Here is a 57221-nt window from a genome sequence, read left to right on the forward strand (position 1 = left end):
TGATCCTACCCACGTAATATGGACACAGGCCTAAGCGAGGTTCTTGTTTTCAAATTGTTCCGGACTGAGGCCGCCACACCAACTGTGCCGCCGCCACCGATTGTAATCACATTCGATATAATTAAACACCGTTGCCCGCATTATTTCCCGGCTGATAAAGTGTTCTCCATGGATACATTCCACTTTCAGCGAATGAAAGAAGCTTTCCACGCAGGCATTATCGTAGCAGCAACCTTTTGCGCTCATACTTCCACGCAGATTATGCCGCTTCAGTTGCGCCTGATAATCTGCTGAACAGTACTGGCCTCCACGGTCCGTGTGAACGATAACGTTCCGGGGCCTCTTACGCCGCCACAGCGCCATCTGCAGGGCATCGCAGGCCAGTTGCGCCGTCATGCGTGGCGACATTGACCAGCCAATAACGGCACGTGACCACAGGTCAATGACCACTGCCAGATACAGCCAGCCTTCATCTGTACGTAAGTACGTGATGTCTCCTGCCCACTTCTGGTTCGGGCCACTGGCGTAAAAATCCTGCTCCAACAGATTTTCTGACACAGGCAGGCCGTGTGCGCGGTAGCTGACCGGGCTGAACTTCCGGGAGGCCTTTGCCCTCAGTCCCTGACGGCGCAGGCTTGCCGCCACGGTTTTTACGTTAAAGGGGTAACCCTGAGCACGCAGTTCATCCGTCAGGCGTGGGGCACCGTAACGCTGTTTTGACCGGGTAAAAGCCGCGAGGACAACGCTGTCGCAGTGTTGGCGGAACTGCTGACGCGTGCTTATCCTTGTCCGCCGCTGACACCACGTATACCAGCCGCTGCGGGCCACCCGGAGCACGCGGCACATTGCTTTGATGCTGAACTCAGCCTGATGTTTTTCAATAAAGACATACTTCATTTCAGGCGCTTCGCGAAGTATGTCGCGGCCTTTTGGAGGATAGCCAGCTCTTCATCCCGTTCTGCCAGCTGGCGTTTGAGACGTGCAATCTCGGTAGACATCTCCAGTTCACGTTCAGAAGACGTCTGCTGATTTTGCTGTTTACTGCGCCAGTTGTAGAGCTGTGATTCATACAGGCTGAGTTCACGGGCTGCGGCAGTAACACCGATGCGTTCAGCAAGCTTCAGGGCTTCACTGCGAAATTCAGGCGAATGCTGTTTACGGGGTTTTTTACTGGTTGATACTGTTTTTGTCATGTGAGTCACCTCTGACTGAGAGTTTACTCACTTAGCCGCGTGTCCACTATTGCTGGGTAAGATCAGTATCACTGAACCACGTTAATTCCCGTAACTGATTTCCAGTAAGTTCAGATAGAGTCCCGAATGGCTTGACCCATGCATACTCTTTATAAGAAGCGAGTATGAATGAAAGCGTCTCGTCAAGATGCAATCCTTCCCGGCTTGCAAACCAATACTCTCGCAATAACAACATAACGATGAAAGTGGCAATAAGCGCAAGCAAATGGAATTTGTTGTTACTGTCTGTCATTTCCGTTGTCCCTTCAATATATATCTAGGTCGCCCCTTCACTTCAACGTAAATTCTTCCGATGTACTCACCAAGAACACCAATCCCAATAAGCTGAATTCCTCCAAGAAAAAGTATTGAAACCAGAAGAGAAGGGTAACCACGAACCGCATTACCAAAAACTAGCGTATCGAAAATCATCCATGCTCCGTACAGGAAAGCAACGCCAGCTACTAACAGGCCAATGTAGGTCCACATGCGGAGAGGGAAGGTCGAGAAACTGGTGATGCCTTCAAGAGCAAGGTTCCATAGCTTCCAGCCGTTGAATTTGGTGCTACCTGCGACGCGTTCGGCGCGCACATATTCAACTACATCGGTGCGACCGCCGACCCAACTCAACACGCCCTTCATGAAGAGGTTTCGTTCTGGCATGAGTTTAATGTTTTCGACTACTTCGCGTGACATAAGCCGGAAGTCGCCGACGTTCTCTTCAATCTGTGGGTTGCTGATTTTGTTGTGAAGCTTATAGAACCACTCAGCGGATTTACGCTTCAGCCGGCTATCGGTGGAGCGGTCAGAGCGTTTAGCCAACACCATATCTGCGCCGGACTGCCATTTCTCTATCAGGTAAGGAATAACTTCGATAGGGTCCTGCAAGTCAACGTCAATGGGGATGATTGCTTCACCGGTAGCATGGTCAAGCCCGGCGAACAGCGCAGGCTCTTTCCCAAAGTTTCTTGTGAACGATAGCGGGACAACAAGCGGGTCTGCAACAGCAAGTGCGTTAATAATTGATTCTGTCGCGTCTTTGCTGCCGTCATTGATGAAGACTATCTCAACTTCATGCTGCTGAAGTCCTTCAAATTCCCGAACCGTTTTATAAAAAATAGGTATCGCGTCTTCTTCGTTGAAGACGGGAACGACGAGAGAAATTTTCATTTCGCATCCCTAAAGACAATGAACTTTGAATAGATAAATCCGCATACCAGACTAATTGCGGAGAACAAAATTAAGGTAATGATCGGTGCCAGATCTGTCTTATCTGCCGCCCAGCCAACCGCAGCGCTCAGGGAACCCATAAACCCCACATAGAGCATGTAGCGCATAGTTGTAGTTGATGATTTAAACGTGAATCGGGCATTGGCGAAGAAGCTGAACGACACCGCCACAACGAACCCGGCAAAGTTTCCAAGTGCCTGGTCTGTATGAAATGCGTATATGCAAATGGCGAACACCACCCAGTGAATGAGCGTGTTAATGACACCTATTGATGTGTACCTTGCGAATAACTTTAACATTATAGAAATCAGTGAATTCGGAAAGGTCTGAAGTGTAGCACCACAAACGCTTTTGATCGACCTGCCGTAAAAGCCTGAAGCCCACTCAGGTGGGCTTTTTAATTACATACGATGTGGTCGTATGTATTTTGTATATAAAATCACCTACATCAGGCAGGCTTAATTTTGTCACAAGGGAAAATTTACAAAAACTATAATCCGAAGCGAGAGAGAAACTTAGAAACGAAACGGTTGAGTTTTAAACAGTGATGGCGGAGCCCGTGTCTTGCGCACCTTCTTAAATGCAACTACTGTATATAAAAACAGTGCAAGAGGTATGCGTAATGGAGTTTATCAGGCCTGCAGAACTGCGAGAAGTTGTCGCTCTCCCACTTTTTAGTGACTTAGTTCAGTGCGGATTCCCCAGCCCCGCAGCAGACTATGTTGAGCAGCGCATTGATCTCAATGAGTTACTGGTATCTCATCCCAGCTCGACATATTTCGTGAAAGCTGCCGGTGACTCAATGGTAGAGGCAGGTATAAGCGACGGGGATCTGCTGGTTGTGGATAGCTCGCGGGCTGCTGACCATGGAGATATTGTCATCGCGGCGGTAGAAGGGGAATTCACTGTTAAGCGCCTTCAGTTGCGGCCGACTGTGCAGCTCAATCCAATGAACAGTGCTTACTCCCCGATCATCGTCGGCAGTGAAGATACATTGGATGTTTTTGGTGTCGTTACTTTCATCGTGAAATCGGCGAGCTGAATATGTTTGCGCTATGTGATGTGAATTCCTTTTACGCATCATGCGAGACTGTGTTCAGGCCAGATTTGAGAGGACGGCCGGTGGTTGTTCTTTCGAACAATGATGGTTGCGTGATCGCGCGCAGCGCCGAGGCCAAGGCAGTTGGAATTACCATGGGAGAGCCGTTCTTTAAACAAAAGGATCTATTCCGGCGCGCTGGCGTCGTTTGCTTCAGCAGTAACTACGAGCTTTATGCAGACATGTCGAACCGAGTAATGACAACACTCGAAGAAATGAGCCCAAGAGTAGAAATTTACAGCATCGATGAGGCCTTTTGTGATTTGACTGGTGTTCGAAACTGTCGGGACCTGACGGAGTTCGGAAAAGAGATCCGCGCTACGGTTCTGAAGCGTACGCACCTGACTGTCGGGGTTGGCATCGCGCAGACGAAAACCCTCTCGAAGCTGGCAAATCACGCAGCCAAAAAATGGCAGCGGCAAACGGGCGGGGTGGTAGACCTGTCTAATATCGAACGACAGCGCCGACTGCTTGCCTTGGTTCCAGTGGAAGACGTCTGGGGCGTTGGTCGTCGAATCAGCAAGAAGCTGTATGCGATGGGCATTAAAACGGCTCTGGATCTTTCTGAACAAAGTACGTGGATAATCAGGAAGCACTTCAATGTAGTGCTCGAAAGAACGGTCCGGGAGCTGCGCGGCGAGCCATGCCTCGATCTTGAGGAATTCGCACCAGCGAAGCAGGAAATCGTATGCTCGCGCTCGTTCGGCGGCCGCATCACTGATTACGAGGAAATGCGCCAGGCAATCTGTAGTTATGCCACGCGCGCGGCAGAGAAGCTGCGCGGCGAGCATCAGTATTGCCGGTTTGTATCTGCGTTCGTCAAGACGTCGCCGTTTGCGTTGAACGAGCCATATTATGGCAATAGCTCATCGGTGAAGCTGCTCACACCGACGCAGGATAGTCGGGACATCATCGGGGCGGCCACGCGCAGCCTTGATGCGATATGGCGCGACGGCCATAGATATCAAAAAGCGGGGATCATGCTTGGTGACTTTTTCAGCCAGGGTGTGGCGCAGCTCAATCTGTTCGACGATAACGCGCCGAAGCCTAATAGCTGCAAGCTAATGGAGGTGCTGGATCATCTCAACGCAAAAGACGGGCGCGGCACGCTGTACTTTGCCGGGCAGGGCATTCAGCAGCAATGGCAGATGAAGCGAGAAATGCTCTCGCCGCGGTACACGACGAGGTATTCAGATCTGCTTGTAGTCAGGTAACAGGCTCGATTAATTCCGGCCCCTGATTATTTGGATTACCCACGGCACGCGATACAGCGTGCCAGATAAACTTGTCTGCGGGCACAGCACCGTCGGCAACTATCTTTTCAGCTTCTTTCCCGCCTACGTCCTGACGCATCCATTCCCTTGCAGCTTCCGGCGACAGAACCAGTGGTCGGCGGTCATGAATATCGACCAGGCCTTTATCTGCGGCTGACGTCACGATCAGAAAGCCCTCTGCTTCGTCACCACGTTCAAATGGTGTGCTGCCGATCGCGGCCATAAAGATTGGCTGCCCGTCGGCCCGATGAATGAAGTAGGGCTGTTTCTTGTCGCCTTCTTTCCTCCACTCGAACCAGCCGTCGGCGAAACAGATAGCCCGGCCATGCTGCCATAGCGGTTTGAACATCCGGCTCGTTGCCGCGGTTTCGACACGGGCGTTAATCAGTGGCGGTTTATCCCACCAGCCTGGCGCGTAAGACCACAGGACTGGATCAAGATGCAGCTGCTCGTCGCGCTCGCTCAGCAGCAGAACTTTGGTTCCAGGCGCGACGTTGTATCGACCAAGCGGCTCCGGGTCGTAAGCGATGTCACGATCGGCTTCGTCGGCCAGGTAAGCCAGATATTCTTCACGGGTTTTGGTTTGTGCAAAACGTCCACACATGGAAACCTCCAGCCAGATGTTAGACAGCAAGTATAGGGTAGGGGAAAAAATAGGATCGCACCGAAAACTATATGGTTTTAATGAATGGGCGTGATGAAGCTGTTCTGGAAGTGGCAAAGCAAGCCGTTGCGGACTGGAAGGGGATACACAAAACAAGATAGAATTTGGGGCAAATTTTGGGGCAAATGAGACGCTGGGGGCATGAAAAGGGGCATGATGTTTTCCGTTATTCTCTGATATTCTCCGATAGAGATTTGGCTAATCCTTTGGTTTTCATATAAATTTATGATTGGTAAAAGAATTATTGAGACAGACATTTATCTGGCTATTATTAAAATCCAGGCGCTAGCCAAAATGAGAAATGAGGAAGTCATTAGTATGTGGCAACGGATGAAATGGGGTCTGTGTGTGCTGGCGGCACTCAGCGGTTCTGCGATGGCCGCACCGCTGACGGCGCAATACGTGTCGACTATCGCGATGCAGGAAGAACAGCGTCTTCATGCCCGGATTGGCATTGCGGTACTTGATACGGCGACCAACAGTATCACCCATTATCGGGGAGAAGAACGGTTCCCGTTAAACAGTACGCACAAGCCGCTGTTATGCGCAGCGTTATTACGTGAAGTCGACAGGAAGGCGCTGGCGCTTTCTGCTTCAACGCAGTTTGAACCCTCGCAACTGGTGGAGTATTCGCCGATTACTGAAAAACATGTGGTGCCAGACGCCATGAGCTGGGCGCAATTGTGCAGCGCGGCGGTAAGCTACAGCGATAACACGGCCGCCAATCTCATCGCCAGGAAGCTCAACGGGCCGCAGGCCGTCACGCAGTTTTTGCGTGATTCGGGGGATACAATAACCCGCCTCGATCGCTATGAGCCTGAACTGAACAGCGCCATTCCCGGCGATGAACGCGACTCCACGACGCCTGTCGCGATAGCGCAGACGCTCAATACGCTACTGCTGGGGAACGTGTTGCAGCTATCCTCAAGAGAGCAGCTTATGCAATGGATGCGGGACGACAAAGTGGCTGACGGTCTGCTGCGTTCGGTCTTGCCGGACGGCTGGAAAATCGCGGATAAAACCGGGGCGGGCGACAATGGCTCGCGTTCTATTGTTAGCGTTGTCTGGCCGACATCACAAAAACCTCTGCTCGTGGTTATCTATATTACACAAACTCCGGCGACAATGGCGCAGCGTGACGCCGCGATTGTCCGCATCGGGGAGTCGCTGTTTTCAACACTCGCAGTCTATGATTAAAAGCTGATATTTGATCACTCACATCCGCCTGTTATATGGGAGACGCTATGCAAGATACCATTCTCAACACTGAAGTGACGACGATCGACGGGGATGTCACCACGCTTGAGAAGTACGCCGGAAACGTACTGCTGGTGGTTAATGTGGCCTCGAAATGTGGCTTAACGCCACAATACGAACAGCTGGAGAATATTCAGAAAGCCTGGGCCGACCAGGGCTTTACGGTGTTAGGTTTTCCCTGCAACCAGTTTCTTGGTCAGGAACCTGGCACTGAAGAGGAGATTAAAACCTATTGCAGCACCACCTGGGGCGTCACATTCCCGATGTTCAGCAAGGTTGACGTCAATGGTGAGAACCGCCATCCACTGTATCAGAAGTTGATTGCCGCAGCGCCTGCCGCCGTTGCGCCGGAAGGTAGCGGTTTCTATGAGCGCATGGCGAGTAAAGGCCGCGCGCCGCTTTACCCGGACGATATTTTGTGGAACTTTGAGAAGTTTTTAATCGGCAGGGATGGACAGGTCGTACAGCGTTTCTCACCGGACATGACGCCTGAAGATCCGGGGATGGTGGAAAGTATCAAAATCGCGTTGGCAAAATAATGATCTCGTTGATGCAGTTACAGGATGTTGCCGAAACGACGCGTCTGGGGCCGCTTTCCGGCGACGTTAAGCCTGGCGAGATTCTTCACCTCGTGGGGCCGAATGGGGCAGGGAAAAGTACGCTGCTGGCGCGTATGGCGGGCTTAACCTTCGGGGAAGGCACTGTCATATTCGACGGCGCGTCGCTGGAGACATGGCCTGCGGCGAAACTGGCTCAACATCGGGCCTATCTCGCGCAGCAGCAGAATCCCCCATTTTCAATGCCGGTCTGGCATTTCCTGATGCTGCATCAACCTGATAAAACGCAAACGAACCTGCTGAATGACGTTGCGCAGGCGCTTGGGCTGAGCGACAAGCTGGGGCGGAGCGCGAATCAACTCTCCGGCGGCGAGTGGCAGCGTGTACGTCTGGCGGCGGTGATATTGCAAATTCACCCTCACGCTAACCCGCACGGGCAGCTTCTGCTACTGGATGAACCGATGAACAGTCTGGACGTTGCGCAACAAAACGCGCTGGATAGGCTGCTGAGCCAGCTATGCAGCCAGGGTATCGCCATCGTGATGAGCAGCCATGACCTTAACCATACTCTGCGCCACGCGCATCGCGCCTGGTTGCTGAAACAGGGGAAATTGATCGCCAGCGGGCGGCGTGACGAGGTGCTGACGCCGCCAAATCTGGCCCGGGCATACGGCATGAACTTCCGTCGGCTGGACGTTGAAGGCCACAGAATGCTCATATCAACCACTTAAGTTAAATGGGTTCTTGAAAAACACATAATTTCCACGCTAAATAGAAGCAAGAATAAAAAGATAGAGGATTCGTCCTGAATGCGCTTTTGGCTTCTTCTTATCGCAGCACTGTTTTTGGCAGGGTGTAGCAGCCATCGTGCGCCAGCACCTAACGCCAGGCTTTCGGATTCCATTATGGTTATCGCGGGCCTGAACGATCAGCTACAGTCCTGGAGAGGTACACCGTATCGCTATGGCGGAATGAGCCGTAGCGGGGTGGACTGCTCGGGATTTGTGTTGATGACGATGCGCGACAAATTTGATTTACAACTGCCGCGTGAAACGCGCCAACAGTCAAAAATTGGTACGGAAATCGACAAAGATGAACTGCTGCCCGGCGACCTGGTCTTTTTTAAAACCGGATCGGGGGAAAGTGGTTTGCACGTCGGCATTTATGATACCAACAATCAATTTATTCATGCGTCTACCAGCCGTGGCGTGATGCGCTCATCGCTCGACAATGTCTACTGGCGGAAAAATTTCTGGCAGGCGAGACGTATTTAATGCTATCGATGGTAAAGCGGATACCCAGCGGCCGCTTCATCATCTATATTTAAGAAATTGATTTCTCATTGTCTGAATGCCAGGGCTATCGTGAGTTATCAGAAATAGTTTTAACCCTACATTTTGCAAAAGTATTTTTAGTCAAAATGATTTATCCGGTGTCTTGCGGAAAATGCAAAACTGGATATTGGTTTATAATCGAGATAAGCTAAAAAAAGGACCCGGTTTACCGGCTAAAAAGGAAAAAATGAAAGCACCTCCAGTCGTATCAGAAATGACATCTTTCTTCGTTCTTTCTTACAGGATGCCGGATTACACCCATGCAGCGGGGCTGGCACAATGATTGTTTCACTGGACAACTTTTATCATTCTCACCTTTATTTTGTTCCTGCCCGAACCGAGAAAGAGAAACTCGTCGGTCTGGAGATTGTTGCAAACTTTGTCACTGAAGACGGTAATGTCCGTATGCCGACGGAGCTGGTCATGCCGCGCCTGTCAGCAGAAGAACAGCGTTGTCTGTTCGAAGAAAAACTCGCATTGCTGGAAACGTGCCAACATTTTTTTATTCAACATAAACTTATTGCCTGGATTAATTTAACGCCAGCCGTCGTCGCATCATTATTATCAGACGGAGAGTTTGTATCCCATGTAAGGCGCTTTCCATTTTTGGAACTGATGATTAATGAGAATTATCCTGAATTAAGTCTTGGGAAAGAGAATCAAATTCTGGCTGAGTTAGCCGGACGATTTCCCCTCATCCTTGCCAATTTCGGCGCTGGCGATACATCGATAAAAGCGATCTTTGATGGTCTCTTCAAACGCGTCGCGCTGGATAAAAACTTTGTCCAGCAAAGATCCGCAAGTCTTTCTTTTGAACCCTTTATGCAGGCTATTATTTCGCAGATATCACCGTGCTGTGATTCGATAATGATTGCGGGTATTGATACTGAAGAGATGCTGGCGCGGATATCATCAATGGGATTTAGCGCGCTGCAAGGATGTTTATGGCCTGCCGTGCCAGCGAGCCAGGTTACGACGCTGGTTCAGGGATAACCTTTTTATTTGCTGGTGTTTAAGCGGGTATTAACCGTCTACACTACAGGCAGGAGGCCCTATGACCCTGTCTTTTACATCCTGCTGGCGTGACGAACTGCCAGCCACATATACAGCACTTTCTCCTACTCCTCTGAGTCATGCCCGCCTGATTTGGCATAACGATGCGCTGGCGCAGCAGCTGGCGATACCACCTTCGTTGTTTGATATGGAAAACGGCGCAGGCGTGTGGGGCGGCGAGTCATTACTGCCCGGCATGTCGCCTCTGGCTCAGGTTTATAGCGGCCATCAGTTTGGCGTCTGGGCCGGCCAGCTCGGTGATGGACGCGGTATTCTGTTAGGCGAACAACTGCTGGCGGACGGCAGTACGCTTGACTGGCACCTGAAAGGCGCCGGACTAACGCCATACTCCCGCATGGGCGACGGGCGAGCAGTGCTGCGCTCAACGATCCGTGAAAGTCTGGCCAGCGAGGCGATGCACTATCTTGGCATCCCCACAACGCGGGCGCTGTCTATCGTCACCAGCGACACGCCTGTTTACAGGGAAACGGTTGAATCCGGCGCGATGCTCATGCGTCTGGCGCAAAGCCATATGCGTTTCGGTCATTTCGAACATTTTTACTATCGACGTGAGCCGGATAAAGTCCGTCAGCTGGCCGATTTTGCGATTCGCCATTACTGGCCGCAATTTCAGGCGGAAGAGGACAAGTATGCGCTCTGGTTCCGGGATGTTGTGGCGCGCACGGCGAGGTTGATTGCTGACTGGCAAACGGTAGGTTTTGCGCATGGCGTGATGAACACCGATAACATGTCTGTACTGGGGCTGACGATAGATTATGGTCCTTTCGGTTTCCTGGATGATTATCAGCCAGGGTTTATCTGTAACCACTCCGATCACCAGGGGCGCTATAGCTTCGATAATCAACCGGCTGTCGGATTGTGGAATCTGCAACGCCTGGCGCAAACCCTGTCGCCGTTTATGCCGGTCGATACGCTGAATGATGCGCTGGATGGCTATCAGCTGGCGTTGCTCACGCACTACGGGCAGCGCATGCGGCAAAAACTGGGCTTCTTTACCGAACAAAAAGAGGACAACGCGCTTCTCAACGAGCTTTTCGCCCTGATGGCACGCGAAGGCAGCGATTATAGCCGAACGTTCCGTATGTTGAGTCAGACTGAGCAACAGAGCGCGGCATCGCCGCTGCGTGACGAATTTATCGATCGCGCGGCCTTTGACGGGTGGTTCAGCCGTTACCGGGCGCGTTTACAGCAGGAGCAGGTGGATGATGCAACGCGTCAACAGCACATGCAGCGCGTGAATCCTGCGGTGGTGCTGCGCAACTGGCTGGCGCAACGCGCGATAGCCAGCGCTGAGCAGGGGGATATGGGCGAATTACATCAACTGCATCAGGTTCTGCGCGACCCCTTTACCGACAGAGATGACGATTATGTCAACCGTCCGCCGGACTGGGGTAAACGGCTGGAAGTCAGTTGCTCAAGCTGATTGCTACTTGGTCAACAGCAACTTACCTGCCTGCGTCTTGCGCAGCAGGTATTCCTGGCCGTCATGATCGATGATGACTTTGCCTTCAGGGCCTAACAATGTCTGGCTGCTGATACGCCGCTCGGCAGCAGGGGAAGGGGGCACGCTGTCTCTTTCCTTAAAATGAAGTAACTCAATGTCGTCCATAAGTGGCATATCGATAATTAATAATAATCAGTTTAACAATGATTATTATTATCAATATTGTGTATGGCGACAGCAAGTGTTAATTCTGGTAGCAAATCAGGCGAGTGGGGAATGCGTGGAGGGGAAAGAAGCGCGCCCATCCCCGCGAGGATGGGCATGATGTCAAAAACGGCTATCAACCGCTGAGGCAAGTTTTTCTAACAGTAATTCAGTATCTTCCCAGTTCAGGCAAGGGTCGGTAATGGACTGACCGTATACCAGCGGCTGACCGCTGACGATTTTCTGCGTACCTTCACGCAGGAAACTTTCGGCCATGATCCCGGCAATTGCGGTAGAACCGTTACGGATTTGCTGGCAGATATCATCACAAACTTCTAACTGGCGGCGATGCTGCTTCTGGCAGTTACCGTGGCTGAAGTCCACCACCAGGTGTTCCGGCAGACCAAACTCATGCAGCGTATCGCAGGCGGCAGCGATGTCTTCCGCGTGGTAATTCGGTTTTTTACCGCCGCGCATGATGATATGGCCGTACGGATTCCCGCTGGTCTGATAAATCGTCATCTGGCCAGTTTTATCCGGCGAGAGGAACATATGGCTGGCGCGCGACGCGCGAATCGCATCAACGGCGATGCGCGTGTTGCCATCTGTCCCGTTTTTAAACCCAACCGGGCAGGAGAGCGCGGAAGCCATTTCACGGTGAATCTGGCTTTCCGTCGTGCGCGCGCCAATGGCGCCCCAACTGATCAAATCAGCAATAAACTGGCCGGTGACCATGTCGAGAAATTCGGTGGCGGTGGGGACACCCAGCTCATTGACCTGCAACAGCAGCTTGCGCGCCAGTTCGAGGCCATGATTTACGCGGTAACTGCCATTTAAATCGGGATCGGAGATGAGGCCTTTCCAGCCCACAACCGTGCGCGGTTTTTCAAAATAGGTGCGCATAACGATTTCCAGACGCGCCTGATGCGTGTTGCGCAACGTTTGCAAGCGCGTTGCGTATTCCATCGCAGCGTCCAGATCGTGAATCGAGCAGGGGCCGATGATCACCAGCAGGCGGCGATCTTCACCATTTAATATTTTTTCAATCCGGCGTCGGGAGTCAGTAACGTGGCTGGCGACGGAGGATGATACAGGATGACGTAGCGCTAGCTCAGCAGGGGTGACCAGGCTGTCAATACGCGCGGTACGCAGTTCGTCGGTTCTGTTCATTACAAGTCTCAGAAATTTGTTGCTTCAACGGCAGGACTACCGGGAAGTGATGGGCATCACAATAACACACTTCAACCTTCACCTGCTGATTTCAAATGCGAGGCGTTTCACACCTCGCAAGCAGAGCGGCATGATAGCAAAAAATTGAACTCTTGCACTAGTTTGTTAGTACATTCGACGATTCAGCCCCATGATGTCGAGAATCTTGGTGGCAATTTCTTCTACCGAATAGTTAGTACTGTTCAGGCAAGGGATCTGATTTTTACGGTAGAGCGCTTCAACTTCCGCAACCTCCATCCGGCACTGGCGTAGCGATGCGTAGCGGCTGTTTTCACGGCGTTCCTCGCGGATTGCCGCCAGGCGTTCCGGGTCAATGGTCAGGCCAAAAAGCTTATGCTGTAGCGGTTTAAGCGACGTGGGCAACACCAGGTTATCCATATCGTCAGCAATAAAGGGGTAGTTCGCCGCCCGGATGCCAAACTGCATCGCCAGATAGAGGCTGGTCGGCGTTTTTCCGCAGCGTGAAACCCCCAGTAGGATCACCTGCGCCTGATCCAGATTGCGCAAGGAGATCCCATCGTCGTGCGCAAGGGTATAGTCGATTGCCGCGATACGCGCGTCATACTTGTTGAGGTTGCCGGGGTTAAGCCCGTGGGTGCGATGCGCGATTGGCGTTGGGTCGAGCTTCATTTCCTGCTGTAGCGGCGCCACCAGCGCCTGCACGATGTCCTGACAGAACCCTTCGCTTTGTAAGATGATGGCGCGAATTTCCGGCAGAACAATCGAATAGAACACCAGCGGACGCACGCCAGTTTGCTGATAAATCGCGTCGATCTGATCTTTCACGGCCCTGGCGCGACTCTCGTTTTCAACGAACGGCAGCGTAATGCTGCTGATGGTCACAGGGAATTGCGACATCACCGCATGACCCAAAACCTCGGCGGTGATGGCCGTACCATCGGAAATATAAAAAACATGGCGATCAACAACATTATCCATTTTGTTTATCCTGAGGAGCAAACATAATTATCTGAAAGCATAAATTAAAATTTGCCAGAAGCGTATATCACGATGCTTATTTTATAAAATGAAACGCTATTTTTATATTAAGTGAAAAGTGCATTTCATTTTTCGGAACTTATGTTTATACCGACAGTTTTTGGGGAGATCGCCCGTCGCCCGCGGGTTTGCGCAAATGCGTAAACAATCTGAAAAAATAAAAAATAAATCTGCTTGAACGATTCACCGTTTTTTTCAGGGGTTTAAATATGCAAAGATAAATACGCAATAATGTAGTTTCTAAACTCGTTCATTTATCACAAAAGGATTGTTCGATGTCCAACAATGGCTCGTCACCGCTGGTGCTTTGGTATAACCAACTCGGCATGAATGATGTAGACAGAGTTGGGGGCAAAAATGCCTCCCTGGGTGAAATGATTACTAACCTTTCCGGTATGGGTGTTTCCGTACCGAATGGTTTTGCAACGACCGCCGATGCGTTTAACCAGTTTCTGGATCAAAGCGGCGTAAACCAGCGTATTTATGAACTGCTGGATCAAACGGATATTGACGATGTCACCGCGCTGGCGAAGGCCGGCGCGCAGATCCGCCAGTGGATTATCGACACTCCTTTCCAGCCAGAGCTGGAAAACGCTATTCGCGATGCCTATGCACAGATCTCTGCGGATGATGCGCAGGCGTCTTTCGCCGTGCGCTCGTCCGCAACGGCTGAAGACATGCCGGATGCCTCTTTCGCCGGCCAGCAGGAAACCTTCCTCAACGTGCAGGGTTTCGATGCGGTGCTGGTGGCGGTGAAACATGTTTTTGCCTCGCTGTTTAATGACCGCGCTATCTCTTATCGCGTTCACCAGGGGTATGACCATCGCGGCGTCGCGCTCTCCGCTGGCGTACAGCGGATGGTACGCTCCGACCTGGCCTCGTCCGGGGTTATGTTCTCTATTGATACCGAGTCCGGTTTCGATCAGGTGGTGTTTATCACTTCAGCCTGGGGTCTGGGCGAGATGGTAGTGCAGGGCGCAGTCAACCCGGATGAATTCTACGTGCATAAACCGACGCTGGCGGCGAATCGCCCGGCGATCGTTCGTCGCACGATGGGGTCGAAAAAAATCCGAATGGTTTACGCGCCAACCCAGGAGCACGGTAAGCAGGTCAAAATTGAAGATGTGCCGCAGGAACAGCGCGACATCTTCTCGCTGACCAACGAAGAAGTGCAGGAACTGGCGAAACAGGCCGTACAGATTGAGAAACACTACGGTCGCCCGATGGATATCGAATGGGCGAAAGACGGCCATACCGGCAAACTGTTTATTGTACAGGCCCGCCCGGAAACCGTCCGTTCTCGTGGTCAGGTAATGGAGCGCTACACGCTGCATGCGCAGGGGAAAGTGGTCGCGGAAGGCCGCGCCATCGGACATCGCATTGGCGCGGGGGCGGTTAAAGTCATCCACGACATTAGCGAAATGAACCGTATCCAGCCTGGCGACGTGCTGGTGACTGACATGACCGACCCGGACTGGGAACCGATCATGAAGAAAGCGGCGGCCATCGTGACCAACCGTGGCGGTCGTACCTGCCACGCGGCCATTATTGCCCGTGAGCTGGGGATTCCGGCGGTTGTCGGTTGCGGTGACGCGACGGAACGTATGAAGGATGATGAAAACGTCACCGTTTCTTGCGCCGAAGGCGATACCGGCTATGTCTACGCAGACCTGCTCGACTTCAGCGTCAAAAGTTCAAGCGTGGACACCATGCCCGATCTGCCGTTGAAAGTCATGATGAACGTCGGTAACCCGGATCGCGCCTTTGACTTCGCCTGCCTGCCGAATGAAGGCGTTGGCCTGGCGCGTCTCGAATTTATTATCAACCGAATGATTGGCGTGCATCCTCGCGCACTGCTGGAATTTGATGACCAGGACGCGAAACTGCAAAACGAAATCCGCGAGATGATGAAAGGCTTCGATTCACCGCGTGAGTTCTATGTTGGTCGTCTGACAGAGGGCATTGCGACGCTGGGCGCGGCATTTTATCCGAAACGCGTTATCGTGCGTCTGTCGGATTTCAAATCGAACGAATACGCCAACCTGGTGGGCGGCGAGCGTTACGAACCCGATGAAGAGAACCCGATGCTGGGCTTCCGTGGCGCCGGTCGCTATGTCTCCGACAGTTTCCGCGATTGCTTCGCGCTGGAATGTGAAGCGGTGAAACGCGTGCGCAACGATATGGGACTGACCAACGTGGAGATCATGATCCCGTTCGTACGTACCGTTGAGCAGGCGAAAGCGGTAGTTGACGAGCTGGCGCGTCAGGGGCTGAAACGGGGTGAGAACGGGCTGAAGATCATCATGATGTGTGAGATTCCGTCCAACGCCCTGTTGGCTGAACAATTCCTGGAGCACTTTGACGGCTTCTCGATTGGTTCTAACGACATGACGCAGCTGGCGCTGGGTCTGGATCGCGACTCCGGCGTGGTTTCTGAACTGTTCGATGAGCGTAACGAGGCGGTGAAAGCGCTGCTGTCGATGGCGATCCGCGCGGCGAAGAAACAAGGCAAGTATGTCGGCATCTGTGGTCAGGGGCCGTCCGATCACGAGGACTTCGCCGCCTGGCTGATGGAAGAGGGAATCGACAGCCTGTCGCTGAACCCGGACACCGTCGTACAGACCTGGTTGAGTCTGGCTGAACTGAAAAAATAAGCGTCAGCGCTGATTCTAATCCGCAACGGCTCCCGTAAAAAGGAGCCGTTTTTTTTGCGATACGCGCTATCACACCCGACGTTATGCGTGGGCATATCAGAATTGTTGGCGGTGGAGAAAAGGGGTGTGAGGGCAGGCACTTAAAAAAAGGCCCATCGTGGGAGATGGGCAAAGACTACACACAGCAATTCGTTGTTTCACTCAGGGGATTTCCATGCTTATAAATCAAGGCGTTGATTTATAACCGTGCTCTAATAGTAGGCGTGGAGATTTTTTGCGTCGATCAGATTCGTCCCAATAGTTTAAAAACTATGAAGAATTTGCGACGTAAATGAATTACGTAAGGAGGATTACGCCATAAGGCAGGTTGGTCAGGATGCTAATTGATGAGCAATGCTAAAGTATCGGCCGACCGAATGCGTCGATCGGCCGATGGGGGTTATTTATGGCTGTCCTCAATCTCCTCCAGTTCTTCGAGGAGTTCGTCAGGGTCGTTTCCCGGCGCGGGCACTTCATGCACCCATGCGGAGAACAGACGCCAGGAAACCGCCAGCAATACCGGACCGATAAACAGACCGATCATTCCAAAGGCAATCAGCCCGCCGATAACGCCAGAGAGAATCAGGATCAGCGGCAGATCTGCGCCCATACGAATCAATACCGGGCGAATCACGTTATCCAGCGTTCCGACCACGCAGCTCCACACCAGCAGCACCGTGCCCCAGGTCGTATCGCCTGTCCAGTACAGCCAAATGATTGCCGGGATTAACACCGGTAACGGCCCCAGTTGCACCAGGCAGGAGAGGATCATGACGACCGTCAGCAGCGTTGCGTAAGGCACGCCGGAAATGGCGAGGCCAATCCCGCCGAGAATTGCCTGAACCAGCGCGGTGACAACCACACCCAATGCAACGGCGCGGATGGCCTGGGCCGCCAGCAGCACGGCGGCATCGCCGCGTTTCGCGGCCAGACGACTGGCGAAGTGGCGGATGCCCAATGCCACCTGTTCGCCGCGCCAGTACAGCAGGGCGCTGAACAGCAGCATCAGACCACAGTGCATCATAAAGCGACCGATATGCGCGGCCTGACCCACAAACCAGGTCGTGGTGGTGCCAATATAAGGACGCACTTTCGCCATGATCGCCGTGCCGCCCATATCCAGCAGGTTGTGCCACCCGGCATACAATTTGGCGCCAATCAGCGGAATACTGTTTAACCAGGCCAGGTCGGGCAACGTCATGTCGCCGGCGGTGACGGCGTGGATGAGCGGGCCGCTACCGTCCACGATGCTGTTGACCAGCAGGGCGATGGGAATAATGAACAGCAGAACCAACAACAGCGTCATAACCAGAACGGCCAGAGAACGGCGGCCCCAGAGTATTTTCTGTAAACGTAACAAAACGGGCCAGGTCGCAATAACGATCGTACCCGCCCATGCAAAACCAAGGACAAAGGGACGCACAATCCACAAGCAGGCCACGATCATGATGGCTAAAAACAGCACCGACAGCAGCACTTGCGCGATATCCCTGGGCTGACGAAGATTTACCATAAATACCTTTTCACCTTTTCTGTGCGTCAGAACGTTGACGCGACGCGAACACGCGAACCTTACCCCATAATGATGAGCAATTTCAGCGGTTTTTAACAGGCGGATTCTGCCTGTAATTCTGCTGGGCGTGTAAGAAAAAAATGTGATACAACAAACAGAGCAACACGCAAACGATTAAATTCACAATACAGACCGCAGGAAAGGGTCACTATAATGATTCCACAGATTTCTCAGGCACCTGGCGTCGTTCAGCTGGTGCTCAATTTTTTGCAGGCGCTGGAGCAGCAAGGGTTTACCGGCGATACGGCAACGAATTACGCCGATCGTCTGACAATGTCGACAGATAACAGTATCTATCAGCTTCTTCCTGATGCTGTGGTTTTCCCGCGTTCAACGGCGGATGTGGCGCTTATCGCCCGTCTGGCGGCAGAGTCGCGCTTCGCCTCATTGATTTTTACCCCGCGCGGCGGCGGCACCGGCACCAATGGTCAGGCGCTGAACCAGGGCATTATCGTTGATATGTCCCGCTATATGAGCCGCATTATTGAAATTAACCCGGAAGAGGGCTGGGTGCGGGTCGAAGCCGGGGTGATCAAAGATCAACTCAATCAGTATCTGAAGCCGTATGGCTATTTCTTTGCCCCGGAGCTTTCGACCAGCAACCGTGCGACCCTCGGGGGGATGATCAATACCGATGCGTCCGGTCAGGGGTCGTTAGTTTACGGTAAAACATCCGATCATGTGCTGGGCGTTCGCGCGGTACTGCTGGGTGGCGATATTCTGGATACCCAGGCAATGCCGGTCGAACTTGCGGAAACGCTCGGTAAAAGCAACACCGCGATCGGTCGCATCTATAACACCGTATACCAGCGTTGTCGGGAAAACCGACAGCTGATTATTGATAAGTTTCCCAGACTCAACCGCTTCTTAACGGGCTACGACTTACGCCATGTCTTTAACGATGAGATGACGGAGTTCGACTTAACGCGCGTGCTGACCGGTTCTGAAGGCACGCTGGCGTTTATCACGGAAGCGCGTCTGGATATTACTCCGCTGCCTAAAGTTCGCCGTCTGGTGAACGTCAAATATGACTCTTTTGATTCCGCGTTGCGTAACGCGCCCTTTATGGTCGAGGCGCGGGCGCTCTCGGTGGAAACCGTCGATTCTAAAGTGCTTAATCTGGCGCGGGAGGACATCGTCTGGCACTCCGTCAGTGAGCTGATTACCGATGTGCCTGATAAAGAGATGCTGGGCCTGAACATCGTCGAGTTCGCCGGGGATGACGAAGCGGCTATTGATGCTCAGGTGAGCGCGTTGTGCCAGCGTCTGGATGAGCTGATTGCTCGCCAGGAAGCCGGGGTGATCGGCTGGCAGCTGTGCGCGGAGCTGGCGGGCGTGGAGCGTATCTATGCCATGCGGAAAAAAGCGGTTGGTCTGTTGGGTAATGCCAAAGGCGCGGCCAAACCGATTCCATTTGCGGAAGATACCTGCGTGCCGCCGGAGCATCTGGCCGACTATATTGCTGAATTCCGCGCGCTGCTCGACGGTCATGGCTTAAGTTATGGCATGTTCGGGCATGTTGATGCCGGGGTGCTGCACGTCAGACCCGCGCTGGATATGTGCGATCCGCAACAGGAAATTCTGATGAAGAGTCTTTCCGATGATGTGGTGGCGCTCACCGCGAAATATGGCGGTCTGCTGTGGGGCGAGCACGGTAAAGGTTTTCGCGCTGAATATAGCCCGGCGTTTTTTGGCGAGCAGCTTTATGGCGAACTACGCAAAGTGAAGGCGGCGTTCGACCCGCAAAACCGCCTGAACCCCGGAAAAATTTGTCCGCCGGAAGGCATTGATGCGCCGATGATGAAGGTCGATGCGGTGAAACGCGGTACTTACGATCGGCAGATTCCACTGGCGGTGCGTCAGGTCTGGCGCGGGGCGATGGAGTGTAACGGCAATGGCCTGTGCTTCAACTTTGACGCCAAAAGTCCGATGTGCCCGTCAATGAAAATCAGCCTGAATCGCATTCACTCTCCCAAAGGGCGTGCGACGCTGGTGCGTGAATGGTTGCGCCTGCTGGCCGACCGTGGGGTTGATCCGCTACAGCTGGAAAAAGATCTGCCGGAAAAACGCGCCAGTCTGCGGACGTTAATTGCCCGTACCCGCAACAGCTGGCACGCTCGTAAAGGCGAATATGATTTCTCCCATGAGGTGAAGGAGGCGATGTCGGGTTGCCTGGCGTGCAAAGCCTGCTCGACACAATGTCCGATTAAAATAGACGTGCCGGAGTTCCGCTCACGCTTCCTGGCGCTTTATCACACGCGCTACCTGCGTCCGCTGCGCGATCATATGGTGGCGACGGTCGAAAGCTATGCGCCATTAATGGCGCGGGCGCCGAAAACCTTTAACTTCTTTCTCAATCAGCCGTTGGTGCGAAACCTCGCGAAGAAACATATCGGCATGGTGGATTTGCCGCTACTTTCGACGCCGTCGCTGCAACAGCAAATGATCGGGCACCGTTCCGCCAATATGACGCTGGAACAGCTTGAACTCCTGAGTCAGGAGCAAAAAGAGCGTATGGTGCTGGTGGTGCAGGACCCGTTTACCAGTTACTACGATGCGCAGGTGGTGGCGGATTTTATCCGGCTGGTGGAAAAGCTCGGCATTCAGCCTGTATTGCTGCCGTTCTCGCCAAATGGCAAGGCCCAGCACATCAAAGGGTTCCTTAACCGATTTGCGAAGACGGCGAAGAAAACGGCCGAATTTCTCAATCGGGTGGCGCAGTTGCGTATCCCGATGGTCGGTGTCGACCCGGCGCTGGTGCTTTGCTATCGTGATGAATACAAACAAACCCTCGGCGAACAGCGTGGTGATTTCCACGTACAGCTGGTGAATGAGTGGCTGCCGACGGTGCTGGCGTCCCGACAGCCTCTTGCCGTGAGCGGTGAGCCTTGGTATTTCTTTGGGCATTGTACCGAAGTGACGGCATTGCCTGGCGCACCGGCGCAGTGGGCGGCCATTTTTGCACGCTTAGGGGCGAAGCTGGAGAGCGTCAGCGTAGGCTGCTGCGGCATGGCGGGTACTTACGGCCATGAAGTGAAAAATCATGAAAATTCGCTGGGGATCTATGCGCTGTCGTGGCAACAGGCGATGGCGCGACTGCCGCGCAATCGCTGCCTGGCGACCGGTTACTCTTGCCGCAGCCAGGTAAAACGCGTTGAAGGCACCGGGGTTCGCCATCCGTTACAGGCACTACTGGAGATTATTGGATGATCTGGAAACGTAAAGTCACGCTCGAAGCGCTGAACGCTCTGGGCGAAGGGAACATGGTGGGGCTACTGGATATTCGCTTTGAGCATATTAGCGACGATACGCTGGAAGCAACGATGCCGGTGGATAGCCGTACAAAGCAACCTTTTGGTCTGCTACACGGCGGCGCGTCCGTTGTGCTGGCTGAAAGTATCGGCTCGGTTGCGGGCTATTTGTGCACGCAGGGCGAACAGAAAGTCGTGGGGCTGGAGGTGAATGCCAATCACGTTCGCTCAGCGCGCGAAGGGCGCGTCAGAGGGGTGTGCAAAGCGCTGCATACCGGCTCTCGTCATCAGGTCTGGCAGATCGATATTTTTGATGAGCAGGGGCGGCTGTGCTGTTCTTCACGTCTGACAACCGCTGTTGTGTGACGTTGTCACAAAATATCTTTATCGCAGACTGCTTTTGGTCAAAATGTGTGCAGAAAAAAGTGTTATACTGTGCACGTTTTGAACATAAGCGAGGATGATATGTCTACCGATTTAGACCCAACCCAACTGGCAATTGAATTTTTACGCCGTGATAAAACCGAGCTTTCTCCAGCCCAGTATTTGAAGCGCTTAAAACAATTAGAGCTGGAATTTGCCGATTTACTCACGCTCTCTTCCTCTGAGCTAAAAGAAGAGATTTACTTTGCCTGGCGTCTGGGCGTTCATTGATTCCGCACTGTTTTATCGCTCGGTGAATTAACACCAACAGAAAACCCCGACACGCTCTGCCGGGGTTATTTTTTTGGCTATGAGCGGCGGTTTACCACTTCATTTCACCGGTATTCACTTTCGCGCTCAGCGTCAGGGAACTTTCGTCAGCGAGGCCAGGCCAGGCGGCGGTCATCGTTTTGATGACATACTCTGACCCTTTTTTCGCCTCAAGCGCTTGCTCAAAGGATTGCAGGTAATCCTGCGTGAAGCGTATAGCGGCGTCGCCTGCTGGACGTTCACCGATATAGTGACCCGGAATCACCTGGGTCGGCTGCAAGCTGTGCATCTCTGTCAACACATGACGCCAGGCCGCACGCTGCTCAGGAGACTGGGTATCCGCCGTCCAGACATGGATACCGGATGCGATTCCCGTTCCGCCAAGTATTGCACGGTTCGCCGGGACCCAGACGTAAGCGGCGTAATCGTTCGGGTGACGCAGTTCCAGCGTTTCCCCATCAATCGTAAATTGTGTCTCGGTAGTTGCCTGCGGGATGGTGAGCGCCGCTGGCGCGCCATCTTTCATTTGCGGGCCCCAGTATTGCAGTTTGGCGTCTTTCGTTGCGCGAATGTGTTCCACCACATGCGGCGTCGCCAGAACTTTCACGTTCGGGAAGGCTTTTACAATCGGTTCCAGACCAAAATAGAAATCTGGATCGCCGGAGGTAATCACGATGGCTTTCAGCGACTTGCCGCTCTTTTTAATCATCTCGACCAGCTTTTCCCCGTCTTTGGTACTGAACTGCGCGTCGAATAAAATGGCTTCTTTAGGGCCAGAGACCAGCGTGGAAGAGACCGGGAAAATCGCGTTTTCCTGCGGATTATAAACGTCGAGTTGCAGCGGGGCGGCGAACAATGGCGCGCTAGTCAGCGACAGCAGAAGTGCCAGCGTTTTGATTTTCATTCTGAGTGACCTTATCGGCAGATGATGTTGATTTATTTACGTGGCTTATTTTAAGCAAATCTCGATCTGTTAAAATTCCCCTATCAGGACATGCTGAGTTTCATAAAACGATCGGATGGAAGGTTATGGACAGAGTGATGGCGGCAACGGTGTTTAACCATATCTGCGATTTGGGTAGCCTGAGCGCGGCTGCGCGCGCATTAGGGATCTCCAGGCCGATGGTGAGCCGTTATCTGGATGAAATGGAGAAATGGGCCGGAGCCAGACTTATTCATCGTTCGTCGCGCCGCCTGACGATCACGCCTGCCGGAGAAGACGCGTTGATGAAAACGCGAACGCTGGCGCGGCTTTCCCTGGATATTGCGAGGGCGACCGGGCGAGAGGTGCCGTCCGGCACGTTGCGCGTCGCCTGCGCCCATTTCACCGCGATGCATATTCTTGCCCCGATGCTGCCCGCTTTTTTAGCGCGTTACCCTGAATTGCGCATTGAAGTGGAGATTAATAATCAGCCTGTCAGTTTAGTGGGGGAGCGTATTGATGTGGCGATACGCATTACCGATAACCCTGAGCCAGGGACAATTGCGCGTCGGCTTGGTGACTGTGAGTCTGTGCTCTGCGCGTCTCCTGACTATCTGCATCGCTATGGCACACCGCAGACGCCGGAGGCGCTGGCGCAACACAATTGCCTCTATTACAGCGGATTTGCTGGAAAATCCTGGTATTTTCTGGATGAGCAGGGAGAACCGATCTCTGTTGCGATCAAGGGCAACCTGAGTGCCGGAATCTCTTCGCTTTTGTGTGAAGCGGCGCTGGCAGGGATGGGGATTGCGCTGGTGCCGGAAAAAGAGGCGCGAGAGGGGCTGGCGCAGGAGAAACTGGTTCGTTTGTTGCCCCATCTACAACCGAGGCAATTGGCCGTATACGGGTTATACCTTTCCCGTGAGCATCAGCCCGCCGCGCTACGCCTGTTTCTTGAGGCGGTGCAGGGCGCGATGCGCGACGGTGAAGCCTGTTCCTGACGCAGCATAAGGCGTATAAAAATCGTGCAGAAAGCAAGATCTGTTAAATACGCGATGCAAGCTTATGAGAATATTCTTACACCCCTTCAAGAGCTAAGCCTGAAATGAGTGCCGGAGATAAGCGCCGGGTGGGGCAACGAACGATCGGTGTTATGCATACAACACCGATCGTTCGTTGTTAATTACTCCGTTCTTTCCGTTCTTTCTTTTTCACGTTAGTGGATTTGCTAATCCGACGGCTGTTTGAGCTATTGTTTAGCACCGTCATCGTCCGCTTTTGACCCCCATTTTTATTGATAACCCTATCTCAAAAATAGGCATTTTCGATACATATTTAATTTTTTAACCTGCCGCGCTGTTTACTCTTCTTAAATGCTTTATCTATCAATGTATTGAATAAAATAATCCATCACTGATAACCCTCGAAACAGGGTCTATGCTTAGTAAAAGTGGTCAAAAAGGGCGGTTAACCCGAATGACCCTTCTGTCAGAGGGTTGAAGTGATAATCATTATCACTAACATGGTGTTATGCCCTGGTGGCTTATTACACGAGGTGGACCTATGGAATTGCATTCAGGAACATTTAATCCAGACGATTTTGCATGGCGTGGCCTGACGCTAACGCCTGAGGCGGCGGCGCATATTCGTGACCTGGTTGCGAAGCAACCCGGCATGCTTGGCGTGCGTTTAGGCGTGAAGCAGACGGGGTGCGCGGGATTTGGTTACGTGCTGGATACCGTCAGCGAGCCAGAAAAGGACGATCTGCTGTTTGAAACGGAGGGCGCGAGGTTGTACGTGCCGCTTCAGGCCATGCCGTTTATTGACGGGACAGAGGTCGATTATGTGCGCGAAGGATTAAACCAGTTATTTAAATTTCATAACCCGAAAGCCCAGAACGAATGCGGCTGTGGCGAAAGCTTCGGGGTATAGGCGGTACTATGTCTCGTAATACTGAAGCAACTGACGATGTCAAAACCTGGACCGGTGGTCCACTGAATTATAAAGAAGGCTTCTTCACCCAGTTACAGACTGACGAGCTGGCAAAAGGCATCAGCGAAGAGGTCGTGCGTGCGATTTCCACCAAGAGAAATGAGCCGGAGTGGATGCTGGAGTTTCGCCTTAATGCGTACAAAGCCTGGCTTGAGATGGAAGAGCCGCACTGGCTGAAAGCGCACTACGATAAGCTGAATTATCAGGATTACAGTTATTACTCTGCGCCATCGTGCGGTAACTGCGATGAGACGTGCGCGTCAGAACCGGGTGCAGTACAGCAAACCGGTGCGAATGCGTTTCTCAGCAAAGAGGTGGAAGACGCCTTCGAACAGCTTGGCGTACCGGTACGTGAGGGTAAAGAGGTGGCGGTGGATGCCATTTTCGACTCCGTTTCCGTTGCCACCACCTACCGGGAAAAGCTGGCGGAACAGGGCATCATCTTCTGTTCGTTTGGCGAGGCGATTCACGATCACCCTGAGCTGGTGAAGAAATATCTGGGCACCGTGGTGCCGGGTAATGACAACTTTTTTGCTGCGCTGAACGCTGCGGTAGCGTCTGACGGCACCTTCATTTATGTGCCGAAAGGCGTTCGTTGCCCGATGGAGCTGTCAACCTATTTCCGAATCAACGCGGAAAAAACAGGGCAGTTCGAACGCACCATTCTGGTGGCGGATGAGGGCAGCTACGTCAGCTACATCGAAGGGTGTTCTGCGCCAGTGCGCGACAGCTACCAGCTGCACGCGGCGGTGGTAGAGGTGATCATCCACAAAGATGCCGAAGTAAAATATTCCACCGTGCAAAACTGGTTCCCCGGCGATAACAACACCGGCGGGATACTGAACTTCGTCACCAAGCGCGCGCTGTGCGAAGGTGAAAACAGCAAGATGTCGTGGACGCAGTCCGAAACGGGGTCGGCTATCACCTGGAAATACCCGAGCTGCATTCTGCGCGGCGATAACTCCATCGGTGAGTTTTACTCTGTGGCGCTGACCAGCGGTCATCAGCAGGCCGACACCGGCACCAAAATGATCCACATCGGTAAGAACACCAAATCGACCATTATTTCAAAAGGGATCTCCGCCGGGAATAGCCAGAACAGCTATCGCGGGCTGGTGAAGATCATGCCGACGGCAACCAACGCCCGTAACTTTACCCAGTGCGACTCAATGCTGATTGGCGCGGACTGCGGCGCGCACACCTTCCCGTATGTCGAGTGTCGTAATAACAGCGCCCAGCTTGAGCACGAGGCGACGACGTCGCGGATCGGTGAAGATCAGCTCTTTTACTGCCTGCAACGCGGCATCAGCGAAGAGGATGCCATCTCGATGATTGTTAATGGCTTCTGTAAAGACGTCTTCTCTGAACTGCCGCTGGAATTTGCCGTTGAAGCGCAAAAACTGCTGGCGATCAGCCTTGAACACAGCGTCGGTTAAGTATTAAGGAAAGCACATGTTAAGCATTAAAGATTTACAGGTCAGTGTGGAAGATAAAGCGATTCTGCGCGGTCTGGACCTCGACGTCAGACCCGGAGAAGTGCATGCCATTATGGGGCCGAACGGTTCCGGGAAGAGTACGCTTTCCGCGACGCTGGCGGGCCGTGAAGATTATGAAGTGGTTGGCGGCTCTGTCGAATTTAAAGGCAAAGATTTACTGGAACTGTCGCCAGAGGATCGGGCGGGCGAAGGCATCTTTATGGCGTTCCAGTATCCGGTAGAAATTCCTGGCGTCAGCAACCAGTTTTTCCTGCAAACAGCACTGAATGCCGTGCGCAGCTATCGTGGTCAGGAGTCGCTGGATCGTTTTGATTTTCAGGATCTGATGGAAGAGAAAATCGCGCTTTTGAAGATGCCGGAAGATTTGCTGACCCGTTCGGTGAACGTGGGCTTCTCCGGCGGTGAGAAGAAACGTAACGATATTCTGCAAATGGCGGTGCTGGAGCCGGAACTGTGCATCCTTGATGAGTCTGACTCCGGGCTGGATATTGATGCGCTGAAAATTGTCGCGGAAGGCGTCAACTCGCTGCGTGACGGTAAACGTTCATTCATTATCGTGACGCACTATCAGCGCATTCTGGACTACATCAAACCTGATTACGTCCACGTCCTGTATCAGGGGCGGATTGTGAAGTCCGGCGATTTCACTCTGGTCAAACAACTGGAGGAGCAAGGATATGGCTGGCTTACCGAACAGCAGTAACGCGCTGCAACAATGGCACCATCTGTTTGAGGCGCAGGGCGAATCCCGCTCGGCGCACGCGCAGCAGCATTTACAACAGATGCTGCGCCTGGGGCTGCCGACGCGTAAGCATGAAAACTGGAAATACACGCCGCTGGAAGGGTTGGTCAGTAGCCAGTTTGTCAGCCGTTTTGCCGAGGTTACTCAGGAACAGCGCGACGCGCTGGCGCTGGATATCGACGCTGTGCGTCTGGTGTTTATTGACGGCCAGTTCAGCCCGCAGCTTAGCGACAGCGCTACAGACAGCGGTTTCGACATTGCGATCAACGACGAACGTCAGGCGCTGGCCGCACCGGTTCAGCCGGAGGTTTTCCTGCATCTGACGGAAAGCCTGGCGCAGAGCGTGACGCACATCAGCGTTAAGCGCAACCAGCGGCCCTCTAAGCCGTTGCTGCTGATGCATATCACGCAGGGGCTGGAAGGCGATGAGGTCAACACTGCGCACTACCGTCACCACCTGGAACTGGCGGAAGGGGCAGAGGCGACGGTGATAGAACACTATGTCAGCCTTAACGCGGCACGGCACTTTACCGGAGCGCGTCTGACCATGAACGTGGCGGCGAATGCGCATCTGCACCACATCAAACTGGCGTTTGAAAACCCGGTGAGCCACCACTTTGCCCATAACGATATTCTGCTGGCGGCGGATGCAAGCGCGCACAGCCACAGTTTCCTGTTGGGCGATGCCGTGCTGCGACATAACACCAGCACCCAGTTAAACGGTGAAAACACCACGCTGCGGATTAACAGCCTGGCGATGCCGGTGAAAAACGAAGTGTGTGATACCCGTACGTGGCTGGAGCACAACAAGGGTTACTGCAACAGCCGCCAGTTGCATAAAACCATTGTCAGCGATAAAGGTCGGGCGGTATTCAATGGCTTGATCAACGTGGCGCAGCACGCCATTAAAACCGACGGACAAATGACCAATAACAATCTGCTGCTCGGTAAACTTGCCGAGGTGGACACCAAACCGCAGCTGGAGATTTACGCCGATGACGTGAAATGCAGCCACGGGGCGACGGTAGGACGGATTGATGACGAGCAGATGTTCTACCTGCGTTCACGCGGGATTGGAGAGCAGGATGCCAGACAGATGATTCTCTACGCGTTTGCCGCTGAGTTGACGGAAGCCCTCGGCGATGACGCGCTTAAACAACAGGTGCTGGCGCGAATAGGGCTTCGCCTGCCGGGAGGCATAGCATGACATTTCCCATCGAAAAAGTGCGGGCTGATTTTCCCGTCCTGACGCGTGAAGTCAACGGGCTACCGTTGGCGTATCTGGATAGCGCGGCCAGTGCGCAAAAGCCCAACCAGGTGATTGACGCTGAGGCGGAGTTTTACCGTCATGGCTATGCGGCGGTGCACCGGGGCATCCATACGCTGAGCGCGCAGGCCACCGAGAAGATGGAAAATGTGCGTAAACAGGCATCGCTGTTCATTAACGCCCGTTCAGCGGAAGAGCTGGTGTTCGTGCGCGGGACGACAGAGGGCATCAACCTTGTTGCCAACAGTTGGGGGCCGGAGAATGTTCGGGCTGGCGATAACATCATCATCAGCGAGATGGAGCACCACGCCAATATCGTCCCCTGGCAGATGTTGTGCGCGCGTACAGGGGCGGAACTGCGCGTCATTCCGCTCAATACGGACGGCACGTTGCAGCTGGATACGCTCCCGTCGCTGTTTGATGAGCGTACCCGACTGCTGGCTATCGCGCATGTGTCGAACGTGCTGGGAACGGAAAACCCGCTTCCTGAAATGATCGCGCTGGCGCATCAGTATGGCGCGAAAGTGCTGGTTGATGGCGCGCAGGCGGTAATGCACCATGCGGTGGATGTTCAGGCGCTGGATTGTGATTTTTACGTTTTCTCCGGGCATAAGCTGTATGGCCCCACCGGTATCGGCGTGCTGTATGTCCGGGAGGAACTGCTTCAGGATATGCCGCCGTGGGAAGGCGGCGGTTCGATGATTGCGACCGTTAGTCTGACGGAAGGGACGACCTGGACCAAAGCGCCCTGGCGTTTTGAGGCGGGGACGCCGAACACGGGCGGAATTATCGGCCTGGGCGCCGCCATTGAATACGTCTGCGCGTTAGGGCTGGCGGAAATCAGCGAATATGAACAAAACCTGATGCACTATGCGCTGGAACAGCTGGCGGACGTGCCGGAGTTGACGCTATATGGCCCGGCTAACCGGCTGGGGGTCATCGCCTTTAATCTGGGCAAACACCACGCTTATGACGTGGGCAGCTTCCTCGACAATTACGGTATCGCCGTACGAACCGGCCATCACTGCGCAATGCCGCTGATGACGTATTACAACGTTCCCGCCATGTGCCGGGCGTCGATAGCAATGTATAACACCCATGAAGAAGTGGATCGTCTGGCAACCGGGCTAAAACGTATTCATCGCTTACTGGGATAACAGGGAGACGCTATGGCTGCGCTACCAGATAAAGAAAGATTGCTGCGTAATTTTCAGCGTTGCGCCAATTGGGAAGAAAAGTATCTGTACATTATTGAACTGGGGCAGCGTCTGGCGGAATTAAATGAGCAGGATCGTCACCCGGAAAATAGTATTCAGGGATGTCAGAGTCAGGTATGGATTGTTATGCGTCAGAACGCTGACGGCGTTATTGAATTGCAGGGCGACAGCGATGCAGCAATAGTAAAAGGGTTAATTGCCATCGTCTTCATTTTGTATCATCAGATGACGCCACAGGATATTGTGAATTTTGATGTGCGGCCGTGGTTTGAAAAAATGGCGCTGACGCAACATCTCACGCCCTCCCGTTCACAAGGACTGGAAGCAATGATTCGCGCGATCCGCGCCAGAGCCGCAACTCTTAGCTAAACTGAAAAGACGTAGAACGCCAGATGGCGTACAGCTCTACGTGACTCGTAGGCCGGATAAGGCATTTAACCGCCATCCGGCAAAACGCCAGGGGGGTGGATATGAAACGTGCGTCTCTCATTGCAGTTACACTTTTCGGCGCTTACAGCGCATTTCAGGCGGCCTGGGCAGTGGATTACCCCTTGCCGCCAGCAAACAGTCGCCTTGTCGGGCAGAATCAAACCTATACCGTGCAAGCGGGGGATAAAAACTTACAGGCGATTGCCCGGCGTTTTGATACTGCCGCAATGTTGATCCTGGAGGCAAATAATACCATCGCGCCGGTCCCTAAACCGGGGACGCCGATTATCATTCCATCTCAACTGTTATTACCCGATGCGCCGCGTGAAGGCATTATTGTGAACCTGGCGGAGTTACGACTCTATTATTTCCCGCCGGGTGAAAATAGTGTTCAGGTTTACCCTATCGGTATTGGTTTAGAGGGGCTGGAAACGCCGGTAATGGCGACGCGCGTCGGGCAAAAAATCCCGAATCCGACCTGGACGCCGACGGCAGGTATCCGCAAACGCTCGCTTGAACGCGGCATTACGCTGCCGCCGGTGGTGCCCGCCGGGCCAAATAACCCGTTAGGACGCTTCGCCCTGCGCCTGGCATACGGCAACGGTGAGTATCTCATTCACGGCACCAATGCCCCGGACAGCGTCGGGTTACGCGTCAGTTCCGGCTGTATTCGGATGAACGCGCCGGACATTAAGGCGCTGTTTGCGCAGGTCAGAACGGGAACGCCGGTACGGGTGATTAACGAGCCGGTGAAATTCGCCGTGGAACCAAATGGAATGCGTTACGTTGAGGTACACCGCCCGCTGTCGCCTGAAGAGGAGCAAAACGTACAGACGATGCCGTATGTGTTGCCAGCAGGCTTTACGCAGTTTAAGGCGACTCAGGAGGTGGATGAACGTCTGGTGGAAAACGCGCTGTATCGCCGGGCGGGATATCCGGTTGCCGTTACATCAGGGCAGGCGCCGGTAGCTTCTGGCCGCTCTGTGGTGGAGTCCGCGCAAAACAGCCAACCCGGAAGCGGCGCTGAAACCCAGGCAACGCAGTAGCAGGGAAGGGAAAACACAGGCAAAAAAAATGGCGCACAATGTGCGCCATTTTTATTACACAGGTACTATTACTTACGGTATTTAGTAGCCTGGTTGTCCAGACGCTGGTTAGCGCGAGCTGCGTCGTCTTTAGCAGCCTGAACGTCGGAACGCATTGCGTTCACGTCGTTGCTCAGCTGGTCAACTTTAGCGTTCAGAGTCTGAACGTCAGAAGACAGCTGATCGATTTTAGCGTTGCTGGAGCAACCAGCCAGCAGAGTAGAACCCAGGATTACCGCGCCCAGTACCAGTTTAGTACGATTCATTATTAATACCCTCTAGATTGAGTTAATCTCCATGTAGCGTTACAAGTATTACACAAACTTTTTTAGGTTGAGAATATTTTTTTGACGGGAATGCACTTATTTTTGATCGTTCGCTCAAAGAAGCATCGAATTGAGCTAAAATGGCTAAAAAACCGAGTGAAAACAGAATCCTTCCATCGGATTCGTCTTAGATAATCTGCGATTAGATAGTGAAATCCGATTTGATTTTTTATTAAGAGTGGCTATCGATTAAATAAAAAAAGCGCCGCGAGGGCGCTTTTTATTCAGAAAATTAATTCACACAGGAATTATTACAGGACGTGAACAGATGCGGTGTTGGTCGTGCCGCTCGGTACCAGCGCGCCGGAAACCATGACCACAACGTCGCCTTTCTGGCCCAGACCGCTCTGTAGAGCGACTTCTTTACCCAGACGGTAGAAGTCGTCAGTAGAGTTAATTTCTTTCACCAGCTGCGGCACAATGCCTTTGCTCAGCACCAGCTGACGCGCGGTCACTTCGTTGGTGGTCAGCGCCAGGATGGTAGCGTCCGGGAAGTATTTACGCACTGCGCGAGCAGATTTACCGCCCTGAGTTGCAACGACAATGACCGGCGCTTCCAGTTTTTCGGCAGTTTCAACCGCGCCGCGGCACACCGCTTCGGTGATGCGCAGTTTACGGCTGTCGTTGTTGAAGTCCAGACGGCTGGTCATCACGCGGTCAGTACGCTCGCAGATGGTCGCCATGATGGTGACGGCTTCCAGCGGGTATTTTCCTTTTGCGGATTCGCCGGACAGCATCACTGCGTCGGTGCCGTCGAGGATGGCGTTCGCCACGTCGCCAGCTTCTGCGCGGGTCGGACGCGGGTTCTTGATCATGGAATCCAGCATCTGGGTCGCGGTGATAACGACTTTACGCGCGCGGATACATTTTTCGATGATCATCTTCTGCGCGAAGATAACTTCTTCAACCGGGATCTCAACGCCCATGTCGCCACGAGCAACCATGATGCCGTCAGACGCTTCGAGGATCTCATCGAAGTTGTTCAGGCCTTCCTGGTTTTCGATCTTGGAGATGATCTGGATGTTCTCGCCGCCGTGCGCTTTCAGGTGCTCACGGATTTCAACAACGTCAGAACGCTTACGGATAAAGGACGCGGCAACAAAGTCAACGCCTTGTTCGCAGCCGAAGATCAGATCCTGTTTGTCTTTTTCAGCCAGTGCTGGCAGCGCGATGGAAACGCCCGGCAGGTTAACGCCTTTGTTTTCGCCCAGGTCGCCGTTGTTCAGCACTTTACAGATAACCTTGTTACCTTCGATCGCGGTGACTTCCATGCCGATCAGACCATCGTCGACCAGTACGGTGTTGCCTACGGACAGGTCAGAAGTGAAACCTTCGTAAGTGACGGCAACCATTTCGCTGTTGCCGATAACGGATTTGTCCGTTGTGAAAGTGAAGGTCTGGCCCGCTTTCAGGGAGACGTCATTACCACCTTCCAGCTTAATGGTACGGATTTCCGGGCCTTTGGTATCGAGCAGGATTGCGGCTTTTTTACCGGTTTTGCTCATTACGTTGCGCAAATTCTTGATGCGCTGACCGTGTTCTGCATAGTCACCGTGAGAGAAGTTCAGACGCATAACGTTCATGCCTGCGTCCAGCATTTTGGTTAACATCTCTTCAGATTCGGTTTTCGGACCGATGGTGCAAACAATTTTCGTCTTTTTCATGACAGTCTTAGTCTTTAAGTTGAGAAGGATATGGAAATCTGGCTTCAGGGGCGCACGGCCTTGAAGCTAAACCTGTGTTGCGAAAGTGGTGTTGCCTCGCTCTAAGGATAGGTGACATCGAAAGAGCGTGCAGAGGAATGTGTGCTCGTGTTTCAGCCCAACGGGATGGCGTGTTTTTTAGTCGTTGAGTTTTGCAGTCCAATGCGCTGAAACCATTCAAGAGACAATTGGCGCGCATTATACGCTGAAATTTACACAAAAGGAAAATGAAAACAGCGTTTCAAAAAACATCTGTGCAGATTCACAACAAATTGTTATTAAAGCGTTAATTATGATCCTTGCGTTGTGCCGCCCGGGAAAGGGCGGCGTTGCGCAACTACCCGGCGAGCGCCTGAGCTAAATCGTCCTGCAAATCCTGAACATCTTCAATGCCCACTGACAGGCGAATCAATTGCGGGGTGATGCCATTCGCCAGACGCTGCTCAAGCGGAATAGAGGCGTGAGTCATGGTAAACGGCTGGCTGACGAGGCTTTCAACACCGCCCAGGCTTTCTGCCAGGGTAAATAATTTCAGCCGCGTGATAACGTCAGTGGCGCGCTGGTCATCGCCTTTTATGACGATGGAGATCATCCCGCCGAACTGTGACATTTGCTGGCGCGCAAGGGCATGCTGAGGATGCGACGCCAGCCCCGGATACCAGACGTGTTCTACCGCCGGATGTTTTTCCAGCCATTGCGCCAGCGTCAGCGCATTGCCGCTGTGCCGCTCAATTCGCAAGGCCAGCGTGCGAATACCGCGTAATGTCAGAAAACTGCTAAATGGGTCCAGTACGCCGCCGACGGCGTTTTGCAGATAACCCAGCTGTTGTGCGAGCACCGGGTTGTCCCCGACGACCGCCAGTCCGGCGACGACGTCTGAATGGCCGTTCAGGTATTTCGTCGCGGAATGCACCACGATATCGAACCCCAGATCAAGAGGACGATGGATCAACGGCGAAGCGAAGGTGTTATCGGCCACGCTGATAAGCTGGTGGCGACGCGCGATATCGGCAATGGCCGCCAGATCGGCCAGTTTTAGTAACGGATTTGTCGGCGTTTCTACCCAGATCATGCGGGTATCAGGACGAATCGCGGCTTCAATACCGGCCAGATCGTCAGGTTTCACCCAGCTTACCTGTAATCCGGCGCTGCGACGGCGCACATTTTCAATCAGTCGATAGGTGCCGCCATAGACATCGTCAATCGCCACCAGATGGCTGTCTTTATCGAGAAGTTCAAGCACGGTAGCGATGCCCGCCAGACCGGACGCGAAGGCATAACCTTGCGTACCGCCTTCCAGCTCGGCAATGGCGGTTTCCAGCGCATGGCGCGTCGGGTTGCCGCTGCGTGAATATTCATATCCGGTATGCTGACCCGGCGCAGGTTGCGCAAACGTCGATGTCGCATAAATCGGCGGCATAACGGCGCCGTGCGCGTCAGAAAAGGTTCCGCTGTGGACGCTAAGTGTGGAATACGATTTCATGAGTGTTCCTTATTTATCCAGGCGGTTGCGCCAGTGGGTGAGCACATCGCTACGGGTGACCAGACCGAGGAACTGGTCGTTGTCGACAATCACAGCCACCTGGCCGCGATCAAAAATAGGTTTCAGCGCGCTTTCCGGTTCGCGTTTATCAAGCCGGACCACCTCGCGCGTCATCGCTTCTTTTACCGGGAGGGAAAAACGCGGGTTATCGCCCTGAATATGCGTAATCAGATCCCATTCGTCGATGATGCCGATAAGCTGATCCTCCTGAAGAACCGGCAACTGCGAAATATCGTACAGGCGCATACGCGCCAGCACGGTCGCCAGCGTATCGTCCGGCGCGGCGGTCACGGTTGCCCCTTCGTCATGACGTAAGGCGATGAAGTCGCTCAGATCGCCAGCCTGTGGCCGGGTGATGAGCCCTTGCTGGCGCATCCAGTCATCGTTAAACATTTTCGAGAGATACTTATTGCCGCTATCGCAGGCGAAGGTCGCCACGCGCTTTGGCTGCGTCTGCGCCTGGCAGTAGCGCAGGGCGGCGGCGAGCAGCGTACCGGTCGATGAACCGGCAAGGATGCCTTCGGTTCTGAGCAACTCGCGCGCCGTGGCGAAGGCGTCTTTATCGCTGATGCGAAAGGCCTGTGAAACGGATTCGATGTGGGCGAGCGGCGGAATAAAGTCCTCGCCAATCCCTTCAACCAGCCAGGAACCGGCGGTGCCGAATGTGCCTGTCTCGACCTGATCGGCAAGGATTGAACCGGCGGGGTCGGCCAGCACGAACTCCGTGTGCGGGGAGTGTTCGCGAAACCATGCCTGTAAACCGCCCAGCGTGCCGCCGGAACCGACGCCGACCACGATGGCGTCAATGCGGCCATCCATCTGGGCAAACAATTCGGGGGCGGTGGTGGAAGCATGCGCCAGCGGGTTCGCGGCGTTGTTGAACTGATCAATATAGAAGGCGCCGGGCGTCTCCTGCGCCAGACGGCGTGCGTAATCCTGATAATAGGCCGGATGACCTTTGTTGACGTCTGAGCGGGTTAATACCACCTGTGCGCCAAGCGCGCGCAAATGGAAGATCTTCTCACGGCTCATTTTGTCCGGCACGACCAGCGTCAGGGCATAACCTTTTTGCGCGGCGATCAGCGCCAGCCCCAGCCCGGTGTTGCCCGCCGTCGCTTCAATAATCGTGCCGCCGGGCTTTAGCAGCCCCTGTCTTTCCGCTTCATTGATCATAGAAAGTGCGACGCGATCTTTAATCGAACCGCCCGGATTCTGGTTCTCCAGTTTCAAAAAGAGTTCGCTTACGCCGCTATTCAGCTTATGCAACTGAAGCAGCGGCGTATTGCCAATCAGTTCCGTTACGGAGTGAAACGTTGTCATGGTGAATATCCGTCAGTGAATAACATGACGAAATAATAGGGTTGCCAAAATGCACGCCTAAAGAATGTTTGTCTGTGAATAAGAACAGAATGGAATATAAAACGCTATTTGGATGGCAGGACGTTTAGCCGTGCAGTCGTCTGGCGGTGTTGATGGCCGAATTACCCTGTTTTTGTCGATTAATTCAACAGTTTACGCTGCTCGCGTTAAGGATAATGCCGCTCCCCGCATAAAGGTTGCCGAAATTGTACTAAAGCCATTTTCCCGCGCTGCGCCTCTCTTATTCTTTGTGGATATATCAAATTCCTTTTTGGTCATTTAAAAGCAGAAACACCCTGATTACACTCATTTGGACATCCATACTGCTAAACAGCTAAAAGCACTGGCAGGATAACCATAAGCAGCAGCGGATACGATAACGATATGATCGTCCTGAAAAATATTTCGAAAGTTTTTATGCCCGGCAAGCTGTCTATTACCGCAGTGGATAACGTTAATCTGACGGTTGAACAGGGACAAATTTACGGGATTATTGGCTACAGCGGCGCCGGAAAGAGTACGTTGATTCGTTTGCTGAACGGTCTGGAAAAACCGACCGTGGGCAGCGTGACCATCAATGGTCACGATATTTCAGCGGCGACAGGAGAGTCCCTGCGCCAGGCGCGGCTGAAAATCAGCATGGTGTTTCAGCACTTCAATTTGCTGTGGTCGCGTACCGTCAGCGAAAACATCGCTTTTTCTATGCAAATCGCGGGCGCGCCAAAAGCAAAAATCAAGGCACGGGTGGCGGAGCTGATCGACCTGGTGGGATTAACCGGGCGTGAGAATGCTTACCCATCCCAGCTGAGCGGCGGGCAAAAGCAACGTGTGGGGATTGCCCGTGCGCTGGCAAATAACCCGGATGTGCTGCTCTGCGACGAGGCGACTTCCGCGCTGGACCCGCAAACCACCGATCAGATTCTGGATCTGCTGCTCGATATTAATCGCCGCTTCCAGCTCACGATTGTGCTTATTACCCACGAGATGCATGTGGTGCGCAAAATCTGCGATCGCGTTGCGGTGATGGAAAACGGCAGAGTGGTGGAGGAAGGCGATGTGCTGAACGTCTTTACTCATCCGCAACAGCCGATTACCCGGCAGTTTGTCCGCCAGGTAAGTCAGTATGCCGAAGAGGAGGCGTTTAACCCGCAGCTGGCGAGCGAGCTGGGCGGGACGGTGATTAAGCTGACCTTCACCGGGCACAGTACGCATCAGCCGATCGTAGGGGAGCTTACCCTGCGTTACGGCCTGCCTTTCAATATCTTACACGGCAAGATGACGCAAACCGCGCATGGCGTGTTTGGCCAACTGTGGCTGCACGTCGTGGCGACGGAAGAACAACTGAATAATATTCTGGCGGATTTGCGGCAGAGCGATATTGAAGGTGAGGTAGTACAACATGGTTGAGAATCTGTTTCCCCATCTGAAATGGGAACAACTTTTTGCGGCAACGCAGGAAACGCTCTATATGACGGCGCTTTCCGGTATCGCGACGTTTGTGCTGGGGATTGTACTGGGGCTGGCGCTGTTTTTGACCGCGCGCGGCGGGCTGTTTCAGAACCGCACGCTGTATAGCGTCATTTCGCTGGTGGTGAATATTTTTCGCTCGATCCCGTTCATCATTTTGATCGTCTTGCTGATCCCGTTTACCAAAGCGCTGGTCGGCACCATTCTCGGCGCGAACGCTGCGCTGCCGGCGCTGATTGTCGGGGCGGCGCCGTTTTATGCGCGTCTGGTTGAAATCGCACTGCGCGAGGTCGACAGAGGCGTGATTGAAGCCACGCGTTCGATGGGCGCACGTCTCAGCACACTTATTTTTCGGGTTTTACTGCCTGAATCATCACCCGCACTGGTGTCCGGGATCACCGTGACGCTGATTGCGCTGGTCAGTTACAGCGCGATGGCCGGAGTGATTGGGGCAGGCGGTTTAGGGAACCTGGCTTATCTGGAAGGATTCCAGCGCAACCACAACGACGTCACGCTGGTGGCGACGGTGACTATCCTGATCATCGTCTTCATTATCCAGTTCTGCGGCGATGTGATCACCTCTCTGTTAGATAAACGCTAATAAAATACGGAAACCATTATCATGAAAAAATCACTGACATTACTCGCCGCAGCAACCTTAAGCGCCCTGAGCTTCGCCTCCTGGGCGGATACGCTGACCGTTGGCGCCTCTAACGTACCGCATGCGGAAATCCTTGAGCAGGCGAAACCGATTCTGGCGAAACAGGGGATCGATCTGGAGATTAAACCTTTCCAGGATTACATTCTGCCGAACACCGCGCTGGCCGGTCGTGAAATCGACGCCAACTACTTCCAGCATATCCCGTACCTGAATAGCGTGCTGAAAGATCATGCGGGTGATAAAACCTATGATTTCGTCAGCGCCGGGGCGATTCATATTGAGCCGATCGGCATCTACTCTAAAAAATACAAATCGCTGAAAGATCTGCCGGAAGGCGGCAGGATCATTATGCGTGACGCGGTCTCTGAAGAGGGACGTATTCTGTCGATCTTTGAAAAAGAGGGCGTGATCAAACTGAAGCCGGACGTGGATAAGGTCAGCGCGCGCATCAGCGACATCGTGGATAACCCGAAAAAACTGAAGTTCCTGCCGAACGTGGAAGCGGCGCTGTTACCACAGATGTACAACAACGATGAAGGCGATGCGGTGGTGATTAACGCCAACTACGCTATCGACGCAGGTCTGGACCCGGTTAACGATCCGATCGCCGTTGAGAGCGGAGAAAACAATCCGTACGCCAACATCATTACCGTACATCGTGGCGACGAGAAGAAAAAAGACATCGTGGCGCTGGTTGACGTTCTGCACTCAAAAGAGATTCAGGACTGGATCCGCACGAAGTACAAAGGCGCGGTGATTCCGGTCAATAACTAATACCACGTAGTGCCGGATAGCGTGACGCTTATCCGGCCTATAAAAGAGCCTGGCCGAACGGGTGAGCAAGTTACAGAGTGTGAGGTGACGGATATCGGTTAAGTTGAATAGTCACTCTGTTTATTTGTCTGATTTATTTGAGTTTTGTCTTCATCGTTAGAGTGATATATGCTGTTTGTTTGTGCTGGCGATGAGAGACAATAATGGGAAACCTGACAAAAGACGACGAACTGTACCGTGAGATGTGCAGAGTGGTTGGCAAAGTGGTTCTGGAGATGCGCGACCTGGGGCAAGAGCCAAAGCATATCGTGATTGCGGGAGTGTTACGAACCGCCATGGCGAACCAGCGACTCCAGCGCAGCGAACTTGAAAAACAGGCGATGGAAACGGTTATCAAAGCCCTGGCAGGATAATTCTCTCAGGGATGGCGCTCGCTTCGTCATCCCTTATTCCCGGTATTTAAATTCTTCACCTTGTAAATAATCAGATATCGCGTTTATATTAATATCGATATGTATATTAATATATAACGAAGGCAATTGATATTAATAATGGGAACGAGGTCACATTTATAATTATTAATAGATTGCCGTGTTTTATATCCTCTAAATGATAATAAATATCACTCCGCTTTTATTATTTCACTTCCGGTTTTTAATTGATAACGATCAAAGTTAATAGCACTGAATAACCACATTATTTATGTGCCTAACTCTTTAGGATTAGTCTATTTGTATTTAATGATATGACGTATGCGATCCGGTTAGGGCAAAACATCGGGTGTTGTCAGCACTGTGTTTGCGAAGAGGATGCGAAATAAATGAACCAGGTCGAACGTCCAATATTAGATTTTGGCTTAACGCGGCTCGAATTTCTGCGTATATCAGGAAAGGGTCTGGCAGGATTAACTATCGCTCCCGCGCTGCTGTCACTTTTTGGCTGCAAACAGGAAGACGTTGATAGCGGTACGGTAGGACTGATAAACACGCCCAAAGGGGTATTAGTGACTCAACGCGCCCGCTGCACAGGCTGCCATCGCTGCGAAATCTCCTGCACCAATTACAACGATGGCGCCGTGGGCTCGTTCTTCTCCCGCATTAAGATTCACCGTAATTACTTCTTTGGCGACAACGGCGTCGGCTCCGGCGGTGGTCTGTACGGCGATTTAAACTACACCGCAGATACCTGTCGCCAGTGTAAGGACCCGCAGTGCATGAAGGTCTGCCCAATCGGCGCAATTACCTGGAAACAGGACGATGGCTGCATCGCGGTTGATCATAAGCGATGTATTGGCTGTAGCGCCTGTACCACTGCCTGCCCCTGGATGATGGCTACCGTAAACAGCGAAACGAAAAAATCGTCAAAATGTGTTTTATGCGGCGAGTGCGCCAGCGCCTGTCCAACAGGGGCGCTGAAAGTTATCGAGTGGAAAGATATTACTGTTTGAATCTTGCAAAGGAAAACATTATGGCTAACGGTTGGACAGGTAATATATTACGGGTCAATCTTACAACAGGCGATATTACCCTCGAAGATTCCAGTAAATATAAAAAATTTGTCGGCGGAATGGGGTTCGGCTACAAAATTATGTATGACGAAGTCCCGCCTGGCACGAAACCTTTCGATGAAGGAAATAAACTGGTATTTGCCACCGGCCCGCTGACCGGATCTGGCGCGCCCTGTAGTTCCCGCGTCAATATCACTTCGCTCTCTACGTTTACTAAAGGTAATTTGGTTGTCGATGCGCATATGGGCGGCTTCTTTGCGGCACAAATGAAATTTGCCGGGTACGACGCGATTATTATTGAGGGTAAATCCGCTTCGCCTGTGTGGATCAATATTAAAGATGACAAGGTCAGCCTCGAAAAAGCAGATTTTCTGTGGGGTAAAGGGACGCGCGCCACGACCGAAGAGATCTGCCGTATGACCAGCCCGGAGACCTGCGTGGCGGCCATTGGTCAGGCGGGTGAAAACCTGGTGCCGCTCTCCTGTATGCTCAACAGCCGTAACCACAGCGGCGGGGCGGGAACCGGCGCGGTGATGGGGTCGAAAAACCTCAAGGCCATTGCCGTTGAAGGCACCAAAGGGGTCAATATTGCCGATCGCAAAGAGATGAAGCGGCTGAATGACTACATGATGACGGAGCTGATTGGCGCCAATAATAATCATGTTGTGCCGAGCACCCCGCAGGCATGGGCGGAATTTTCCTCACCGGCTTCGCGCTGGACGGCGCGTAAAGGTTTGTTCTGGGGGGCCGCAGAGGGCGGGCCTGTTGAAACCGGCGAGATCCCGCCGGGTAATCAGAATACGGTCGGCTTTCGCACCTATAAATCCGTGTTTGACTTAGGTCCGGCGGCTGAAAAATACACCGTGAAAATGAGCGGTTGCCACTCATGTCCGATCCGCTGCATGTCGCAGCTCAATATTCCACGGGTAAAGGATTTTGGCGTACCGAGCACCGGGGGGAATACCTGCGTGGCAAACTTTGTCCATACCACGATCTTCCCGCACGGCCCGAAAGATTTTGACGATAAGGACGATGGCCGCGTTATCGGCAATCTGATCGGCCTGAACCTGTTTGACGACTACGGTATCTGGTGTAACTACGGGCAGTTGCACCGTGACTTCACGTATTGCTACAGCAAAGGCGTGTTCAAGCGCGTGCTGCCGGCTGAGGAATATGCGGAGATCCGCTGGGATCAACTGGAAGCGGGCGATCCCAACTTTATCAAGGATTTCTACTATCGCCTGGCGCATCGCAAAGGAGAGTTGAGCCATCTTGCGGATGGTTCATACGCCATTGCCGAGCGCTGGAATCTGGGTGAGGAATACTGGGCGTACGATAAAAACAAACTGTGGTCGCCGTTTGGCTATCCGGTACACCATGCTAACGAAGCGTCGGCGCAGGTGGGGGCAATTACCAACTGCATGTTTAACCGTGACTGCATGACCCACACCCACATCAACTTTATTGGTTCTGGTTTACCGCTGAAGCTACAGCGAGAGGTCGCGGCGGAACTGTTTGGTTCTGAAGACGCCTACGACGAGACTAAAAATTACACGCCGATCAACGCGGCGAAAATCAAGTATGCCAAATGGACGCTGCTCAAAGTTTGCCTGCATAACGCCGTGACGCTGTGCAACTGGGTCTGGCCGATGACCGTTTCGCCGTTGAAGAGCCGAAATTATCGTGGGGATCTGGATCTGGAAGCGAAATTTTTCCAGGCGGTGACCGGGGATGAAACCACCCAGGCGAGCCTTGATTTAGCCGCAGAACGTATCTTCACGCTCCATCGCGCCTATACCGTCAAACTGATGCAGACCAAAGACATGCGCAATGAACACGATCTCATCTGTTCGTGGGTTTTTGACAAGGACCCCAACATTCCGGTGTTCACTGAAGGGACTGACAAAATGGATCGCGACGATATGCGTGAATCCCTGACGCTCTTTTATACCGAGATGGGCTGGGACCCTGAACTGGGATGCCCGACGCGAGAAACGTTGCATCGCCTCGGTCTTGAGGATGTCGCCGCCGATCTGGCCGCGCAGAATCTGCTGCCAGCGTAAGGAAGGTGAGATGAGTCATTCAGAGGGCGAACACTCCACGCCTGAGGTGGATATTGAAAAGCGGCAGTGGCTGCAAGGCTTACATCAGCATGAAAGGCGAGTGGATGAACCAACGCCTCCCGCGAGTCCGGCAGAGATCATGGCGGAGTTCATCCGCCAGCATTCTGCTTCAGGCCAGCTAGTGGCTCGCGCGCTTTTCCTGCAACCGCCGTATTCAGTGGAGGAAGAGGCGTTAATGCCGCTGCTGGAGACGCTGCTTCAGAGCGAGACAGGGGCGGATATCGCCTGCGTACAGGGTGCTCAGGATGATTATTACTACTCGACGCAAACCATGACCGCTAACTATGCCGACATGTGTGTGCAGGTGGTGGAGAACGATATTTGCCGGGCTATCGCACAGGCGGTGCGTTTTGATTGCCAGACCTATCCGCGACCCTACAAGGTCGCCATGCTGGAACAACCGCCATACCGCTTTGCGCCGCAGCAAATAGAGACAGCTCTTGCCGCGATCGACACGCACCCGGATTACGCGGATATTCGCCGTGTGGCGTCGTCCAACGACGTACCGTATCTGTTTAGCGAACGTTTTATGAGCTACGGCAAGGCATATGGCTTATGCGAATGGCTTGAGGTTGAGCAGTTTCAGAATCCCTGATTGTTCAGGGTGATGTCATGGAAAGCGTGGGCGATCGCTGCCACCGGATTAGAGGATAACCAGATGTCCTTCACTCGACGAAAATTTGTGCTTGGTATGGGGACGGTGATTTTTTTCAGCGGGCCCGGCCAAAATTTGTTAGCGAACACGAAGAATAGCAACGCGGTGCGTTATGCCATGATTCATGATGAATCCCTGTGTAACGGCTGCAATCTCTGCGCCCGGGCGTGTCGCAAGACCAACCATGTTCCGGCTCAGGGCAGTCGTTTATCCATCGCGCATATTCCTGTTTCGGATAATGAAAACGAAACCGTTTATCACTATTTCCGCCAGTCCTGCCAGCACTGTGAAGATGCGCCCTGTATTGATGTTTGCCCGACCGGCGCCTCCTGGCGTGATGAGCGCGGTATTGTGCGGGTAGACGAATCGCGCTGTATCGGCTGTAGCTACTGTATAGGCGCTTGTCCGTATCAGGTGCGTTATCTCAATCCACAAACCAAAGTGGCGGATAAATGCGACTTTTGCGCCGAATCTCGCCTGGCAAAGGGGTTCCCGCCGATTTGCGTGAATGCTTGCCCGGAGCACGCATTGATTTTTGGTCGTGAAGACAGCCCGGAAATTCAGACCTGGCTGAAGGAGAACAAATTCTATCAACACCAACTCGCAGGCGCCGGAAAACCGCATCTGTATCGCCGGTTCGGTCAACATTTGATTAAAAAGGAAAATGTATGAACGCGTCGCAGAATGCTGAACAGTTCCATGTCCAACTGGCGAACTATGTCCCCGTGTTTTCTCCCGAATACTGGCCTGTCTGGTTAGTCATCGCCGGACTGATGCTGGTAGCGATGTGGCTGGTGTTGGGGCTGCATGCCATGCTGCGGTTTCGCGCCGCCAACAAAGCCGCGGCCGGTCATGGTGAAAAGGTTTACCTGTACTCAAAAGCGGTGAGATTGTGGCACTGGTCGAACGCGCTACTGTTTGTGCTCCTGCTCGGCAGTGGGCTGATCAATCATTTCTCGCTGGTTGGCGCGTCGGTGATGAAGAGTCTGCTGACGGTGCATGAGATCTGCGGTTTTCTGCTGCTGGCGTGTTGGCTGGGTTTTGTTTTGATCAACATGCTGGGCGGCAACGGACACCATTATATTATTCGCCGCGAGGGCTGGATTGGCCGGGCGATGAAGCAGACCCGCTTCTATCTGTTCGGCATTATGCAGGGTGAGGAACATCCGTTTCCCGCCACCACACAGTCTAAATTCAACCCGTTACAGCAGGCCGCTTATCTCGGGGTGATGTACGGCCTGGTGCCGCTGTTGCTGATAACCGGACTACTGTCGCTTTATCCGCAGGCGGCGGGCGATCTGTTCCCCGGCGTGCGTTACTGGCTGTTGCAGGCGCATTTCGCGCTGGCGATCGTTAGTCTCTTTTTTATCTTCGGTCATCTTTACCTTTGCACGACAGGTCGTACGCCCGGTGAGACCTTCCGCTGCATGGTTGATGGCTATCATCGGCACTAACGGATGATCATTACGCGAGAGGATTTACGTACCTGGCGAGTCGGGCCCGTCATCTATCGTTGGTTTGTCCGTCGCTTTCCGAATGGCGGCAGCTACGCCGACGTGCATCGGGCGCTGAGCAGTGAAGGCTATCTCGACTGGGCAAATAGCCTGGTGGAATATGCCTGGTCGCGCTGGCTGGATGAGGAGAGCTTTGCGCGTCAGGATATCAGCGCGATGGACAGCCTGGTGAGTGCGCAATCGCACCACGGTAATAGCGAACACATTGCCTGCGCGGACGATAACGTTCATCTGGGATGTGCGGGCGATAACGTCAAAATTGCCAGCGTGGGGTACGCTTCGCAGATTGCCAGCGCGGGGTACTGCGCGCGCATTGGCAGCGCAGGCTACAACACGCATATAGGTTGTTCCGGCGATCGCGCGCGGGTGGCGGTGGCAGGGAACTCAACCCGCGTAAGCTGCGCCGGTGACGGGAGTCGTATTGCCAGCGCGGGAATGCGGGTGCGCATCAGCACGCTGGGTGACAGGAGCAATATTGCCAGCAATGGCGATCTGGCGCAGGTTGTCAGCTTTGGCGCCAATGCCAGAATTGCCAACAGCGGAGAGAATGTCCATCTCGTTACCAGCGGTGACAATGCGGTCATCGCCAGCACCGGGCACGTTGACTCCCTGATACTGGGGCCCGGCGGCTGTGCTGCGCTGGCGTATCACGATGGCGAACGTACCCGTTTCGCCGTTGCCATTGAAGGCGAGAACAACATACGCGCCGGGGTAAAATATCGCCTCAACGAACAACATCAGTTTGTTGAGTGTTGAGCCGTTTATCGGATAGCGAATCGTCGACGGGTGAATCTCTCCAGGCCAAAACAGAGCAGGTAATAGACCAGTCCGGTAAAGATAAAAATGGCCGCCGGGTAAATCTGTACCCGGTTATTCACCTGACCGGCGACGGTAGTTAGTTCAGGAACATTGACGATAAACGCCAGCGACGTGTCTTTCAGCAGGCCGATAAAAATGCCGGTCAATGACGGCATTACATTGCGTAGCACTTGGGGAAGCAGAATGAGCCATAATGCCTGAAACGGGCGAAATCCCTGCACTACCGAGGCGTCGTACTGCCCGGCAGGAAGCGCGTTTATGCCGGCATAAACGGAGTGCATCACCGATGCCGCAGTAAACCAGGCCAGCGCCAGCGTGACGGTAACGGCGCCGGGAAGATCGCTTCCGGTAAGCATTGGCAGCAAATACCACATCCAGAAGATCACGAAGATCAGCGGAATGCCGCGAATAAATTCTGCCCAGAGAAACAGCCCATTACGGATAACGCCCGGAAATCGCCAGGCAAGACAGGCGAGAACCACCCCGCCGGGAAGCGCCAGCACGCCAGCACCCAGCGCCATCAACAATGTGAGGAGCACGCCGCCGGGTTGACCATCAGCAGCGCGTCCCCACAGCAGGTAATCCAGATTGTCGGTAATGACCGAAATATTAGCGATCATGGTGTGGACTCCTGATGCTGAAAATACGCGTTTTGGGTTTCACTCTTTTGGCCGGGGCGGGGTTTAGCCGCGCCAGTAGCAGACCCAATACAATGCCGGTCAGCAAATAGAGCGCGGTGCCGACGGCAAAGGCTTCCAGAGCATGGGCGTTATAGCTTTCAATTTGTCGCACCTGATAGGTCAGTTCGGCAAAGCCGATACCGCTGGCAAGCGATGAGAGTTTCATCAGATTAAGGTATTGTCCCACGATGGGTTGCCAGGCGTTTGCCAGCCCCTGGGGGAGCAGAATATGGCGGAGGGTCGTCCATGCGGAAAAACCTTGCGATACCGCGGCCTCTCGCTGCCCGGCGGATACCGCCTGCAACCCCGAGGCGATCTCCTCAACCAGGAAGGCCGATGTGAATACCCCCAGCCCCCATGCGGAGCAGAGAAATTCTGGCGTCAGCCACCAGACATCGCCAGGCAGGATCGACCAAAAATGATCGGTATTAACGAAATCAATCACGTCACGGGGCAGAAAATTCCACGCTGCGAAGTACCAGAACATCAACTGCACAAGCAGAGGCGTATTGCGAAACAGCGAGACCCAGGCGGCGACCAGACGGCGACCGAATGCGTTGCCGGAGAGACGTAGCGCGAGCAGGATAATCGCCAGCAGTGTCGATAGCAAAACGCCTGCCAGCGTGACCCAGAGCGTGGTCAAAAAACCCGAGATGACCCATTGCAGAGGTTGCCCGCTCAGCACCCCCTGCCAGTCCAGAGTAAGCATTATAACGATGACTCCTGGTGTAACGGATCGAGCACTTTCTTCAGGAAGCGCTGGGTTCTGGGGTGCTGCGGACGGGTAAAAAATGCTTCAGGCGAGGCGACTTCCAGAATATCGCCGCCATCGATAAACACGACACGGTCGGCAATTTCGCGAGCGAAGTGCATCTCGTGCGTAACGACGATCATGGTGATCCCGCTGTGGGCAAGATTCTTCATGACCTGTAAGACTTCGCCGATCATTTCCGGGTCCAGCGCGGATGTTGGCTCATCAAAAAGGATAATTTGCGGAGAGGAGGCCAGCGCGCGGGCAATGGCGACGCGCTGCTGCTGTCCACCAGAGAGCTGGGCGGCAAATGCGTCGGCTTTTTCAGCCAGACCCACCTGATCCAGCAATTCGCGGGCTCGCTGTTTGGCGGCCTCTTTATTCCAGCCATGCACATATTCCAGCGCCAGCGTAATGTTCTGCTGCGCCGTCAGATGGGCGTAAAGGTTGAATTGCTGGAATACGAATCCAATGCGGCTGCGTAACTGGCGCAGCGCTGCGCCCTTGAGCTGACCAATGGGCTTATCATCGATAAAAATATCGCCGCCGCTTAATGACTCAAGCTGGTTGATGAGTCGAATAAGCGTGGATTTTCCCGAACCGGATGGCCCAAGGATGGTAACGACTTCTCCGGGTTCCACCGTCAGATTGACACCGTTTAATACCCGGTGCCCGTCGTACTGTTTGATCACATCGCGCAGTTCAACGCGCGCCTGACGCAAATGCGTAAAATCCGCAGCCGAAGCTGCGGAGCGGGTAAACAAACCTGAGAGCATATTACTTCGCTTCTATTTTAAAGGCGCGCGGCTGTGGATTTTTGGTTTCGGGGCCGAACCAGACGTCATAGATTTTGGCCGCCTGTCCGGTGGACTCGAGCTTCAGCAGTTCATCGTTCACCGCCTTTAACAACGCGGGTTCGCCTTTTTTCACCCCGACGCCGATTTCCTCTTTACTCAGCAGGTCGGGTAGGATTTTAAAGTTGGCTTTGTCCGGCGCCCCGCTTAACAGGCCCGCCAGAATGGTGCTGTCCTGGGTGATCGCCTGAACGTTGCCATTACGCAGCGCAGTCAGCGCCAGCGGGATATCATCATAGGCCAGCACGCGGGATTGCGGGAAACGCTGGTGCAGCGCCTGTTCCCCCGTTGTTCCTTTCACCGCGCCAATTCGCGCGCGGCTGTACTCATCCAGCTTGTCGGGGGAGGTCGCCGGAACCAGGAATTGTTGCCCGGTGACAAAATAGGGAACGGAAAAGTCGATAACCTGGGCGCGCTCCGGGGTGATGGTAATATCCGCGACGATCAGATCGGCCTTACCCGATTGCAGTAACGGGATACGGTTGGCTGGGTTGGTGGCGACCAGTTCTAGTTTGACTCCCAACGATTTGGCCAGCGCTTCAGCAAAATCAACGTCGTAACCAACGATTTTATGCGTTTGCGGATCGACGGAGCCAAACGGCGGGTTCGCATCGAACGTGGCCACTTTCACTACGCCGGCGGCTTTAATATCCGCCAGTTGATCGGCCTGGGCGGGTAATGCGGCAATACCGGATGCGAATAGCGCACTTAATGCCAGTAATGTTTTTTTAGTGCTGTGAATTGTCGTTGCCATCATCTTCTTTGATATCCCTGTAGAGACGCTAAATAATTCATGTCGCGGTCAAAAAGGCCGCTGCATTCGCGACATGATTGGGTTTGTCTTTTTACGCTCCCACAACTCGCCGTCGTCACCAAATAAGAAAAGATTCTTATCTATATACAAAAAGATATTAGTAAAACAGATGTTAATGGTCGGTGAATTAAGATGGGATGGTCTAATGCAATAAATGCACAAGGATGGCAGGATTTCGTATTTCATTTTTTCACGCGAATGCGCTGCAATAAAACGCATCCAGCATACAGACAGAGGGGCGGAGAAGATGAATGGGTTTAAACGTCTTTGGCATACTGTGGTGAAAGCACGTCCACAGACCCGGCAGTACGATGCGGAGCCTCATCTTCAGCGTATTGTTGAGTCTGTTCTTCCTGTCGCCAGCCTGTATGGCGTGGATATCGCCAACATTGATCCGGAGTGGTTCCGTGATAAAACAGAACGCTGAACATCGACAAACGCGCGAGGCATACTGGAACGAAATCTGCGCGCTTTCTGCGGCTTAATCCTGAATAAAAAAAACCGGCATTACGCCGGTTCTGTCGTTATATTTTGCAGGCATCGCCGCAATCATCATCCGCAATAACCGCCTGGGCTTTTTTATCTGCGTCTTCCAGACGTTCGGCGTTACGCTCTTGCGCTTCCTCCAGCCCGTCAAAGACCAGATTGTCGAGATCAATATCCATCAATCACCTGTTTAGTTCGGTGTTTGTCAGCTTTCCAGTATAGGGCAAAATCTGTGATTGATGCACCTTGCGCTATTGGCGATCGGTGCGGTTGCCAGCAGGGAAAGCGGAAATCCCGCCATCCCTGCCAATAGGTTACTGCTCGGTGAGTTCCATATCCGCGATAAAGGGGAGATGGTCGCTTGCCGACGACCAGGTGAAAGCAGGGGAGTTATGCGGAATTTCTATTTTCTTCACATCCCATTTTTGCCCCTTGAAAGTGAAGATGTGGTCAATATCAATCGCCGGGTTAACCGCAGGCCATGTACGATAATCTGTCCCCTGTTTCTCAACCGGATTAAAGAAATAGCCAATTTCTTTTAACGGCTGTTCGTCACGGGTAGAGTTGAAATCACCAGCCAGAATTTTTATTGAAGAGGCGATATCTTTAAAATCGGATGACGCATCGCCAATACTGATATCCAGCAGATGGCGGACTTGCTCAATTCGCATGGTGGGATCTTTTTGCCAGTCAAGGTGGGTAACCATGACCAGTACCGGCGTATCGAAACCCGGAACCTCAATTTGCGCCAGTAATGCTACCCGTTGTTCTGCATCGCCTGAGGGTAAATTGATAACCTGAGTATGCTGAATTTTGTATTTCGATAAAATGCCGAGCCCGTATTCACCACCGTCAAAATCCAGCGCCTTACCAAAGGCATAGTGGTAGTTATTTGCATCAGCGATCGTTTTCAATTGATCAATCTTTTGGCTTCTTGCGGTTTTATTATCAACCTCTGGAACCGCAATGATATCGGCTGCAATTTTTTTGATAGCGGCGTTAAGCGACGTGAAATCAGCTACATTTTCGGACGCTTCATTTTTGCCGATGTTATAGGTCGCAATTCTTAAATGAGGCTTGTTGTTTTCATAAATCTTATCCGGGACACCGCCTTTCTGAACGGCGAGAATTTCATTACCGGCAAGTTTTTCACTGGCTATAGCGTGCGTGGAAAGGCAGCTTAGCGCGAGGAATGTCAGTGTAAAGATGTTTTTCATAACGAATAGAGGCCTTGTTTATTTGCTGTTGCCGCCACTATAACGTGCATAAAAATAGGTTACTGTGAGACTTTGCACAAACTTATATTGTTTTGCGAAATAAGTGATTAAAGTACATTCACCAGAATTTTAAATGTGAATGAAGGCCGTAACGGTTTACTTGACCCGCAGAGCCTTTCGGGTAACTGTATGTAATGTTGTAAAAATCTGAATTTCACCTGTAAAAAAAGGAATAACGAAGAGATGTATGGCCGTGAGTATCGAAACGGGCGTCGTCGCATGGCGCCGTTTTTAGCGATCTCTTGTATTACTTTGCTGTATGGCGCGAAAGGGTACGCCAGGCCGGATATGGAGCCGCTGGGGCCGAATATCGCCGATCGGGGTTCCGCGTTTTACCATTTCAGGGTTGAAAATTTCGACTCCGCCGACGGAAAAAGGCATTACAAGGTCTGGACCGGCATTCCTGATAAAACGCCGCCAGCGTCGGGTTATCCGGTTCTGTATATGCTGGATGGCAACGCGGTGATGGACCGCCTGACGGAGGACTTGCTGAAACAACTGGCGGAAAAAACGCCCCCCGTTATTGTCGCCATCGGCTACCAGACCCACTTACCCTTTGATCTGAACGGCAGAGCCTATGATTATACGCCCGCGCTGGAAGTGAAAAGCGGGGCGGAGGGGCGCTACCGTCGACCGGGTGGCGGCAGTGGGGACTTCCGTCGACTGCTGGAGACGCGTATCGCGCCGCAAACGGAACAAGGGATCAACATCGATCCTGAACGACGCGGCGTATGGGGACACTCCTACGGCGGCTTATTCGTCCTTGATTCGTGGCTGTCGTCGTCATTTTTTCGGTTTTACTACAGCGCCAGCCCATCGCTGGGAAGAGACAATTCCTCGTTGTTAACCCGGTTAACCACAATGGATGCCGCGAAAAATTGCCATAAGCGTTTATTTTTCATGGAAGGTTCCGCTTCACCGGGGAAAAACGTGCAGACTCCGGTTTCCGATATCCTGAATAAAACCCGCGACGCCGTTTCCGCCCTGCAAAAAGACGGGCTTGCGGTTGCCTGGTGGAATTACCCGGGGTTGACGCACGGGCCGATGTTCACCGCCTCTTTTCAGAGCGCGTTACTGAATATGAGCGCGGAGGAGACTCCCGGGGCAGCGCGCTGCGATTAACCGGGCAGTGAGTGAAGAGGGCGGCGGGAAGCCGCCCTTAGCCATTACACTATGATGCGTGTCTGGTGGTCGTCAGAAGTGCAGTCCCACCTGCATGTAGTAGGTGCGGCCAGGTTCGTTATAGGTGTTCGCACCGGCTCCCCACAGATACGCGCCCGTGGTGGCGTTACCGGTAGTCTGGGCATTTCCTTCACGGAAGTGGCGCTTGTCGAACAGGTTATCGATCCCTGCGGTTACATCCACATATTTCGTCACCGCGTAAGTCGCACTCATGCCCACCAGCGCATAAGGCGATACCTGTCGGGTTTCGCTGCCCGAAGTGGGGTTCCCTTGATAAGTGTATTTTTTCGGTTTCTGGCGGCCATACCACGTCAGCGTACCCTGCACCGACAGATCGTTAGCGGCCTGCCACTCCAGCGTTGAGTTGATGGTGTATTTGGGAATAACCGACAGGTAATCTCCGCTCTTCTTATTCTTGTTCTCGATGATATAGGTGAAGTTATTTTTCATCTTCAGCGTATCGGCGAGCGGGAAATTGAACGTCCCTTCCAGCCCCTGAACGACGGCTTTTGGCACGTTTTCCCATTGATAAATATTTGCGGAGGTGGCTTTGCCCGCAACCGAGTCACCGGCTGCAATCTTGTCATGGTAGTCGTTGCGATACCAGGTCAGCCCGGCCTGCACTTCATCATGATTATATTCAATCCCTACCTCTTTATTGACGCTGGTTTCTGCTTTCAGATCGCGGTTGCCTTGCAGATAGCAGGCGCCGCCGCCGTAGCATCCCTGGCCTTTACTGAACAACAGGTAATTGGGGTTGGTCTGATACAGATTTGGTGCTTTCCATGCGCGGGCAATACCCAGTTTTAACGTGAAGTCGCCGCCCAGTTCCTGGGAGAGGTTCAGTGACGGACTCCAGTTACTGCCGCTAATACTCTGGTGGTTGAAGCGAATGGCAGGGGTCAGACGGGTGCTGTCCGTCAGTTCAAGGTTATCTTCCGCAAAGATGCCGTAAATATCCGCTGAGCTGTATTTGCTGCGCCCGGTATCGGCAATCCCCGGAACCGAGCCTCCGCCGGTGGTGGATTCGGTATTCGACGACGGATCTTTCATCGCCTGGTGGTTAAATTCCGCACCAAAGGTCAGCGTCTGGCTAACCCACAGGTCAAGCGGGATATTCACTTCCGAGTGCAGGTTGGTGTCATACAACGAAATGGTCGAGAACCCTTCATTTGACGGGCTGAAAATCCCCGAGATGCCGCCAGAGAGGCCTTCATTGAGGCGGGTATTACGCGTTTTTTCAAACTGCACATAGTTATTGGTGGTGACGCCGCTGTCCCAGGCGCCGGTATATTTCAGGCTGAGCGTCTGGCGGTAGAGAACGTTTGTTTCTTTGCCATAATATTTTTTTACCAGCGCGTTGCTGTTGGTGTTTTGCGTATCACCGGCATACAGGTTGCCGTGGCGACTGTAGCCGGCCCCCAGTTCCAGCGCCTGCATCGGCATAAATTCCCAGCGCAGAGCTGAATTGATGTCTTTATTGATAAAACCTTCACGGCCAGCGGGGTAGCTACCGGCATAAGAACCGATACGCGGGGTCGTGTGGTTTTCGTTGATATCCTGGGCATCAGCCTGCGTTTTATTCCAGTTACCGTAGACTCGCAGGGTCAGATTATCCGCCAGCGCGCCGCTTAAACTGCCGTTATAGCGTTTGGTGCTGCCTTCGGATTTGTGCTGTGGAAAGTTGTAATAGGTATTTAAACTGCCGTGCCATTCGTCCGTCGCCGGTTTGGTGATGATATTGACGACCCCGCCCATTGCGCCACTGCCGTACATCGCGGCGGCCGGGCCACGGATGACCTCAATGCGCTCGATCATTTCTGGCGGCACCCAGTTGGTGTCGCCACGGGTATCGCGCTCATCGCTCCAGCCATAGCGCACCGAGTTGCGGCTGGAGACAGGCATACCGTCAATCAGAATCAGAGTGTTCTCCGGCCCCATGCCGCGGATATCAATCTGGCGGTTATTCCCGCGTTGTCCGCTGTTAGAGTTTCCGGTGAGATTGACGCCCGGCATGGTGCGAATGATCTCAGCGACGTCGCGCTGTATTGGCCGTTTTTTAATGGCCTCGCTGTCAATGATAGAGACGCCGGGGGCCTGGAGCGTCTGTTCTTTGGCCGTCACGACCATGGTTTCGCCGCTGTTTATTTCTTTGTCGCGGGCAGCCTGTTTCTCAGGTGGGTTACTGGCGTTTGTTTGTTCTGCTTTCTGGTTTGCCGCTGTTTTGATGTCGTCAGCCTGTACCGCAGGAATTGCCAGACTCCCTGCAATAAGCGAACTCAAAAGCGATAATTTATATGCCTTTTTTATCATGATATTAATCACTTGCCATTGTTAAAAGAAAAATTGCGTGAAATAACTTATTAGCAATATTTCTCATTTGCAACACAATAATGATTATCATTTGCATTTTTGGGCGTGCGAGCACGCTGCCGTTAGCGGCAATTTCAGGTTATTAAATAGAATAAAATCAGTAAGATAATTAATATCAGGGCAGCAGGCGTGAAGGGACAGTTGCGGTTGTTGGTCTGTACAACGGTCAAACCATGAATTCAGGAAAGATTTGTGGGAACAATGCGCTGTGGGAACAGTGTGCTGTGTGGATAAAGAATGGTGCGTCTGAATGGACTCGAACCATCGACCCCCACCATGTCAAGGTGGTGCTCTAACCAACTGAGCTACAGACGCAGGATGGTGCGTTCAATTGGACTCGAACCAACGACCCCCACCATGTCAAGGTGGTGCTCTAACCAACTGAGCTATGAACGCAATGTTGCAGGTGACAACGGGGACGAATATTAGCGGCAGAGCCGGAATGAGGCAAGAGGGAAAACGTAATTTTCTTCCTGATTTCACTCGATTGCAGAGGAAACGCGCAAAATGTCGAGAGAATAGCCGCCGTCCGGCGGCTATTGCTGATTTATCGCGCAGCGCGCTGCAAAATAATCGCTGATGACTGGCGTTGCAGATATCGCATACGCAGCATCATCATAATAGCCGCAGACGTCAGGCCGATAATAAAGCCCATCCAGAACCCGGCCGGTCCCATGCGATCCACCACCAGATCGGTCAGCGCGAGGATATAACCGCTCGGTAATCCCAGCACCCAGTAAGCTGTAAAGGTAATAAAGAAAATCGACCGCGTATCTTTATAACCACGCAAAATACCGCTGCCGATAACCTGGATCGAATCGGAAATTTGATACACCGCCGCCAGCAGCATCAGTTGCGCGGCGAGCGTGACCACTTCAGGATTGTCGTTATAGAGCAGGGCGATAGGCTCACGCAGCGTCACGGTAAAAATTGCGGTGATAACGGCCATGCAAACCCCGACGCCCAGCCCTGTTCTGGCGGCTGTCTGGGCATCCAGCGTTGAGCCCTGGCCAAGTCGATAGCCCACGCGGATGGTAACCGCAGCCGCCAGCGACATCGGCAATACGAACATCAGCGAACTGAAGTTCAGGGCAATCTGGTGGCCTGCGACATCCACAATACCCAGCGGTGAAACCAACAGCGCCACCACGGCAAACAGGGTGACTTCAAAAAACAGCGCCAGGGCGATCGGCAAACCTAGCTGTACCAGACGTTTCATGACATCCGTATCCGGCTTGCTGAATCCGCGCTCGTTGCGAATATCGCGCATTGAACGCGCACGTTTCACATACGAGGCCATCGCGATAAACATCACCCAATAGACCGCCGCCGTGGCAACGCCGCAGCCCACGCCGCCGAGTTCCGGCATGCCGAAGTGACCGTAGATGAATATATAGTTCACCGGAATGTTGACCAGCAGGCCAAGGAAGCCTATGACCATGCCGGGTTTGGTTTTTGCCAGACCTTCGCACTGGTTACGCGCAACCTGAAAGAACAGGTATCCCGGCGCGCCCCACAGGAGCGCGCGAAGATAGCCCACGGCTTTATCCGCCAGCGCAGGATCAATGTTATGCATAGAACGGATAATGTATCCGGCATTCCATAGCACAAACATAATGAGAACGGACACACAGCCCGCCAGCCAGAAGCCTTGTCGCACCTGGTGAGCGATGCGTTCGCGGCGGCCAGAGCCGTTGAGCTGCGCGATAACCGGGGTCAGAGCCAGTAACAACCCATGACCAAACAGAATGGCGGGCAGCCAGATGGATGTGCCGATAGCGACGGCAGCCATATCCGTGGCGCTGTACCCGCCAGCCATCACGGTATCGACGAATCCCATCGCGGTTTGGGCGATTTGCGCAAGAATCACCGGTATTGCCAGAGCCAATAACTGACGCGCTTCACTGATATACTTTTGCACGTATACACCATTATTTGTTGTTATTTGAGAGACTAAAAAAGCCGCCTTAAATGGCAGCAAGAAGAAAATGCAGGGGAAATTTCAGTCTATTGTAGCGAGGAATACGTAATTCTCCAGTGAAAAAACAGGTGCTTTTAGCGCTTTGCTGGCAACCTGATTTTCCACCTGCTATTGTGCTGGGCAGAGATGTATTAACTGATTTCAGGAGTTGCAGGTATGTTTACAGGTATTGTGCAGGGCACCGCGAAACTGGTGTCGATTGATGAAAAACCGAATTTCCGCACGCATGTCGTGGAATTACCTGAACACATGCTGGACGCGCTGGAGACGGGCGCATCGGTGGCGCACAACGGTTGTTGCCTGACCGTCACTGAAATAAACGGTAATCAGATCAGCTTTGACCTGATGAAAGAGACGTTACGCATTACCAATCTTGGCGATCTGAGCGTCGGCGATCTCGTTAACGTGGAGCGTGCGGCGAAATTCAGCGATGAGATTGGCGGGCATTTAATGTCGGGTCACATTATGACCACGGCTGAAATTTCGAAAATTCTGACCTCTGAGAATAATCGTCAGGTCTGGTTTAAAGTTCAGGACCCGCAACTGATGAAATATATCCTGTATAAGGGATTCATCGGCATCGATGGCATCAGTCTGACGGTAGGGGAAGTGACGCCAACGCGCTTTTGCGTTCATCTGATCCCGGAGACGCTGGAACGCACCACGCTGGGTAAGAAAAAACTGGGCGCTCGCGTCAATATCGAAATTGATCCGCAAACCCAGGCGGTTGTTGATACCGTCGAGCGCGTGCTGGCGGCACGGGAAAGCGCGGCGAATCTGCATGCAGGCGACGCGTAACCCGACGTAAAAACCCCCGCAGCGCGGGGGTTATCAGGATTAGCGGGGAATACGCAGGCCGTGTTCGACGCCGCGAGAAAAAACCACCTGCCATAGCTGTATATCACGGGCGCGAAACGCCCCGGCGCATGCATTCAGATAATAACTGAACATGCGTTTAAACCGTTCGGTGTAATTATCTGCAATTTCCGGCCAGCCGTTGATAAAGCGAGAATACCAGGCCATCAGGGTGGTGTCGTAATCTGCGCCAAAGTTGTGCCAGTCTTCCATCACGAAATGCGATTCGCTGGCATTCGCAATCTGGCGAACAGACGGCAGGCACCCGTTCGGGAAAATATACTTATTGATCCACGGGTCGACATTATTATCCGTCTTTTTGGAACCGATAGTGTGGAGCAGGAAAATACCGTCCGGTTTCAAATTACGGTCGACCACTTCAAAATAGGTTTTATAGTTCTTCGGCCCGACGTGTTCAAACATACCAACGGACACAATGCGATCAAACTGATCGTTAAGGTCGCGGTAATCCTGTAGCCGAATAGAAACGTCCAGACCTGCGCAACGTTCCTGGGCCATCTTTTGCTGCTCGGCGGAAATCGTGACGCCAACGACGCTG

General features: G+C 53.1%; 57 protein-coding genes, 2 tRNA genes and 1 other RNA gene (1 of these 60 running past the window's edge). 34 read left to right on the top strand and 26 right to left on the bottom strand.

Features of this window, described 5'->3' with window-relative positions; translation table 11 throughout:
- Positions 1–30: 30 nt before the first annotated feature.
- The 3 genes from OGV50_RS03365 to OGV50_RS03375 all read right to left on the bottom strand — a co-directional run bounded on the left by OGV50_RS03365 (position 31) and on the right by OGV50_RS03375 (position 2761).
- Positions 31–1193 (bottom strand): IS3-like element IS3 family transposase gene (locus tag OGV50_RS03365; RefSeq protein WP_085947771.1). Its coding sequence is split into 2 segments (ribosomal slippage): positions 31–932 and positions 932–1193, totalling 1164 coding nucleotides; the frame shifts between segments, so codons are not numbered across the junction.
- 288 nt (positions 1194–1481) lie between these two features.
- Positions 1482–2402: a glycosyltransferase family 2 protein gene (locus tag OGV50_RS03370; RefSeq protein ID WP_286488311.1), complete on the bottom strand. Its 921-nt coding sequence runs from the start codon at positions 2400–2402 to the stop codon at positions 1482–1484.
- A complete protein-coding gene (locus OGV50_RS03375; RefSeq protein WP_286488312.1) occupies positions 2399–2761 on the bottom strand; it encodes a GtrA family protein in 363 nt (120 codons plus the stop codon). Before OGV50_RS03375 ends, OGV50_RS03370 begins: the two co-directional genes overlap by 4 nt.
- Before the next feature lie 323 nt (positions 2762–3084).
- Between OGV50_RS03375 and OGV50_RS03380 the strand changes: the two genes are divergently transcribed.
- Positions 3085–3504, top strand: a complete 420-nt coding sequence (locus OGV50_RS03380) for a translesion error-prone DNA polymerase V autoproteolytic subunit (protein WP_286488313.1) — start codon at positions 3085–3087, stop codon at positions 3502–3504.
- Positions 3505–3506: 2 nt separating this feature from the next.
- On the top strand, positions 3507–4775 hold the full coding sequence (locus OGV50_RS03385; RefSeq protein WP_286488314.1) for a Y-family DNA polymerase: 1269 nt from the start codon (positions 3507–3509) through the stop codon (positions 4773–4775).
- On the opposite strand, the gene OGV50_RS03390 is transcribed toward OGV50_RS03385, so the two are convergent.
- Positions 4768–5439 (bottom strand): SOS response-associated peptidase, encoded by a 672-nt coding sequence (locus OGV50_RS03390; RefSeq protein ID WP_286488315.1) that lies wholly within the window; start codon positions 5437–5439, stop codon positions 4768–4770. The two genes, OGV50_RS03385 and OGV50_RS03390, sit on opposite strands and share 8 nt — an antisense overlap.
- A 390-nt stretch (positions 5440–5829) precedes the next feature.
- Between OGV50_RS03390 and bla the strand changes: the two genes are divergently transcribed.
- The 7 genes from bla to selO all read left to right on the top strand — a co-directional run bounded on the left by bla (position 5830) and on the right by selO (position 11144).
- Positions 5830–6696: a class A beta-lactamase gene (bla, locus tag OGV50_RS03395; RefSeq protein ID WP_407056834.1), complete on the top strand. Its 867-nt coding sequence runs from the start codon at positions 5830–5832 to the stop codon at positions 6694–6696.
- A gap of 47 nt (positions 6697–6743) precedes the next feature.
- Positions 6744–7295 carry a glutathione peroxidase gene (locus OGV50_RS03400; RefSeq protein WP_024130381.1) on the top strand — a complete coding sequence of 184 codons (552 nt, stop codon included), beginning with the start codon at positions 6744–6746 and terminating at the stop codon, positions 7293–7295.
- Complete coding sequence (gene btuD, locus OGV50_RS03405) at positions 7295–8044, top strand: vitamin B12 ABC transporter ATP-binding protein BtuD (protein WP_114848541.1); 750 nt, start codon at positions 7295–7297, stop codon at positions 8042–8044. Before OGV50_RS03400 ends, btuD begins: the two co-directional genes overlap by 1 nt.
- A 78-nt stretch (positions 8045–8122) precedes the next feature.
- Positions 8123–8587: a C40 family peptidase gene (locus OGV50_RS03410; protein WP_012132602.1), complete on the top strand. Its 465-nt coding sequence runs from the start codon at positions 8123–8125 to the stop codon at positions 8585–8587.
- Positions 8588–8759: 172 nt separating this feature from the next.
- Complete coding sequence (locus OGV50_RS03415; RefSeq protein ID WP_153257548.1) at positions 8760–8930, top strand: hypothetical protein; 171 nt, start codon at positions 8760–8762, stop codon at positions 8928–8930.
- Complete coding sequence (locus OGV50_RS03420; protein ID WP_012132600.1) at positions 8927–9640, top strand: EAL domain-containing protein; 714 nt, start codon at positions 8927–8929, stop codon at positions 9638–9640. The genes OGV50_RS03415 and OGV50_RS03420 overlap by 4 nt, the downstream gene beginning before the upstream one ends.
- Before the next feature lie 61 nt (positions 9641–9701).
- Positions 9702–11144, top strand: coding sequence for a protein adenylyltransferase SelO (gene selO, locus OGV50_RS03425; protein ID WP_200092566.1), 1443 nt, complete (start codon positions 9702–9704; stop codon positions 11142–11144).
- Positions 11145–11147: 3 nt separating this feature from the next.
- Here selO and hemP read toward each other — a convergent pair whose 3' ends face one another.
- The 3 genes from hemP to ppsR all read right to left on the bottom strand — a co-directional run bounded on the left by hemP (position 11148) and on the right by ppsR (position 13538).
- Positions 11148–11339, bottom strand: a complete 192-nt coding sequence (gene hemP, locus OGV50_RS03430; RefSeq protein WP_012132598.1) for a hemin uptake protein HemP — start codon at positions 11337–11339, stop codon at positions 11148–11150.
- A 153-nt stretch (positions 11340–11492) separates the two neighbouring features.
- The gene (gene aroH / locus OGV50_RS03435) at positions 11493–12539 is read right to left on the bottom strand and encodes a 3-deoxy-7-phosphoheptulonate synthase AroH (RefSeq protein WP_012132596.1); all 1047 of its coding nucleotides are present in this window, start codon (positions 12537–12539) and stop codon (positions 11493–11495) included.
- A 165-nt stretch (positions 12540–12704) separates the two neighbouring features.
- Positions 12705–13538: a posphoenolpyruvate synthetase regulatory kinase/phosphorylase PpsR gene (gene ppsR, locus OGV50_RS03440; protein WP_012132595.1), complete on the bottom strand. Its 834-nt coding sequence runs from the start codon at positions 13536–13538 to the stop codon at positions 12705–12707.
- 335 nt (positions 13539–13873) lie between these two features.
- Between ppsR and ppsA the strand changes: the two genes are divergently transcribed.
- Positions 13874–16252 carry a phosphoenolpyruvate synthase gene (ppsA, locus tag OGV50_RS03445; RefSeq protein ID WP_286488316.1) on the top strand — a complete coding sequence of 793 codons (2379 nt, stop codon included), beginning with the start codon at positions 13874–13876 and terminating at the stop codon, positions 16250–16252.
- Positions 16253–16392: 140 nt separating this feature from the next.
- Here ppsA and rprA read toward each other — a convergent pair.
- Together rprA and ydiK are read right to left on the bottom strand one after the other, a co-directional pair.
- Positions 16393–16500, bottom strand: an RNA gene (rprA, locus tag OGV50_RS03450) — antisense sRNA RprA.
- A gap of 191 nt (positions 16501–16691) precedes the next feature.
- Positions 16692–17804 carry an AI-2E family transporter YdiK gene (ydiK, locus tag OGV50_RS03455; RefSeq protein WP_112002392.1) on the bottom strand — a complete coding sequence of 371 codons (1113 nt, stop codon included), beginning with the start codon at positions 17802–17804 and terminating at the stop codon, positions 16692–16694.
- A 213-nt stretch (positions 17805–18017) separates the two neighbouring features.
- Between ydiK and ydiJ the strand changes: the two genes are divergently transcribed.
- The 3 genes from ydiJ to OGV50_RS03470 all read left to right on the top strand — a co-directional run bounded on the left by ydiJ (position 18018) and on the right by OGV50_RS03470 (position 21769).
- Entirely contained in the window at positions 18018–21074 is a 3057-nt protein-coding gene (gene ydiJ / locus OGV50_RS03460) for a D-2-hydroxyglutarate dehydrogenase YdiJ (protein WP_200092569.1), read from the top strand.
- Positions 21071–21481, top strand: coding sequence for a 1,4-dihydroxy-2-naphthoyl-CoA hydrolase (gene menI, locus OGV50_RS03465; RefSeq protein ID WP_012132590.1), 411 nt, complete (start codon positions 21071–21073; stop codon positions 21479–21481). Before ydiJ ends, menI begins: the two co-directional genes overlap by 4 nt.
- A gap of 99 nt (positions 21482–21580) precedes the next feature.
- Complete coding sequence (locus tag OGV50_RS03470) at positions 21581–21769, top strand: YdiH family protein (RefSeq protein ID WP_024130379.1); 189 nt, start codon at positions 21581–21583, stop codon at positions 21767–21769.
- A gap of 91 nt (positions 21770–21860) precedes the next feature.
- Here OGV50_RS03470 and OGV50_RS03475 read toward each other — a convergent pair whose 3' ends face one another.
- The gene (locus OGV50_RS03475; protein ID WP_012132588.1) at positions 21861–22712 is read right to left on the bottom strand and encodes a Vmh family MBL fold metallo-hydrolase; all 852 of its coding nucleotides are present in this window, start codon (positions 22710–22712) and stop codon (positions 21861–21863) included.
- A 125-nt stretch (positions 22713–22837) separates the two neighbouring features.
- Between OGV50_RS03475 and OGV50_RS03480 the strand changes: the two genes are divergently transcribed.
- The 8 genes from OGV50_RS03480 (at position 22838) to ldtE (ending at position 30919) form a co-directional block, all read left to right on the top strand.
- Positions 22838–23731, top strand: coding sequence for a LysR family transcriptional regulator (locus OGV50_RS03480; RefSeq protein WP_286488317.1), 894 nt, complete (start codon positions 22838–22840; stop codon positions 23729–23731).
- A 562-nt stretch (positions 23732–24293) separates the two neighbouring features.
- Entirely contained in the window at positions 24294–24662 is a 369-nt protein-coding gene (sufA, locus tag OGV50_RS03485; RefSeq protein ID WP_012132586.1) for a Fe-S cluster assembly scaffold SufA, read from the top strand.
- 8 nt (positions 24663–24670) lie between these two features.
- Positions 24671–26158: a Fe-S cluster assembly protein SufB gene (sufB, locus tag OGV50_RS03490; protein ID WP_049011809.1), complete on the top strand. Its 1488-nt coding sequence runs from the start codon at positions 24671–24673 to the stop codon at positions 26156–26158.
- A 16-nt stretch (positions 26159–26174) separates the two neighbouring features.
- On the top strand, positions 26175–26921 hold the full coding sequence (sufC, locus tag OGV50_RS03495) for a Fe-S cluster assembly ATPase SufC (protein WP_012132584.1): 747 nt from the start codon (positions 26175–26177) through the stop codon (positions 26919–26921).
- The gene (gene sufD / locus OGV50_RS03500) at positions 26896–28167 is read left to right on the top strand and encodes a Fe-S cluster assembly protein SufD (protein WP_275147399.1); all 1272 of its coding nucleotides are present in this window, start codon (positions 26896–26898) and stop codon (positions 28165–28167) included. The genes sufC and sufD overlap by 26 nt, the downstream gene beginning before the upstream one ends.
- Positions 28164–29384: a cysteine desulfurase SufS gene (gene sufS / locus OGV50_RS03505; protein ID WP_012132582.1), complete on the top strand. Its 1221-nt coding sequence runs from the start codon at positions 28164–28166 to the stop codon at positions 29382–29384. Before sufD ends, sufS begins: the two co-directional genes overlap by 4 nt.
- A gap of 12 nt (positions 29385–29396) precedes the next feature.
- The gene (gene sufE, locus OGV50_RS03510; RefSeq protein WP_058669049.1) at positions 29397–29813 is read left to right on the top strand and encodes a cysteine desulfuration protein SufE; all 417 of its coding nucleotides are present in this window, start codon (positions 29397–29399) and stop codon (positions 29811–29813) included.
- Between the two features lie 101 nt (positions 29814–29914).
- The gene (ldtE, locus tag OGV50_RS03515; protein ID WP_012132580.1) at positions 29915–30919 is read left to right on the top strand and encodes a L,D-transpeptidase LdtE; all 1005 of its coding nucleotides are present in this window, start codon (positions 29915–29917) and stop codon (positions 30917–30919) included.
- 68 nt (positions 30920–30987) lie between these two features.
- Here ldtE and lpp read toward each other — a convergent pair whose 3' ends face one another.
- From lpp to OGV50_RS03540, 5 genes are all read right to left on the bottom strand, one after another.
- Positions 30988–31224: a murein lipoprotein Lpp gene (lpp, locus tag OGV50_RS03520; RefSeq protein ID WP_001082307.1), complete on the bottom strand. Its 237-nt coding sequence runs from the start codon at positions 31222–31224 to the stop codon at positions 30988–30990.
- Positions 31225–31535: 311 nt separating this feature from the next.
- Positions 31536–32948 (bottom strand): pyruvate kinase PykF, encoded by a 1413-nt coding sequence (gene pykF, locus OGV50_RS03525; protein WP_012132579.1) that lies wholly within the window; start codon positions 32946–32948, stop codon positions 31536–31538.
- Positions 32949–32955: 7 nt separating this feature from the next.
- Entirely contained in the window at positions 32956–33150 is a 195-nt protein-coding gene (ynhH, locus tag OGV50_RS03530; RefSeq protein WP_244264181.1) for a protein YnhH, read from the bottom strand.
- 174 nt (positions 33151–33324) lie between these two features.
- Positions 33325–34470 (bottom strand): trans-sulfuration enzyme family protein, encoded by a 1146-nt coding sequence (locus tag OGV50_RS03535; RefSeq protein WP_200092577.1) that lies wholly within the window; start codon positions 34468–34470, stop codon positions 33325–33327.
- 9 nt (positions 34471–34479) lie between these two features.
- Positions 34480–35850, bottom strand: a complete 1371-nt coding sequence (locus tag OGV50_RS03540; protein WP_071258175.1) for a pyridoxal-phosphate dependent enzyme — start codon at positions 35848–35850, stop codon at positions 34480–34482.
- Positions 35851–36273: 423 nt separating this feature from the next.
- On the opposite strand from OGV50_RS03540, the gene OGV50_RS03545 reads away from it, so the two are divergent.
- From OGV50_RS03545 to ydhT, 10 genes are all read left to right on the top strand, one after another.
- Positions 36274–37296 (top strand): methionine ABC transporter ATP-binding protein, encoded by a 1023-nt coding sequence (locus tag OGV50_RS03545; RefSeq protein ID WP_200024306.1) that lies wholly within the window; start codon positions 36274–36276, stop codon positions 37294–37296.
- Positions 37289–37957, top strand: a complete 669-nt coding sequence (locus OGV50_RS03550) for a methionine ABC transporter permease (RefSeq protein ID WP_012132573.1) — start codon at positions 37289–37291, stop codon at positions 37955–37957. The genes OGV50_RS03545 and OGV50_RS03550 overlap by 8 nt, the downstream gene beginning before the upstream one ends.
- Before the next feature lie 21 nt (positions 37958–37978).
- Complete coding sequence (locus OGV50_RS03555; protein WP_012132572.1) at positions 37979–38791, top strand: MetQ/NlpA family ABC transporter substrate-binding protein; 813 nt, start codon at positions 37979–37981, stop codon at positions 38789–38791.
- A gap of 203 nt (positions 38792–38994) precedes the next feature.
- The gene (fumD, locus tag OGV50_RS03560; RefSeq protein ID WP_012132570.1) at positions 38995–39204 is read left to right on the top strand and encodes a fumarate hydratase FumD; all 210 of its coding nucleotides are present in this window, start codon (positions 38995–38997) and stop codon (positions 39202–39204) included.
- 407 nt (positions 39205–39611) lie between these two features.
- Positions 39612–40238, top strand: a complete 627-nt coding sequence (locus tag OGV50_RS03565; protein WP_012132569.1) for a ferredoxin-like protein — start codon at positions 39612–39614, stop codon at positions 40236–40238.
- Positions 40239–40258: 20 nt separating this feature from the next.
- Positions 40259–42361, top strand: coding sequence for an aldehyde ferredoxin oxidoreductase (locus OGV50_RS03570; protein WP_047457312.1), 2103 nt, complete (start codon positions 40259–40261; stop codon positions 42359–42361).
- A gap of 10 nt (positions 42362–42371) precedes the next feature.
- Entirely contained in the window at positions 42372–43016 is a 645-nt protein-coding gene (locus tag OGV50_RS03575) for a YdhW family putative oxidoreductase system protein (protein ID WP_115181689.1), read from the top strand.
- A gap of 63 nt (positions 43017–43079) precedes the next feature.
- Positions 43080–43748, top strand: coding sequence for a 4Fe-4S dicluster domain-containing protein (locus tag OGV50_RS03580; RefSeq protein WP_071818897.1), 669 nt, complete (start codon positions 43080–43082; stop codon positions 43746–43748).
- The gene (phsC, locus tag OGV50_RS03585; protein WP_047457305.1) at positions 43745–44530 is read left to right on the top strand and encodes a thiosulfate reductase cytochrome B subunit; all 786 of its coding nucleotides are present in this window, start codon (positions 43745–43747) and stop codon (positions 44528–44530) included. The genes OGV50_RS03580 and phsC overlap by 4 nt, the downstream gene beginning before the upstream one ends.
- A gap of 3 nt (positions 44531–44533) precedes the next feature.
- Positions 44534–45346, top strand: a complete 813-nt coding sequence (gene ydhT / locus OGV50_RS03590; RefSeq protein ID WP_047457302.1) for a protein YdhT — start codon at positions 44534–44536, stop codon at positions 45344–45346.
- A 5-nt stretch (positions 45347–45351) separates the two neighbouring features.
- Here the strand turns inward: ydhT and OGV50_RS03595 are convergent, their stop codons facing one another.
- Genes OGV50_RS03595 through OGV50_RS03610 form a run of 4 tightly spaced genes read right to left on the bottom strand, consistent with a single transcriptional unit; the run spans position 45352 to position 48451 of the window.
- Entirely contained in the window at positions 45352–46029 is a 678-nt protein-coding gene (locus OGV50_RS03595) for an amino acid ABC transporter permease (protein WP_012132563.1), read from the bottom strand.
- On the bottom strand, positions 46019–46798 hold the full coding sequence (locus OGV50_RS03600; RefSeq protein WP_047457298.1) for an amino acid ABC transporter permease: 780 nt from the start codon (positions 46796–46798) through the stop codon (positions 46019–46021). Before OGV50_RS03600 ends, OGV50_RS03595 begins: the two co-directional genes overlap by 11 nt.
- Positions 46798–47616: an amino acid ABC transporter ATP-binding protein gene (locus OGV50_RS03605; protein WP_047457295.1), complete on the bottom strand. Its 819-nt coding sequence runs from the start codon at positions 47614–47616 to the stop codon at positions 46798–46800. The genes OGV50_RS03600 and OGV50_RS03605 overlap by 1 nt, the downstream gene beginning before the upstream one ends.
- A gap of 1 nt (position 47617) precedes the next feature.
- Positions 47618–48451: an ABC transporter substrate-binding protein gene (locus OGV50_RS03610; protein WP_047457292.1), complete on the bottom strand. Its 834-nt coding sequence runs from the start codon at positions 48449–48451 to the stop codon at positions 47618–47620.
- A gap of 304 nt (positions 48452–48755) precedes the next feature.
- On the opposite strand from OGV50_RS03610, the gene OGV50_RS03615 reads away from it, so the two are divergent.
- Positions 48756–48935: a hypothetical protein gene (locus OGV50_RS03615; RefSeq protein ID WP_024130375.1), complete on the top strand. Its 180-nt coding sequence runs from the start codon at positions 48756–48758 to the stop codon at positions 48933–48935.
- Between the two features lie 97 nt (positions 48936–49032).
- Here OGV50_RS03615 and OGV50_RS03620 read toward each other — a convergent pair whose 3' ends face one another.
- Positions 49033–49173, bottom strand: coding sequence for a hypothetical protein (locus OGV50_RS03620; protein ID WP_012132556.1), 141 nt, complete (start codon positions 49171–49173; stop codon positions 49033–49035).
- Between the two features lie 135 nt (positions 49174–49308).
- On the bottom strand, positions 49309–50211 hold the full coding sequence (locus tag OGV50_RS03625) for an endonuclease/exonuclease/phosphatase family protein (protein WP_286488318.1): 903 nt from the start codon (positions 50209–50211) through the stop codon (positions 49309–49311).
- Positions 50212–50454: 243 nt separating this feature from the next.
- Here OGV50_RS03625 and OGV50_RS03630 point away from each other — a divergent pair, with 243 nt between their 5' ends.
- Entirely contained in the window at positions 50455–51393 is a 939-nt protein-coding gene (locus OGV50_RS03630) for an alpha/beta hydrolase (protein WP_049010733.1), read from the top strand.
- Between the two features lie 72 nt (positions 51394–51465).
- Here OGV50_RS03630 and OGV50_RS03635 read toward each other — a convergent pair whose 3' ends face one another.
- From OGV50_RS03635 to mdtK, 4 genes are all read right to left on the bottom strand, one after another.
- Positions 51466–53766 (bottom strand): TonB-dependent siderophore receptor, encoded by a 2301-nt coding sequence (locus tag OGV50_RS03635; RefSeq protein WP_049010736.1) that lies wholly within the window; start codon positions 53764–53766, stop codon positions 51466–51468.
- A 298-nt stretch (positions 53767–54064) separates the two neighbouring features.
- A tRNA-Val gene (locus OGV50_RS03640) sits at positions 54065–54141 on the bottom strand.
- A gap of 4 nt (positions 54142–54145) precedes the next feature.
- Positions 54146–54222: transfer RNA gene (locus OGV50_RS03645), tRNA-Val, on the bottom strand.
- A 151-nt stretch (positions 54223–54373) separates the two neighbouring features.
- The gene (gene mdtK, locus OGV50_RS03650; RefSeq protein ID WP_049011824.1) at positions 54374–55747 is read right to left on the bottom strand and encodes a multidrug efflux MATE transporter MdtK; all 1374 of its coding nucleotides are present in this window, start codon (positions 55745–55747) and stop codon (positions 54374–54376) included.
- Between the two features lie 216 nt (positions 55748–55963).
- On the opposite strand from mdtK, the gene OGV50_RS03655 reads away from it, so the two are divergent.
- Complete coding sequence (locus tag OGV50_RS03655; protein ID WP_012132549.1) at positions 55964–56605, top strand: riboflavin synthase; 642 nt, start codon at positions 55964–55966, stop codon at positions 56603–56605.
- Positions 56606–56644: 39 nt separating this feature from the next.
- On the opposite strand, the gene cfa is transcribed toward OGV50_RS03655, so the two are convergent.
- Positions 56645–57221: the 3' portion of a cyclopropane fatty acyl phospholipid synthase gene (gene cfa, locus OGV50_RS03660; protein ID WP_012132548.1), read on the bottom strand. 572 nt of this gene lie beyond the right edge of the window; the window shows 577 of its 1149 coding nt (coding positions 573–1149); its start codon lies beyond the right edge, outside the window; it ends in the stop codon at positions 56645–56647.

Origin of the sequence: Citrobacter sp. CK180 (genome assembly GCF_030333655.1) — a bacterium.
In the GTDB taxonomy this organism is placed as follows: Bacteria; Pseudomonadota; Gammaproteobacteria; order Enterobacterales; family Enterobacteriaceae; genus Citrobacter_B; species Citrobacter_B koseri.

Coding starts and splice junctions, on each gene's coding strand:
- OGV50_RS03600 (WP_047457298.1), bottom strand. CDS start 46,798: ATGCTTACTCTGGACTGGCAGGGGGTGCTGAGCGGGCAACCTCTGCAA.
- OGV50_RS03480 (WP_286488317.1), top strand. CDS start 22,838: ATGGACAGAGTGATGGCGGCAACGGTGTTTAACCATATCTGCGATTTG.
- sufA (WP_012132586.1), top strand. CDS start 24,294: ATGGAATTGCATTCAGGAACATTTAATCCAGACGATTTTGCATGGCGT.
- ldtE (WP_012132580.1), top strand. CDS start 29,915: ATGAAACGTGCGTCTCTCATTGCAGTTACACTTTTCGGCGCTTACAGC.
- OGV50_RS03615 (WP_024130375.1), top strand. CDS start 48,756: ATGAATGGGTTTAAACGTCTTTGGCATACTGTGGTGAAAGCACGTCCA.
- OGV50_RS03390 (WP_286488315.1), bottom strand. CDS start 5,439: ATGTGTGGACGTTTTGCACAAACCAAAACCCGTGAAGAATATCTGGCT.
- aroH (WP_012132596.1), bottom strand. CDS start 12,539: ATGAACAGAACCGACGAACTGCGTACCGCGCGTATTGACAGCCTGGTC.
- selO (WP_200092566.1), top strand. CDS start 9,702: ATGACCCTGTCTTTTACATCCTGCTGGCGTGACGAACTGCCAGCCACA.
- OGV50_RS03380 (WP_286488313.1), top strand. CDS start 3,085: ATGGAGTTTATCAGGCCTGCAGAACTGCGAGAAGTTGTCGCTCTCCCA.
- OGV50_RS03400 (WP_024130381.1), top strand. CDS start 6,744: ATGCAAGATACCATTCTCAACACTGAAGTGACGACGATCGACGGGGAT.
- sufB (WP_049011809.1), top strand. CDS start 24,671: ATGTCTCGTAATACTGAAGCAACTGACGATGTCAAAACCTGGACCGGT.
- OGV50_RS03570 (WP_047457312.1), top strand. CDS start 40,259: ATGGCTAACGGTTGGACAGGTAATATATTACGGGTCAATCTTACAACA.
- sufD (WP_275147399.1), top strand. CDS start 26,896: ATGGCTGGCTTACCGAACAGCAGTAACGCGCTGCAACAATGGCACCAT.
- menI (WP_012132590.1), top strand. CDS start 21,071: ATGATCTGGAAACGTAAAGTCACGCTCGAAGCGCTGAACGCTCTGGGC.
- OGV50_RS03625 (WP_286488318.1), bottom strand. CDS start 50,211: ATGAAAAACATCTTTACACTGACATTCCTCGCGCTAAGCTGCCTTTCC.
- pykF (WP_012132579.1), bottom strand. CDS start 32,948: ATGAAAAAGACGAAAATTGTTTGCACCATCGGTCCGAAAACCGAATCT.
- OGV50_RS03370 (WP_286488311.1), bottom strand. CDS start 2,402: ATGAAAATTTCTCTCGTCGTTCCCGTCTTCAACGAAGAAGACGCGATA.
- OGV50_RS03620 (WP_012132556.1), bottom strand. CDS start 49,173: ATGGATATTGATCTCGACAATCTGGTCTTTGACGGGCTGGAGGAAGCG.
- OGV50_RS03610 (WP_047457292.1), bottom strand. CDS start 48,451: ATGATGGCAACGACAATTCACAGCACTAAAAAAACATTACTGGCATTA.
- OGV50_RS03475 (WP_012132588.1), bottom strand. CDS start 22,712: ATGAAAATCAAAACGCTGGCACTTCTGCTGTCGCTGACTAGCGCGCCA.
- fumD (WP_012132570.1), top strand. CDS start 38,995: ATGGGAAACCTGACAAAAGACGACGAACTGTACCGTGAGATGTGCAGA.
- OGV50_RS03470 (WP_024130379.1), top strand. CDS start 21,581: ATGTCTACCGATTTAGACCCAACCCAACTGGCAATTGAATTTTTACGC.
- OGV50_RS03545 (WP_200024306.1), top strand. CDS start 36,274: ATGATCGTCCTGAAAAATATTTCGAAAGTTTTTATGCCCGGCAAGCTG.
- OGV50_RS03540 (WP_071258175.1), bottom strand. CDS start 35,850: ATGACAACGTTTCACTCCGTAACGGAACTGATTGGCAATACGCCGCTG.
- hemP (WP_012132598.1), bottom strand. CDS start 11,339: ATGCCACTTATGGACGACATTGAGTTACTTCATTTTAAGGAAAGAGAC.
- OGV50_RS03550 (WP_012132573.1), top strand. CDS start 37,289: ATGGTTGAGAATCTGTTTCCCCATCTGAAATGGGAACAACTTTTTGCG.
- OGV50_RS03565 (WP_012132569.1), top strand. CDS start 39,612: ATGAACCAGGTCGAACGTCCAATATTAGATTTTGGCTTAACGCGGCTC.
- OGV50_RS03595 (WP_012132563.1), bottom strand. CDS start 46,029: ATGATCGCTAATATTTCGGTCATTACCGACAATCTGGATTACCTGCTG.
- ppsA (WP_286488316.1), top strand. CDS start 13,874: ATGTCCAACAATGGCTCGTCACCGCTGGTGCTTTGGTATAACCAACTC.
- OGV50_RS03635 (WP_049010736.1), bottom strand. CDS start 53,766: ATGATAAAAAAGGCATATAAATTATCGCTTTTGAGTTCGCTTATTGCA.
- OGV50_RS03655 (WP_012132549.1), top strand. CDS start 55,964: ATGTTTACAGGTATTGTGCAGGGCACCGCGAAACTGGTGTCGATTGAT.
- ydiJ (WP_200092569.1), top strand. CDS start 18,018: ATGATTCCACAGATTTCTCAGGCACCTGGCGTCGTTCAGCTGGTGCTC.
- OGV50_RS03580 (WP_071818897.1), top strand. CDS start 43,080: ATGTCCTTCACTCGACGAAAATTTGTGCTTGGTATGGGGACGGTGATT.
- OGV50_RS03555 (WP_012132572.1), top strand. CDS start 37,979: ATGAAAAAATCACTGACATTACTCGCCGCAGCAACCTTAAGCGCCCTG.
- bla (WP_407056834.1), top strand. CDS start 5,830: ATGAAATGGGGTCTGTGTGTGCTGGCGGCACTCAGCGGTTCTGCGATG.
- OGV50_RS03415 (WP_153257548.1), top strand. CDS start 8,760: ATGCAAAACTGGATATTGGTTTATAATCGAGATAAGCTAAAAAAAGGA.
- OGV50_RS03385 (WP_286488314.1), top strand. CDS start 3,507: ATGTTTGCGCTATGTGATGTGAATTCCTTTTACGCATCATGCGAGACT.
- ppsR (WP_012132595.1), bottom strand. CDS start 13,538: ATGGATAATGTTGTTGATCGCCATGTTTTTTATATTTCCGATGGTACG.
- OGV50_RS03410 (WP_012132602.1), top strand. CDS start 8,123: ATGCGCTTTTGGCTTCTTCTTATCGCAGCACTGTTTTTGGCAGGGTGT.
- OGV50_RS03605 (WP_047457295.1), bottom strand. CDS start 47,616: ATGCTCTCAGGTTTGTTTACCCGCTCCGCAGCTTCGGCTGCGGATTTT.
- OGV50_RS03375 (WP_286488312.1), bottom strand. CDS start 2,761: ATGTTAAAGTTATTCGCAAGGTACACATCAATAGGTGTCATTAACACG.
- sufS (WP_012132582.1), top strand. CDS start 28,164: ATGACATTTCCCATCGAAAAAGTGCGGGCTGATTTTCCCGTCCTGACG.
- OGV50_RS03535 (WP_200092577.1), bottom strand. CDS start 34,470: ATGAAATCGTATTCCACACTTAGCGTCCACAGCGGAACCTTTTCTGAC.
- OGV50_RS03575 (WP_115181689.1), top strand. CDS start 42,372: ATGAGTCATTCAGAGGGCGAACACTCCACGCCTGAGGTGGATATTGAA.
- btuD (WP_114848541.1), top strand. CDS start 7,295: ATGATCTCGTTGATGCAGTTACAGGATGTTGCCGAAACGACGCGTCTG.
- ydhT (WP_047457302.1), top strand. CDS start 44,534: ATGATCATTACGCGAGAGGATTTACGTACCTGGCGAGTCGGGCCCGTC.
- lpp (WP_001082307.1), bottom strand. CDS start 31,224: ATGAATCGTACTAAACTGGTACTGGGCGCGGTAATCCTGGGTTCTACT.
- phsC (WP_047457305.1), top strand. CDS start 43,745: ATGAACGCGTCGCAGAATGCTGAACAGTTCCATGTCCAACTGGCGAAC.
- sufC (WP_012132584.1), top strand. CDS start 26,175: ATGTTAAGCATTAAAGATTTACAGGTCAGTGTGGAAGATAAAGCGATT.
- ydiK (WP_112002392.1), bottom strand. CDS start 17,804: ATGGTAAATCTTCGTCAGCCCAGGGATATCGCGCAAGTGCTGCTGTCG.
- OGV50_RS03630 (WP_049010733.1), top strand. CDS start 50,455: ATGTATGGCCGTGAGTATCGAAACGGGCGTCGTCGCATGGCGCCGTTT.
- OGV50_RS03420 (WP_012132600.1), top strand. CDS start 8,927: ATGATTGTTTCACTGGACAACTTTTATCATTCTCACCTTTATTTTGTT.
- sufE (WP_058669049.1), top strand. CDS start 29,397: ATGGCTGCGCTACCAGATAAAGAAAGATTGCTGCGTAATTTTCAGCGT.